We start from the raw sequence: 53,785 nt of genomic DNA on the forward strand, positions 1-53,785 counted from the left end.
TGCGACATCGTTGGCGCGAGCCACCTCGAAAGCGCAAATTTCAAGCCATGCCAAAGCTATCTTAGCGCATATGCCCTTGAGGGGGAGATGGCCGGCAGGCCAGAGGGGGTTTTCTCACGTAGGTCGTCGGCACCGCATCCCATCGCGCGACATGTTGGCGCCTCACGCGAAGCGACCCCCTCTATCGCCTTCGGCGACATCTCCCCCTCAAGGGGGGAGATTACGCTACACCGCAATCCTTGGCCGTCCCGATGCCACCGCGATCACATGCGCCTCGATGAACATGCGCTGGCCCTCGATGGTCGAGACCTTGAAGTCGGTGGCGATTTCGATCTCGGCGCTGTCGGTGCCGGCGTCTAGCGCGCGCTTGGCCGCGATCGCGCGCACATCGGCTTCGGCCGCTTCGATCGCTTTTCCCTCCTCGGTGAAATCGCGCACCGTCTGGCCCGATGCCAGCCTAAACAGGCCTTCCTTGGGCTGGCTGACGCGGGCCTCGGCCGAGACGCGCACCTGGCCGACGACGGCGCCGAGCGCGTTGGCGACATCGGTGTCTTCCGGCACGATGCAGCCATTGCCGATCAGCGGCGGCAGGCCGGCATAATGCAGCGGCGCCGAGGCGCCGAGGCCGATGACCGGGCGGTCGAGCGCGACGGTGAAGCGAGCGATGCCGGGATGGGCGTCGACGGCGCGCTGCACCAGCGCATGCGCGACGGTGGCGGCGCCGTCCAGCCCGTCCTCGGCGAAGGCGGTCTCCAAAATATATTCGGCCGACCAGCGGGTCAGCGTGACGAGCACGCGCTGCGAAATCTCCTCCGGCGTCGCTGCGATCGTCTGGCCGCGGCCGTCGCGGCGGCGGGCGAAAAGCTCGGCGCCGAGGCGGGCGGTGGCGGCGTGCCAATTGGCCTGCTTGCCCAGCACATGGGCGGCGTCGGACGGCGTCAAGCCCGAGATGTGCACCAGCCCGCGCGCGACCAGCCGGTTCAGCGTGGCGTTCTGCGCGTTGGAAGCGAGCAGCCGGTCGAGCGCCAGCGGGGTGGCGCCGATCGCCTCGTAAAGCTTCGCCTCCGGCCCGGTGAGACCGGCGGCGAGCCGGTCCGGCACGCCGGTGCGCAGAGCAAAGCGCCCGTCCATGCGGCCGGGATTGGGCGCTCGCAGCTGGCGCTCCAGCTCGGTGGTGACGGCCTCGCCATGCACCATGCCGGACAGCGCCAGCGGCACCAGGCGGCGCGGCCCAAGCAGGATCTTCGGGTCGAGCGCGCCGTCTTCCAGCGTCACTTCGGAGTCGCCGCCAAGGCCGAAGGTGCGCATGGCGACGGCCTCCACCATGGTGCGGAAGCCGCCGACAGTGGCGCCTTCCGGATCAAGCCGCGGCCGGCCGCCGTCGAGCACGGCGACATCGGTGGTGGTGCCGCCGATATCCGAAACCATGGCGTCGTCCAGCCCGGTCATGTGGCGCGCGCCGACCAAGCTGGCGGCCGGGCCGGACAGAATCGTCTCGATCGGCCGCTGGCGGGCAAACGCTGCCGACACCAGCGCGCCGTCGCCCCGCACCACCATCAGCGGCGCGGCGATGCCGCGCTTGGCCAGAAACCCTTCGGTCGCCGCCACCAGCCGGTCGATCATCGAGATCAGGCGCGCGTTGAGCAAGGTGGTGAGCGCGCGGCGCGGGCCGCCGAGCTTGGCGGAAAGCTCGTGGCTGGCTGTGACCGGCAGGCCGGTCTTGTCGCGGATGAGGTCGCGGGCCGCCAGCTCATGCGCCGGATTGCGGGTGGCGAAATAGGCGCAGACGGCAAAGCCCGATACCGAACGCCCAAGCTCCGGCAGCGCCGCCTCGAGCCCGGAAAGGTCCAGTTTTGCCGCATTGCCATGCACGTCATGGCCGCCGGGCAAGAACACCACCGGATCGGTGCCAAGCGCCGTCTTCAGCCCGTCGCGCGCGAGGTCGGCCTCGGAAAAGCCGATCATCACCAGCGCCACGCGCCCGCCTTGGCCCTCGACCAGCGCGTTGGTGGCCAAGGTCGTCGACATGGAGACGAGCTTGATGGCGGCCGGGTTGGTGGCGGAATCCTCCAGCACCGCGTCCACCGCGCCGGAAATGCCGACGGCGAGGTCGTGGCGCGTGGTGAGCGACTTCGCCTTGGCCAGCACCTTGCCCTTGGGCCCTTCCTCCGACCACAGCACCGCATCGGTGTAGGTGCCGCCGGTGTCGATGCCGAGGAAGAGGGGGTAGGGCTTGGCGGTCATGTTGCAGGCAGTCCGGGGCGAGGGCTTGTTGCGAAGCCCTTAGCCGATACCGGCGGATGGATAAAGGTTGGAAGGGTGGGCCAAGAGCGCTGGCGCCGGATCTTTATTGAGACGTCGGCGCGAGGCCCCCCTCTCTGGCCTGCCGGCCATCTCCCCCTCAAGGGGGGAGATCAGATGTCGCCGGCGCTTTCGCCAATTGCCAACGTCGCAAAGGGGGCGTCGGCGTTCAAGCTGCCAATCTCCCCCCTTGAGGGGGAGATGGCCGGCAGGGCAGAGAGGGGGGCCTGGCGCCGGCCTGCGCAGCAGTCCTTCAAGCGCCGGCGTTTCCTACTTCGCCGTGACGGTGCCCGTCATCGAGCTGTGGATCGCACAATGGAACGGATGCGCGCCGGCGGCCGATATCTTGACCTTGGCGCGCTTGCCCCTGGCGAGTTGGCCGGTATCGAAGGAACCGTCATCCGCCGTGGCGGTGTGCGTCTTGGAATCGGCGTTGGTGAAGGTCACGGTGTCGCCGACGGCGACACTGATCTTGGCCGGGTGAAACTTCATGTCCTTGATCTGCACCGTGTGGTTTGCGGCGAAGGCGGGCATTGCGAAGGCAAGCATGGCAGCGGTGAGCATGGTGCGCATGGTGGATTCCTCCTGAGAGTCCCCACCTTAAACTAAGGCCGGCGCGGCGTTTGTCATGCCACGAACCCCACTCTTTTATGCGATCCGTCACAAAACGGCTTGTTGGCCGAATGCCCGCAGCGGCAGAGGAAAACTTTTGTGGTGCGGGCGATTGTATGCCCCGTGCCGGTGACGATCTCCGCATTGCCTTCGACCTTGAGCGGGCCGTTGACGGTGGGCGTCACCGTCAACGGGCCGTCCCGCGCCTCCAGCACCTGCGCCTCCTTCAGCGGCGGCTCGCCGGTGGCGGTGAAGCCGGCCTTGATGTGGCTGTTGTCGCAGAACGGCTTGTTTTGCGACAGGCCGCAGCGGCAGAGCGTGGCGCGGAAGAGGGTCTCCTCGCCGAGCACGATCTCGGCATGCACCGCCAGCGGCCCGTTCTCGCGCAGCCGTACGGTGTTGACCAGCGGCGGCTTCTCCTGCGGCCCGCCATCCTTGCGGGTGTAGGTGATGGCGCCCGACGGGCAGTTTTCCGCCAGCGCCACGACCTGCTCGACGCTTGCCGCGTCAGGGTGGATCCACTCGCCCGGCGCGTTGGGCACGAAGACATGCGGGTTGCCGAGCACACAATTGCGCGAATGGATGCAACGCTTGCCGCTGAAAGAAACGTCGATCTTCTCGCCTTCGACCGTGCCTGCCATGTGGGTGGGTCTCCTGTTGGGTTGAGGCGAGGCTAGGGCGATGGTGAGAGGGGCGTCAAGCTGGCCGGATGACTACTTCCCCTTCTCCCCTTGTGGGAGAAGGTGGCTCGGCGCGCAGCGCCGAGACGGATGAGGGGTGCTCCAGCTTGGCAGGAACGCCGATGCACCGCTACCGCCAGGGTTGCAGACTCTCATCCCTTACATAGGCAATGATGGTGTCGCAGACCGCATCCAGCTCTTTCAGCACATCGTCGTTCCAGAACCGCAGCACGCGGAAGCCCCTGACTTTCAGCTCGGCATCGCGTTCCTGGTCATGGCGCGATTCCGCATGCTGGCTGCCGTCGATTTCGACGATGAGCTTGGCCTCGGCGCAAAGGAAATCCGCCACGAACCGACCAATCGGCACTTGCCGCCTAAATTTGATGTTGTCGAGACGACGACCGCGCAATTCCTGCCATAGACGGTCCTCCGCGTCGGTCGACTCACGGCGCATCGACCGAGCGAAATTTCGTTTGGCCGGGGTTACGGGTTGGTGGGGCATGGCGGAAGACTGGCTAACGTTGGTGACTTGAACACCTGGCGTCTCACTCCGCTGGAGCACCCCTCATCCGTCTCGGCGCTGCGCGCCGATCCACCTTCTCCCACAAGGGGAGAAGGAGAGGGCGCCCCTACTCCTCCAGGTCGATCTCCTCGGTCTGGCCGCCGCTGCAGGTGTAGCAGCAGTCCTCGCAGGTTTCCTTGTTGTTGGGGCCGACGCCCCAATAGGTTTCTTCATCGCCGTCGACCCAGGCGCCGTAGCAGATCTTTTCGCCCTCATTGCAGGAGATCGGCAATTGCTTGGTCTCGCCGTCGTCGAGATAGAAATCCTTGCCCTCGCCCGGCCAGACATAGTCGCGGTCCTGGCTGTAGAGCTCGACGCGCATGGCGTTGGGATGATTGTTCTTGATCTGGAAGGTAACGTCGCCGGCGTGAGCGGCGGGCGCGATTAGGACGGCAAGCGAAAGCGCGGCGGCAGCGCGGCGCGCGAAGATGATGGACATGAGAACCCCCGAGTCGAATCGGCCCCCTCGGCCGATGGCGCGATGATGGCATGGCGGACGCCGATGCCAAGGGGCGGCGGCGAAAATAGCTGAGAGAAATTGGCGCGACTTCCCCTTCTCCCCTTGTGGGAGAAGGTGGCTCGGCGCGCAGCGCCGAGACGGATGAGGGGTGCTCCAGCCTGGCAGGAACGCGTGCGCTTCACTACCGCCAAGGCTGCAAACTTTCGTCCCTCACGTAGGCGATTATGGTGTCGCATACCCCGTTCATGTCTTTCAAGACATCGTCGTTCCAGAACCGCAGCACGCGAAATCCCCTTGCCTTAAGTTCGGCGTCGCGCTCCTGATCGCGACACGATTCCGCGTGCTGGCTGCCGTCGATTTCGACGATAAGTCTGGCCTCGGCGCAGACGAAATCCGCCACGAAGCGGCCGATCGGCACCTGCCGCCTGAACTTGATGTTGTCCAGACGGCGGCCGCGCAATTCGTGCCACAAGCGGTCTTCCGCCTGTGTTGGCTCGCGGCGCATCGACCGGGCGAAATTGCGCTTGGCCGGGGTGACAGGTTGGTGCGGCATGAGGGAAGACCAGCCAATCCTGGCGCTAACTCAATCATCGGGCGCCTCACTCCGCTGGAGCACCCCTCATCCGTCTCGGCGCTGCGCGCCGAGCCACCTTCTCCCACAAGGGGAGAAGGGGAAGCGTCCCGCTACTCCGCCAGGTCCACCGTCTCGGTGGAATGCTCGGTGCAGATGAAGCAGCAGGTGTCGCAGGGCTGGTCGTTATCGGGGCCGACGCCGGCGGTGACGGAATCGTCGCCGTTCACCCAGGCGCCCCAGCAGATATGCTCGCCCGGCTCGCAGGAGATCGGCACGGATTTGCGCGCCTTCGGGCGGATGAGAAAGACCTTGTCGTCGCCCGGCCAGACTTTTTGGCTGTCGCGGCTGAACAGCTCGACTGCGACGCCGTCCGAGCGCTGGTTGCGCACGAACACCGACATGTCGGCGGCGAGGGCCGGGGTGCTGAGGAGAAGGAAGGCGAGCAGAGCGCGAATCATGGCGAGGTCCCCGGGGGAGTAGAGCACGGGTGGGCGCAAGGCGCGATCTCCCCTTCCCCCCTTGTGGGGGAGGGTGGCTCGGCGCGCAGCGCCGAGACGGATGAGGGGTGCTCCAGCTTGGCGAGGCCGTTCGTTGCAAGCGGCGCATTGTACCCAATCGCCGATGCCTCATTCCTTCCAACACCCCTCATCCGGCAGCTTCGCGGCCACCTTCTCCCACAGGGGGAGAAGGGAAAGTCAGCGCCTCACCACATGCGGCGCGAATGTCTTCACCGCGTCGACCATCTCCTCTCCCCGCACGTCGAGCGAGGAGATCTCCATATGCACGATGTTCCGGCCGAAAGGCATCAGGCCGAAGGCGTTGGCGGCGGAATAGCGGATGGCGTCGGGCGGCTCCTCGGTGAGCTCGAAATTGAGCATCGCCGCGCCCTTGCCGCCGGCGGCAAGCCGCACGCTTTTCACCTTGCTCCACGGCACCAGCACGTCGCCGGCGCGACTATCGCGGAAACCTTGGCTGTCCAAGATCACCTTGACCGAACTGTCGAAGGCGCCGCGAGCGATAAAGGCGCCGAGCCCCAGGCAGGCGACGCTAAGCAGCGCGATCCACAGCACATGCCCGCTGTTCGCCCCCGACGCCACGCCCTGCAGCGCGCCGAAGCCGAAGACGCCGCCGAGCAGGAATGGCCCGACGGCGGGCAGGATCTTTCCCGACGGGCTGTTGCGGAGTTCGAGCGGGGCGGGCATCGCCTTCGCGCTCAACGCTCGGCTTTGAGCAAAGTCCAGATCCAGCCGATGAAGGTCAGCACCAGGAACGGATAGCCGAGCGCCGGCAGCGGCGCCGAGGTGGGCAAAAGCGGCGCGCCCCACAGGATCATCAGGATCGAGACGGCGAACAGCACAGCGGCGACGGAGGCCGTGAGCCGCATCCACAGCGCGAAGGTGGCCTGCGCGCTGACCGTCACCAGCCCCGCCGCCCACAGCGCAATACCGCCGGCATAGGAAGGCACAGAGGCCTGCAGCCCCGCCGCATTGCCGGCCAGAAGCAGACTTTCGCCGGCCAGGAAAGTGAGGAAGCCGGCCGCGACGAGATCATTGCCGAGCCGCTGGTATTTCATCGTCAGCAACGCGGAGGCGACGACAATGCCGACGCCATCGATGGTCCACAGCGTCTCGCGCAGCGCGTCGCTCGCAACGAACGTGCCCGCCAAGCCAAACGCGCCTCCAATGGCGAGGCCGATCGCGGCGACGGTGTCCGAGATTGAGCGCATGTGACGTCTCCCCAAGCCGGGGAGAGGATACAACAGCGCCAAACGTTCTCAAAGATTGGTCGGGGCGGAGCGGGCCGAGAGTCGACCCTTTGAAGCTAACGGATGAGGATGCCGACGACCGACGCGTTCCAAGTCATGGTTGTCCGCTTGACTCTTGAGCAGATGATTACATTCTGGAATGAAATGCATTTCATCTACATCGACGATTCGACTGACCGCCCAGCGAATGTATTTTCTGCGCTGGCAATCCCGCACCGCCAGTGGAACACGGCGTTCGAATACATCAAGAAGTGGCGTATACATCTCAGAGATACGCATGGCGTCCCGCTTGGATTTGAGATTCATTCGACGGCATTTCTATCTGGTAGAGGAAGCGACGGAGCGCTTGCGCACCTGAGCAGACACACTCGTGCGCAGATATTTCATAAGCATTTCGAAGTGGTCGAATTCATGCATCGATGGGGTGTTCGGGTCTTTAACGTCTGTAATAATGACGACGATCAATATCGGGCGTTCGAGCGCCTGTTGAACCGCATTAACCGCACGATGGTAGCCTGGGATTCCTTCGCGCATCTAATCTGCGACGAAGGGAAGGAGCGGCAATACATCGCCATGGTCAGGCGTATGCGTGTCCACAATCCCATACCAAGTAATCAGGGCGGCTGGCCTGATGGTGGCGTTACCAAGAACATCCCGATTGAGCGTATAATAGAAGATCCGCAGTTTAAGAGCTCACAAAAGAGCTACTTTATTCAGGTTGCTGACGTTCTGGCGTTTGGCCTTCTAAGGCATGAATTGCCAACCGCAAAAGCACGGCAGCGTAGGATCCATAGATCGTTTGAAAAACTGGATCTGACTCTCACCAGAGAGTGCAACAGGCAGGATCCGCTCGGCATCATAAGATAGCGAAGGGCGGCGCCGATGTCTCGGCACCGCCCTTAAGCAAGACTTACCCCGGCTTCTACCACCGGCTCAGTCGAGCTCATATAACATAGGCTCTTATTCTTAAAAGGTCAATATGTTCAATAGCTTATCTGACTATTTATGATAAGTCATTGAAAATGAGTCGCTTTTCCTTGTGGCAAATCCATTGCCCAAGTGCCTCGTCCAAGTCCTGCGATCGGCTCCGGCTCACTTTTTGATTTTTTGCCGCGATAATCGGATCTTCCGGCTGGCGCATAACCTCCACCGCGCAGCTCCAGCGCGGCGCTGGCGGGGCGGCCTGCTGCCTCCGGCAGCTCCCCCCGCTTTCGAAGCCTGCCATCGATTCACCGGATCGATGGCTTGGCGCGCTGCGCGCGCCACCGGCTTCTCAATCGCCCATCTTCAGCGCCTGGATAAACGCCTCCTGCGGGATATCCACCTTGCCGAACTGGCGCATCCGCTTCTTGCCCTCTTTCTGTTTGTCGAGCAGCTTGCGCTTGCGGGTCACGTCGCCGCCGTAGCATTTGGCGGTGACGTCCTTCCTGAGCGCCGAGATGGTCTCGCGGGCGATGACCTTGCCGCCTATTGCCGCCTGGATCGGGATCTTGAACAGATGGTGCGGGATCAGCTCCTTCAGCTTCTCGCACATGGCGCGGCCGCGCTTTTCCGCCGCCGTGCGGTGCACCAGCATGGACAGCGCGTCGACCGGCTCCTCATTGACCAAGATCGACATCTTCACCAGGTCGCCCTCGCGATAGTCGGTCAGGTGATAGTCGAAGGAGGCGTAGCCCTTGGAGATCGACTTCAGCCGGTCGTAGAAATCGAAGACCACCTCGTTGAGCGGCAGGTCGTAGGTGAGCATGGCGCGTTTGCCGACATAGGAGAGATCGGCCTGGATGCCGCGCCTGTCCTGGCAGAGCTTCAGGATGCCGCCGAGATAGTCGTCGGGCGTCAGGATGGTGGCGCGGATCCACGGCTCCTCGATCGAGGCGATCTTGACCACGTCGGGCATGTCGGCCGGGTTGTGCAGTTCCTTGACCGAGCCGTCGTTGAGGTTCAGGCGGTAGACGACGGAGGGCGCGGTGGCGATGAGGTCGAGGTTGAACTCGCGCTCCAGCCGCTCCTGGATGATCTCCAGATGCAGCAGGCCGAGGAAGCCGCAGCGATAGCCGAAGCCGAGCGCGGCGCTGGTTTCCATCTCATAGGAAAAGCTCGCGTCGTTGAGGCGCAATTTGCCGACGGCGGCGCGCAGATCCTCGAAATCGGCGGCGTCGACCGGGAACAGGCCGCAGAACACCACCGGCTGCGCCGGCTTGAAGCCGGGGAGCGCCTTTTGCGTCGGGCGGCGGTCCTCGGTGATGGTGTCGCCGACGCGGGTGTCGGCCACTTCCTTGATCGAGCCGGTGAAGAAGCCGAACTCGCCGGGGCCGAGCTCGTCGACATTGACGCGGGCCGGCTTGAAGACGCCGGTGCGCTCGACGAGGTATTTTGCGCCGGTGCCCATCATGCGGATGGTCTGGCCCTTCTTCATCACGCCGTCGATGATGCGCACCAGGACGATGACGCCGAGATAGGCGTCGTACCAGCTGTCGACCAGCATGGCCTTGAGCGGTGCCGCGATGTCGCCCTCGCGCGGCGGCGGCAGCTGATGGACGATCGCCTCCAGCACGTCGGGCACGCCAAGCCCCGTCTTGGCCGAGATCAGCACGGCATTGGAGGCGTCGAGGCCGATCACCTCCTCCACCTGCTCGCGGATGCGCTCGGGCTCGGCCGCCGGCAGGTCGACCTTGTTCAGCACCACGACGATCTCGTGGTTGTTGTCGATGGCCTGGTAGACATTGGCCAGCGTCTGCGCCTCGACACCCTGGCTGGCGTCGACCACCAGCAGCGAGCCCTCGCAGGCGGCCAGCGAACGCGACACTTCATAGGCGAAGTCGACATGGCCGGGCGTGTCGATGAGGTTCAGCACATAATCCTCGCCGTTTTTGGCGCGGTAGTTGAGCCTCACGGTCTGGGCCTTGATGGTGATGCCGCGCTCGCGCTCGATATCCATCGAGTCCAGCACCTGCTCCTTCATGTCGCGCTCCTCCAGCGTGCCGGTGAGCTGGATCAGCCGGTCGGCAAGCGTGGATTTGCCATGGTCGATATGGGCGACGATGGAGAAATTGCGGATATGGTCGAGGGGCGTCGTCATGCGGCGGGCTTTAGCAGGGGCGGGGTTGAGGGGCAAGCGGCGGGGGTTTTTCCTTCTCCCCTTGTGGGAGAAGGTGGATCGGCGCGCAGCGCCGAGACGGCTTCCAGCGTCGCGATCCTTCACACCCCCCTCTGGCCTGCCGGCCATCTCCCCCGCAAGGGGGGAGATCAGATGTCGCGATCGCTTTCACCAATCGCCGACATTGCAGGAAGGGCGCCGACGACGAAGCTGCCAATCTCCCCCCTTGCGGGGGAGATGCCCGGCAGGCAGAGGGGGGTGCTGTCCCTCCAACATTGCGCACCGAGGCGCCCCAATCACAAACCGGTGAAGCTGTAACGAACCTCTCCACCCCGGCGAAATGGGAGCATGACCCAGTGGAGACTGCTTCCCATGACCGGATTGAAGACAAGCCTGCTCGCCGGCGCGATGCTTGCCGCCACGCTCGGCGCCGCTTCCGCGCAGCCGCTCACCGTGGTCGAGCTGTTCACCAGCCAGGGCTGCTCGTCCTGCCCGCCGGCCAATGCCAACCTGATCAAGGTCAAGGACCAGCCGGGCGTGCTGGCGCTGTCGTTCAACGTCACCTATTGGGACTATCTCGGCTGGAAGGACACTTTTGGCCGCAAGGAATTCACCGAACGCCAGGTGACCTACGAGCCGTCGCTCGGCCATGACGGGCCGTTCACGCCGCAAGTGGTGGTGAATGGCAGCCACGACGCCGTGGGCGCGGCACCGGGCGAGATCCAGAGCTTGATCGCCAACAGCAGCCGCGCGCAGGGGCCGGAGCTTTCGCTTGGGCAGGGCAAGGTCAGCATCGGCGCCGGCAAGGCGCCGGGCGGCGGCGCCGATATCTGGCTGGTGCGCTACACCAGAGGCGTCGTCGAGGTGCCAGTGGCGCGCGGCGAGAACACCGGCCGCACCCTGCCGCACGCCAATGTCGTGCATGCGCTCACCAAGCTCGGCAGCTGGAACGGCGAGGCGACGACTTTGCCGCTGCCGGTGGCCTCGGGTGGCTTGAGCACCGCGGTGCTGGTGCAGGGTCCGAACGGCGGACCGATCCTCGCCGCCGCCGCCAACTGACCTTTTTCCCCTTCGCGCGGGGCCGCATGAGCGGCAACGCTTCACCAGGGCCCGCATGCGCGCGCCAAACCCAAGGAGACTACCATGACCAAGTTCCTCACGCTGCCGGCGCTGGCCTTCGCGCTTTCCGCGTCCGTCTTCGTCGCCGGCGCCCGCGCCGACGACACGGCCAATGCGATGAAGCCCGCCAATGCGATGGCGACCGACGCCATGAAGCCGGCCGACGCCATGAAGCCGGCCGATGCTATGAAACCTGATGCGATGAGCACCGAGGCGATGAAGCCGGCCACGGATGCGATGAAGCCCGCCACCGACGCAATGAAGCCTTCGACGGATGCCATGAAGCCTGCGGACACCACCGCTCAGTAGGGTGAGCTGGCGATCCGCCTGCGTCGCCGGCCTGCGAGGCAATCGCACAGGGCAGCGCAGCCCCCTCTCCGTCTCGGCGCTGCGCGCCGATCCACCTCTCCCCGCTTTGCGGGGGCGAGGAAACGCCAATCGCCAAGGGCGCGGCCTTCGCAAGCCTGGGTTCCTCGCCCCCGCCAGAGGCGGGGGAGAGGTGGCTCGTCGAAGCCGAGACGGAGAGGGGGAGCGCCCTCGGCCATTGGCCGCCGCACGGCAAAGTGAGAACCGCTTCGCGGCTGCGTTCGTATATAATGGAGCGACAACAAGGAGACCCAACATGACCGGCATTGAAAAGAAAGCCGCGCAGCGGCCATTCCTTGCCAAGGGTGCGCTGGCGGCGCTGGTGCTCAGCGCGGCCGCGGCCATCTTCTGGCAGAGCCCGGCCCGATCGGCCGAGGACGCGGTGGTGATCCCGCCGCCGGCTTTGGACGAAAAGGCTGCGAGCGGCACCGAAAAGGCGATCTTCGCCGGCGGCTGCTTCTGGGGCGTCCAAGGCGTGTTCCAGCACGTCAAGGGCGTGAGCAAGGCCGTCTCCGGCTATACCGGCGGCAGCGCCGAAAACGCCGTCTACGAAGTGGTCGGCACCGGCCGCACGGGCCACGCCGAATCCGTCGAGATCACCTACGACCCGTCGAAGGTCACCTATGGCCAGCTCCTGCAGGTCTATTTCTCGGTCGCGCACAATCCGACGCAGTTGAACTACCAGGGACCGGACCGGGGCACCCAGTACCGCTCGACGATCTTCGCCGAGAATGACGAGCAGAAGAAGGTGGCCGAGAGCTACATCACCCAGCTCGACAAGGCCAAGGTCTTCCCCAAGCCGATCGTCACGACGATCGAAACCGGCAAGACCTTCTACCCGGCCGAGGATTACCATCAGGACTTCCTGACGCTGAACCCGACCTATCCTTATATCGTCTACAACGATCTGCCCAAGATCGAAAATCTGAAGGCGCTGTTCCCTAAGCTCTACAGCGAGAAGCCGGTGCTGGTGCTGGCCTCCAGCAAGAGCTGAGGAGGAGAGCCGGCCAGTTCCTGGCGCACGGATCTTCGTTAGATATCGGCAGCTGACATGCCTTGCGATTGGCGAAGCCCTCAGTCTCGTCATTCCAGGGCGAAGCAGCCGCGAAGCGGCGTCGCGGAGACCCTGGTATCCATTACGTAACCCTGATCGTAGAATGCAGCGGAGCAGAATTCTGCACCGCAGCAGCGCTCTTAAGTCACGGAATGGATCCGCGGGTCTGCGCGCGTCGCTTCGCTCCTTGCTCCGCCCGTGGATGACGAGGTTCGGGCGGCTTCCGCCAATCTCCGGCGCCGGTGCTGATCGCCGGGTATGTCTGCCCGAAACCGGGAGAAAGACGCGCCCACTGTCCAGAACTGTCAGCAGCAGCGTCGATTCCAGTTGCGCCGGACAACAGCCGACCTATATCAGGTCACCTTTTCCAGCCGGCCGTATTTCAGCATGTCATCCATCATCTCGATCTCCGGTGTCACGAAAACTTATGCCACCGGCTTCAAGGCGCTGAAGGAAATCAATCTCGACATCGAGCGCGGCGAGATCTTCGCGCTGCTGGGGCCGAACGGCGCCGGCAAGACGACGCTGATCTCGATCGTCTGCGGCATCGTCAACCGCTCGTCGGGCACTGTCACCGTGAACGGCCACGACATCGGCCGGGATTACCGCGCGGCGCGCAGCCTGATCGGGCTGGTGCCGCAGGAACTCACCATCGATGCCTTCGAGACCGTCTGGGCGACGGTGAACTACAGCCGCGGCCTGTTCGGCAAGGCACCCAACAAGGAGTTCGTCGAAAAGGTGCTGCGCGACCTCTCGCTGTGGGACAAGAAGGATTCCAAGGCGATCACGCTGTCGGGCGGCATGAAGCGCCGGCTGATGATCGCCAAGGCGCTGTCGCACGAACCGCGTGTGCTGTTCCTCGACGAGCCGACGGCCGGCGTCGACGTGGAGCTGCGCCAGGACATGTGGGCAATGGTCCGTCGCCTGCGCGAGGAGGGCGTCACCATCATTCTCACCACGCATTACATCGAGGAAGCCGAGGCGATGGCCGACCGCGTCGGCGTCATCAACAAAGGCGAGATCATCCTGGTCGAAGGCAAGGCCGAGCTGATGCGCAAGCTCGGCCGCAAGCAGATGAATCTGGAGCTGCGCGCGCCGCTTGCCGCCGTTCCGGACAGCCTGTCGCACTATTCATTGGAGCTGTCGGACGACGGCAACCAGCTCACCTACACCTATGACAACCAGAGCGACCGTCCGGGCGTCGCCTCGCTGATCCGCGACCTCGAGGCGGCCGGCGTCCAGTTCCGCGACCTCGAAACCAAGAACAGCTCGCTCGAAGAGATTTTCGTCAATCTTCTGAGGCAAGAGCCATGAACCTGCGCGCTGCCCCCAATTTTCGCGCTGTATGGGCGATCTACCGGGTGGAGATGGCGCGCGCCTTCCGCACGGTTCTGCAGAGCATCATCTCGCCGGTCATCTCGACATCGCTCTATTTCGTCGTCTTCGGCTCGGCCATCGGCTCGCGCATCACCGAGATCGACGGCATCGCCTACGGCGCCTTCATCGTGCCCGGTCTGATGATGCTGTCGCTCTTGACGCAATCGATCTCCAACGCCTCCTTCGCTATCTATTTTCCGAAATTCGTCGGCTCGATCTACGAGCTCCTGTCGGCGCCGGTCTCCTATCTCGAGATCATCATCGCCTATGTCGGGGGTGCCGCGACCAAGTCGGTCATACTCGGCCTGATCATCCTGGCCACCGCGGCGCTGTTCGTGCCGCTCAGGATCGAGCATCCGTTCTGGATGATCGCCTTCCTGGTGCTGACGGCGGTGACCTTCAGCCTGTTCGGCTTTATCATCGGCATCTGGGCAAAGACCTTCGAGCAGCTGCAGCTGGTGCCGCTCTTGATCGTCACGCCGCTCACCTTCCTCGGCGGCAGCTTCTATTCGATCCACATGCTGCCCGGCATCTGGAAGACAATCACCCTGTTCAACCCGGTCGTCTACCTGATCAGCGGGTTCCGCTGGAGCTTTTACGGTAAGGCGGATGTCTCGGTCGGCGTCAGCCTCGGCATGACGCTGGTGTTCCTGGCCATCTGCATCGCGATCGTCGCCTGGATATTCAAGACGGGATACCGGTTGAGGAACTGACGAGTTCCTCGCCCCCGAAGTGGGGAGAGGTGGCCCGGCGAAGCCGGGACGGAGAGGGGAGGCCTGCTCTAAATCGCCTTCAGCAGCCGCAGCAGGCCTAGCATCTCCATGAAAGTCCCTTTGCGGAACGCGATATAGGTCGGCTCCTCGACGCCGTGGAAGCGGCGCTTGAAGGCCGCCTGACCCTGCAGGTTGAAGCGCGAGCGGTTGACCCAGGGCGAGTTGTAGGCGCGCTGGAAGGCGCCGCGCCAGAAGCTCGATTCGGCAAAGCCGCTGGGCTCGATATCGAGCAGCGGCGAAAGGCCGAGCGTCACCTCGGAGATGCCTTCCTCGCGAAATCGGTCGACGGCGAATTTGGTCAGGCCGATCTCGGCATGCGGCGTGGCGTCGGTCTGCTTGCGCTTGAAGGAGGTGGTGTAGCCGATGACCTTGCCGTCGCGGAACAGTGGGTCGAAGTCGAGGATGGCGAGAAGCCGGCCCTCAGGGCTGTGCAGGAGGAAGCGGCGCATGTCGACGCCGAGCTCTTCGGAAAAGCGGCGGTTGAGGAAACCCATCTCCCAGCGCTTGATGATGCGCTGCTTGCGCCAGTCGGCGGAAAGCTGGACGATCTCCTCGTGCAGCCCGTCGCCCCTGTCCTCGGCGATGGTAAAGCCCTTCTTCGTCAGCCAGCGTTGGGAATAGCGCACGGTCTCGTTGCGCTTGCCGGAAAAATCATGCGCCGGCAAAACCAGCCTCGTATCGATGCCGAGGCGATTCACCATGTAGCCGAGGCCGGCGAGCACCTTGGCCGTGTCGGCGCCGATCTGGACGAACCAAGGGCCGCCGGCGGCTTCGACGAAGCGCTTGATATAGGCCGCGCGATCCGCCGGATCGACCACCGGATCGCCCAGCGCGAAATGCCGGCCCATCTTGGTGCCGAAGGCGATATAGCCGTCGCCATCGCTGAAATAGGCCAGTTTCTGCTGCACGGCCGTCGAATAGGCCAGCGAGAAATCGCCGTATCGGCGCACCAGCGCCAGGCGTTCGGCATCCGTCAAGTCGCGCCGCGGAACCTTGGGCGCCACAGCGTCGAGAAGCCTGTCGAAATAGATGCGCAGGGGCGCCATGAGCTCCGCGTGCCAAGAAGTGATGACCTGCCGCCCTCAGGTCGCGAATCGCTGGCGACCGCTGCCGGCCGCGTGCGTCAACGCGATATAGGATGCAATTGACCGCGAATGAAGGGCAAACGTCCGAAGGCGGTGCTGTCACTCATCGGCTGCCGCAACGGATATGCGAAAGATCGCCTTGACATTTCCATGCATTGTTATATATCAAGTTATCAATATGCGACGAGGCTGCTATGGAAGACGTTCTCCGATCCCTCGGCTTTCTCTGCCTCGGCAGCCGGATGAAGCGCATAGGCGAGCAGTTGCAGGCCGACACGCAGCACGTGCTCGACCGCCTGGATGTGCGCATCCAGTCGAGCCAGTACCCGTTGCTTGCCGCGCTTGACAGGCTGGGCCGGCTGCCGGTCGGCGAGCTGGCCCAATCCTTGGGCATCGCCCAACCCGGCGTGACGCGCAGCGTGGCGCTGCTTTCCGAGCTGGGCCTGGTCGAGGTCAACCCGTCGGAAGACGATCAGCGGCGCAGGATCGTTTCGCTGAGCCGCAACGGCCGGCATCTGGTCAACCAGGCGAAGCGGGAGATCTGGCCGAGCATCGAGAATGCCGTGGCGGATGTGTGCGCCGATCTTTCCGGGCCGCTGCTTAGCCAGCTTGCGGCAATCGAGGATCGCCTGGCCGCAACGCCGCTCCATCGCCGCGCCGAAAATGCCAGGGTGGCCGCGTCATGAAACATGTTCTCGACCGCCCCATCTGGAGCGCGCTTGCAACGCGGCACCAGACCTTCGCCGAGGGCGGCGCCCTTGCCCGACGATATCGCCCGTCGATCGTGCCCTTCGCCGCCACTGCGGCTGACGATGTGGACAGCCTGCGGGCGCTGGCCGGGCTTCTCCCGCCGGGCGAAACAGCCGTCCTGGTCCAGGCGCATGAGATCGCCCTGTCGCCGGAAATCTCCGCGATCTCCGCAGCGCCGCTGGTGCAGATGGTCGCCGAAGCGCCGATGCCCGCGACGTCCGATGAGCGCATCCGGCAGCTGACAAAAGACGATGCCGAGGAAATGCTGGCGCTCGCCTCGCTCACCAAGCCCGGCCCTTTCACGCTGGAGGCGCTGAGCCTCGGCGATTTCTGGGGGATCAAGATCGACGGCAGGCTGGCGGCAATGGCCGGCGAGCGTATGAAGCAGTCCAGATACTCGGAACTCAGCGGCGTGTGCACGCACCCGGATTTCCGCGGCGGCGGCCTTGCCCGCCTGCTGTCGGTGTTCGTGGCCGGCCGGATCGCGGCACGCGGCGAGGTTCCATACCTGCACGTCTATGACAGCAACGAAGCGGCGATCAGGCTTTACGAGTCCATCGGCTTCCGCTTGAGAAGCAAGATGAACATGGCCATGGTTCAACGCGCGGAGTGACGAAAGGGAGGATTTGATCGAAATCTTCCCTCTCGACGCCTCAGCTACAAGAGGTCACACCGCGATCTTGCCGCCGCCCTGCTTCGTAATCGCAACGACGGACGGACGCACCGGCATGTCCGGCTTGAAGTCCGGCCAGCGGGTCGACGGATCCTCGTAGTAGGAGGGGCGGCCGAACCCTTCCCAGTCCTCGCCGCCATCGCCCGGATGCTGCACGGCGACGAAAGCCGTCTGGTCGTCGGGCGCGAAGAGCGGACCGCACATTTCGGCGCCGATCGGCACGCGGAAGAACAGCTTCGACGTTGCCCGCGCCGCACCCTCGGTGTCGACGGCCCAGAGGCCGTCGGTGCGGCCGGTGGCCTTCGGACCCTGGCCGTCGGTGGCGACCCACAGGCGCCCGGCGGAATCGACGGCGCAATTGTCCGGCATGCCGAACCAGCCATGGGCGGTGGTCGCCGTCGAGAAGGTGGCGCCGACATCGGCCACGGAAGGATCGCCGCATTTTAACAGCACTTCCCACTTGCCCTTGGTTGCGGCGAAATCGCCGCCGTCCTCGACGATCTCGATGATGTGGCCGAAGGCATTGTCGGCGCGGGGATTGGCGGCGTCGACCTGCTCGGCCTTGCGCTTGGAATTGTTGGTCAGCATGACATAGACCTTGCCATTGCCGGCATTGGGCTGGATGTCCTCCGGCCGGTCCATCTTGGTGGCGCCGAGCAGGTCGGCGGCGCGCCGCGTCTCGATGAGAACGTCGGCTTGGGAAGCAAAGCCGTTCTCCGCCGTCAGCGGCGCCTTCCCGAACACGATCGGCATCCATTCCACCGAACCGTCCTCGGCGAATTTGGCGACATAGAGCGTGCCGTCGTCGAGCAGGTTCATGTTGGCAGCGCGGTCGTTGGGGTTGAACGTGCCGGCGGTGACGAATTTGTAGACATAGTCGAAGCGCTCATCGTCGCCGAGATAGAAGACGACGCGGCCGTCCTTGGCGACGATCGACTCGGCGCCCTCATGCTTGAAGCGGCCCATGGCGGTGCGCTTTCTAGGCACCGAGTTCGGATCGTTGACGTCGACCTCGACGATCCAGCCGAAACGATTGGGCTCGTTCGGCTCCTTGGCAAGGTTGAAGCGGTCGTAATGCGCGCCCCACTCATAAGCGCCTTCGGGGATGCCGAGGCGCTTGTAATTGGCCGCTTCCCTGTGGCCCTCCGGCAATTCGCCCGAGAAATAGCCGTGGATGTTCTCCTCGGCCATCACATAGGTGCCCCAGGGCGTGACGCCGCCGGCGCAGTTGTTGAGCGTGCCGAAGACCTCGGTGCCGGACGGGTCGGCATTGGTCTTGACGCGGTCGTGGCCGGCGACCGGGCCGGACAGCGCCATCTCGGTGGTCGACGTGATGCGGCGGTTGAGCTTGCCGTCGCGCACCACCTGCCACTTGCCGTCTTGCTTGCGGATCTCGACGATGGTGCCGCCATGCGCGGCCATCTCGACATCGACCTGCTCCTTGGAAAGCGGCGCGACCTCGGCCTTCTTCTTTCCGTCCTTCTCCACGATCGAAACGATGCCGGGGAACATCAGATGCGGATTGGTGTATTCGTGGTTGACGACCAAAAGGCCATGCTCGGCCGAGCCGTCGATTGGGATATAGCCGACATAGTCGTTGTTGTAGCCGAACTGTTTGGCCTGGGCTTCGGCGGACTGCTTCAGCGGGTCGAACTCCGGCGAATCGGCAAACAGCGGATCGCCCCAGCGCAACAGCACGTCGGCGTCGTAGCCGGGCGCGACATGGTGCTTGTCGTCGATGCCGGCTTCGAGCTCGTCGAACTTGAAAGCCGAGGCTTCGGCGGCGCGCGCCTCGTCGGCGGCGACGAGCGCCAGCGGGCTGACGGTGGCGGCGATGGCCGAGACAGCCAGCGAGCCCTTCAGGAAGCCGCGGCGCGAGAAACGCGCGGCGATGATCTCGCCCATGGTGTGGTTGTCGGTATGATTGACGGGCGGGCCGCCATTGTCCTCGAGCTGGCTGGTGCGGAAGCGGGTCTCAGGGGTCAGGGTCATAGGCTGTTCCTCTGGCTTCTTGAGGTGGCTGGGATTTTGGCCCTTCGACCCCTAAAGCGCGCCGATCACATTTTCGTGACATCATCGCGATTGAACCGCAATGGCTGTTCGCCGGCTGAGCAGCGGCGGCCGGCTTGGGTCCTCGAAATGGGCGAACGATCGACCGCGATCGGCTTGACGGCCTCGCCCGCTTCGGGAAACAAGGGCTGCGCAGGCGTGGCGACGGCACTTGAAAAGGGGATGGCGGGTGAGTTTCTGGGGACTGGCGCAGCTCGGCATTTCGACCGCGATATTCCTGCTGGCGGCGATGGCGGCCAAGCAATGGGGGCTGGCGCCGAGCTTGACCAAGCTGCTTCTGACGCTGGCGCTCTACTCGGCCGGCAATCTGATCATGCTCAGGCTGGTGCGCGAATTCGGCATGTCGGTGTCGTTCAGCCTGTCGGCGGTGATCCAGCTGGTCGCCGTCAATGTCGTGGCGATCGCCTTCTACGGCGAACGGCTCAATGCCTTGCAGGCGATCGGCATGGTGCTGGCGGTCGCCGCCGTCGCGCTGATCACGCTCGGGCCCTATATTCAGCGGCTGTAGCTGGACCCGAGGGCCCGAATGAAATCGACCGCCAACGCGCTCCTCAACAGGTTGGAATTCCCGGTGCTGCTGGCCGGGCTGGTGATCGCCGGCGGGCTGTGGGGCCTGGTGGAACTCATGGAGCTGGCGCGCGCCACGACCCCGCACGCCTTCGACACGGAAATCCTGCTCGCCTTCCGTCATGCCGGCCAGCCGGACAGCCCGATCGGCCCGCTTTGGCTGGAAGGCGCGGTGCGCGACGTCACCGCGCTGGGCAGCACCGCTGTGCTGGTACTGATCACGACGGCGACCATCCTCTATCTGCTCTTGATCCGCAGACCTTCGACAGCGCTGTTCATGTTCGCGGCGGTGGCCGGCGGGCAAGTGCTTTCGAGCTTGCTCAAATTCGAGGTCGACCGGCCGCGGCCCGATCTCGTCTCGCATCTCGTCAACGAGACGTCGCTGTCCTTTCCGAGCGGCCACGCGATGCTGTCGGCGGTAACCTATCTGACGCTCGGTTCCTTGACGGCCCGCTTCCTGCCGGACCGCAGGACGAAGGTCTTCGTGCTCGGCCTCGCGGTGCTCACCACCGTGCTGGTCGGCGCCAGCCGCGTCTATCTCGGGGTGCACTGGCCGTCCGATGTGCTTGCCGGCTGGTGCGCGGGCTTTGCCTGGGCCATGCTGTGCTGGCTCGCGGCGCGGCTGCTGCAGCGACGCAAGGTCGTTAAGGATAGCGAATAACCGATGTCTCATCTACATTAAATGACGCTTGAAACATCACTATGCTTGTATTATACATTGATATCGCAGACTCAGACCAAGGTTCTGGCCGATGATCACTGCTGCGCAGATGCGCGCCGCAAGGGCGTTGGCCGGTATCGACCAGCGAACGCTTGCCGAGCGCGCCGGCGTTTCGCTTCCGACGATACAGCGTATGGAAGCGAGCGAGGGCGTCGTGCGAGGCGTCGTTGACACGCTGATGAAGGTCATCCATGCCCTCGATGAGGTCGGGGTGGAATTGATCGGCGAGAACCAGACCAGCGAACGCGGCGGCAGGGGCGTGCGCCTCAAGGCCACCGTGGCGCAGAACCCGCAGGGCTGAGCCGCAACCGCATCCGCCTCGGGAACCGCTACCGGTTTTCGGGCAGCGATGCGGCGTCGCAACGGTTTATCGCGACGGCGACCGCCGACATCCAGCCGACGATCCCGCCGCCCTGTGGAGCGGAAGCAGTTCATGGATCAGGCGCGGCGGGCAATTCACCACCAAGCACGGCCGACCTTCGCCGAGCTGTTCACACCAAAGCTGGTGACGGTGCTGCGCGAGGGCTACCACCTCAAGCAGCTGAGGGCGGATGTGATCGCCGGCCTGACAGTCGCCATCGTGGCGTTGCCGCTGTCGATGGCGATCGCGATCGCCTCGCATGTGGAGCCCGAGCGCGGACTGTTTACGGCGATCATCGGCGGTTTCATCGTCGGCGCGCTCGGCGGCAGCCGTTTCCAGATCGGCGGGCCCGCCGGCGCCTTCATCGTGGTCGTGGCCTCGACGGTCGACCGGCACGGTGTCGACGGGCTGATCCTGGCAATGCTCATGGCCGGCGTCTTCCTGCTCGCGGCCGGGTATCTCAGGCTCGGCGCCTATGTGAAGTTCATTCCGTATCCGGTGACGGTGGGTTTCACCGCGGGCATCGCCGTCATCATCCTGTCCAGCCAGTTGCACGACCTGTTCGGCCTGACGCTGCCGGGCAAGGAGCCAGGCGACCTGCTTCCGCGGCTTATCGCGCTCGGCAAGGCGGCCCGGACGGCAAATCCGGCGGCCATTGGGCTCGCCGCGCTGACGATAGGGATCATCGTGGCCATGAAGCTCAGGCGCCCTTCGTGGCCGGGCCTCCTGATCGCGGTGGCGGCGGCCTCGCTGGCGACGACGCTTCTCGGCCTTCCCGTGGAGACGATCGGAACGCAATTCGGCGGCATTCCGCGGATGTTGCCGGATCCGACTCTTCCGGCGCTCGATGTGCAGAAGCTCGTCTCCGTGGTGCCCGACGCCATTTCCTTCGCGCTGCTCGGAGCAATCGAATCGCTGCTTTCCGCCGTGGTCGCGGACGGTATGACCGGCCGACGGCACCGCTCCAACTGCGAACTGGTGGTACAGGGCATCGCCAATATCGGCTCGGCGCTGTTCGGCGGGATCTGCGTGACCGGACTGATCGCGCGCACGGCGACCAACATCCGCGCCGGCGCGTATGGACCGTTGTCGGGAATATTCCATTCCGCCTTCCTGCTGCTGTTCATGCTGGTGGCTGCGCCGCTTGCCAGCTACATCCCGCTGGCGGCGCTTGCCGGGGTGCTGGCCACGGTGGCCTGGAACATGGTGGAGAAGCCCGCCTTGCTGGCGCTGATCCGATCGTCCTGGGGCGACGCCCTGGTGCTTCTGGTCACCTTCGGACTTGTCATCTTCCGCGACCTCACTACCGGCATCGTGGTCGGCTTTGCGCTGGGCGCTCTGCTGTTCATCGGGCGGATGGCGCGTTCGGTCGAGGTGGAGGCACATGTCCCGCCGGTGACGGAGGACCGCGCCGACGCCGCAAATGGCGCGCGCGTTGCCTATGACCTCGCCGCCGCCACCGATCCGGATACCGTCATCTACCGCATATCGGGGGCGTTCTTCTTCGGCGCTGCGGCAACGATCGCGACCGTGCTGGACCGTATCGCCGACCAGCGCAGGAACTTCATCCTCGATTGCTCGGCGGTGCCCTTCCTCGATTCGACCGCGGCAAACGTCATCGGAAGCACCGCGAACAACGCAAGGCGCGCCGGAGGACGCTTCATCATCGCGGGCGCCTCGTCGCAAGTCAGGCGCACCCTGATAAGCCATGGCGTCAAGCGGCCGCTGGTGACCTATGCGGCGTCGATCCGGGACGCGCGGGCGCAGCTGGACGGAAAAGCGGAGACGGCGTAGGCGCCCTGATCAAACGGCCGCTTCGATCGGCTCGGCAAGCTTGGGGCTGGCGCGTGCGGCGATCAGGCAGCCGGCGACGATGAGACATGCGCCCGCAAGCGTGGTCCAGGCCACCTTCTCACCGAAGAAGAACCAGCCAAGCGCGATCGCCCAGATGAAGGCCGAGTACTCTGTCGGGATGAGATATTGCGCTTCGGCACGGGCGTAGGACCAACTCATCAGAAATTGGCCGGCGAGCGACAGCAGCGCCACGCCTGCCAAGGGAAGCCAAAGTTCTCTCGGCAGCGCGACGGCAAGCCAGGGCGCCGCGCAACCAAGGATGATCCCGACGAAGATATTCTGGAACAGCATGATCTCGACCGGCTTGGCCAGAAGCGCCTGTCGCCGGGCGAGGATCAGATTGTAGCCGTAGAAGACCGTCGATACGAGCACGGCGACCGTGCCCAAAAGCGCATCCTGCGAATGGCCTGCCTGCCCGAACTGGCCGGCCAGTATGATCAAGACGCCCGCGATACCGGCCAGCGACGCCCACACCGCCTGCCGCCTTATGCGCTCGCCCAGCAGCAATGCGGCGAGGAAAAGCGCAAACAACGGCGCGACGAAGCTCAGGCCTATAGCCTCGGCGAGCGGCAGCCTGGCCAGACCCCAGAAGAACGAGACTAGGACGATACCGACAATGACGGCGCGTAGCGCATGCAGACCGAGCACCGGGAAGCTCGGCTTCGAGCGTGGCCCCGTCGACCAGGCCGCGCCCGCGACCACGGTCGCGACCATGCTGCGCCATAGCACCGTATTGTAGACGCCGACCGCGATGACCAGCGACTTCATCGCCGCATCCATGCCTGACAGCAGGAAGATCGCCAGCGCGCAGACGAGCACCGGGATCGTCGGGGAAACGGCGCCGTTCAGGCTGGATGTCTTCACGGCTTCGCTCACATGACGGATTGCCGCCGAATAGTCCGGAGCGGCCGGCGAAACCAGATGGCAGCCGCCACCGACATTGCGGTCCAATCGCGATTGGCGAGGTGAAAAACTCGCCTCGCCGTTGAGTGCCGAGATGCGAGACGCTGTCCCGCCGGCGTTGCAATGCTTCTCCGCCGCGACATGCTCAATCCAGGGACAGCGCCGCGACCTCGCCCTCGCCCATCAACGGCACATAGATGGTCGCCTTGCCGTCCGTACCGATATCGGCGCTGCCCGGCTTGAAGGTCGCAACCACTGTCGGCACGCCGCCGGGCTTGTAGCTGTAGAGCGTCCCGGTCATGTAAGCGGTGGCATAGATGGTGTCGCCAATGGCGATGACGCCGTCGAGGTCGGCGAATTTTTGGGCGCTCGGCAGCGGCGTGACCTTCTTCGTAGCAAGGTCGACGGACAGCAGGCCGCCGGGCTCGGAGGTGCTGAAATCGGTCGTGTTGATGCCCTTGCCCCAGGACGCGACGATCAACCTGCCGCCATTGGCGAACACGCCGTTCGGCGAAGCGAGCAGCGCATCCTTGACGAACAGTTCCGGCCTGTCGCCGTCGATGCGGTAGATCGTATCGGCCAGCATGTCGGTGACATAAACCTTGCCGGCGCGGTCCTGCGTCATGTCGTTGAGGAACACGGCGCCGGGCACATCGATGGTCTCGACCAGTCTGCCGCTGGCGAGATCGACGACGCGCACCTTGGTGATATCGGCGGCGTAGAGCCTGCCGCCGGCGATCGCCATCCCCTTGGGCGCGTCCAAGCCCTCCACCCAGTGACGCGCGAGGACCTTACCGTCGATCGACAGCAGCGACAAATAGCCATTGCCGTCCGCCGCGCCGGGATTGCCGACGATGTTGGAAACGACGATGCGGTTGTGGGCGGCATCGACAAGGGCCGATTCCGGCTGCTCGAAGCCGGCGGCGCGCCAGAGCTCGCCGGCCTGCGCGGCGGATATGACGGAGATGGCGGCGAAGGCGGCCGAAGCAATGAGATATTTCATGGATGCTCTCCTGTGATGACGGCCGAGAGCTAGGCTTTCCGATACTTTCCGGGAAGCCGGAACAGGACTAGTATCGTAATTCAATACGAATTTGCACGAATGAGGCGCAGTCCATGAACGGTCCGATCTTCGAGGCGCTGAAACGGACGCTGAAGGCCAAGGGCCTGACCTACCGGACGCTCGCCGAGCGCATGGGCGTTTCCGAGCCGACGGTGAAGCGTATTTTCCATGAGAAGAACTGCAAGCTCGACCGGCTGATGGAGATCTGCGCCGCGGCCGGTGTCGAGTTGGAGAACGTGCTCGGCGCGATGAACCGCGGGCCGGGTCCGGCCAACCGCGTCGCGCCGGAGATCGAGCGCCGGCTGGCGGCGCGGCCGGCCCTGCTCTTCGTCTTCGTCATGCTGTCGGAGAACTTCACGCCCGAAGGCATCATGCGCTCGCAAGGCCTGAGCGAAGCCTCGATGTTCCTCTACCTGCGCGACCTCGAGGAGCTCGGGCTGGTGGCGCTGGGGCGCGGGCTGTCGGCAAGGCTACTGGTCGACGCGCCGATCCAGTGGGATTTCGAGGGGCCGCTGAAGCCGCATTTCGAGATGACCAACAAGAACTTCATCGGCTGGGCGATCCGCCATATGGAGCGGGCCGCGACCTTCATCAGCTTTTCCAGGCGGATGCGGCCCGAAACGGCGGAAATGCTGCGCCGCGAGGCCGACGAGCTCGCCGAACGCGCCAGGCTGCTTGCCCATCACGACCAGCACACCACGCCCGAGGACCAGCTCACCGGCTACAAATGGACCTTCGCCTTCGGCGCGACGCCGTTTCCGGCGATCATGCCGATCGGGCCGCATCCGAGGGATGCGGGCGCCAGGGCGGCGAAGGAGAAACGGGCTTTGCCGGCGTAGCGGGGCGTCACGCCGCCTTCGCTTCTTGCTGGGGTCCGGCGAGGTCGTCGCGCGCCTTGCGGGCAAGTCTCTTGGCCGAGCGCTTGGGGCTGTCGCCGAACAGCTCGGCGGCATCGGCAAGGCAGGCTTTGATCAGGCTCTTTTCGGAGCGCTTCAACAGCTTGCGCACAAGCCTGGTCTCGTCGGAAGGACCAAGCGGCTCGCCTTCGGCATCGAGCAGCGCGCGCATGACGAAGACGTCGTGCAAATCGCCGAGCTCTTCGCCGAGCTTGTCGACCGCTTTACGGCGGCGCTTGATCGGCGTCGGCCATAGGCGGCCGAGCAGCGACAGATGCATGCTGTGCGTCTTGGCCGCCTTGCGCAGATCGTGGAAATCGTCGGCCTCGCCGCGCGAGCCGGCCTTGTCCAGCGCCTTCCTGGCGCGCCGCAAGGTGGCGCGGGCGCCCTCGGCCAGGATGTCGGCGGCCTGCTCGGGCTGATCGGGCAAGGCCAGCCTGTCGATGCGTTCGAGGCCTTCCCGGCAGGCAGCTATGGCCGCCTTGATGGCGGCGTCGAGGCCGGGACCGGCATGGAGCTCGTGCTGGCGCAGCACCAGCCGTTCGCGCACGGGGTCGAGACCGCCGCCTGCGGATTGTTCCGGGAAGGCATCGGCCAGACGGTCGATGGTTTCGATGAGAGCGGTCGACTCGCGTGGACCGGCAAGCAGCGCCGACACCTGCTTATAGCATTCGTTTTCGGTCTGGCAGAACGGTTCGTCCCCGGAACGAACCAGGCGCAGCAAGGCGCGCACGTTCTTCAGCCGCTTGCGGGATTTGTGCAGCCCCTGCTCCGGCTTCTCGCGCGCCATTTCAAGATGGCCAAGTGCCTTGCCGATCTCGTCGGCCAATATGCGCCTGACCTCGCCGGTCAGAGGCAAGCGCGGATCGATGCGGAAGCTCATGCGGCGATCTCCGGAATCCCCCCGAGGGCCAGCGACGCGTTGTAGAACCTCGACTCGCCGGTGACCTCGCGACCGAGCCAGTCGGGCAGCATTTCGTCAGATACGTCCTCCGGCGTCTCCAGCTCCGCGATCACCAACCCCGCGAGCTTTCCGCCGAAAACATCGACTTCATAGAGATAGCCGCAATGTCTAACATGGTGGCGTGTCTTCTCGATGACACGTCCGACGGCAAAGGCCATCAATTCCTCGGCCTCGGCAAGCGGGATGGAATATTCGAATTCGTCGCGCTCGCGCGCCCTGTCGCCGAACTTCAGCGTCAGCTTGGCGGAGCGCCCATCGCTGATGCGCACACGCACCGTTCGGCCGGGCTGTGCCGCCACATAGAACTGGCGAATGCGGATCTCCGCCTCGACCTCATCGCGCCAGGCGGGACTGGAGACCAGGAACTTACGCTCGACTTCCTTGCCCATGGCCGCGCACTAAAGCCTGTGAGAGTCGAGAAGGCAAGCCGACTCAGCTGCCAATTTGACTTTAATCAATCGATTGATTAAATACGACTAATGAGCAAGCAGCCGCACGCAAAGAGGCATCAGCGCGAAGCCACCACCGCCGACCAAACGCGCGCGGCGCTGGTGCGTGCGGCGCTCAAGCTGTTCGGACGGCAGGGTTTCGATGGCACCTCGACGCGCGAGGTCGCGGCTGAGGCCAAGGCCAATATCGGCTCGATCGCCTACCATTTCGGCGGCAAGGAAGGCCTGCGCGCCGCCGCCGCCGACTTCATCGTCGAAACCATCCAGGGCATCGCCGGCCAGGCGCTGGGCGCAACCCAGGCGGCCGCCCCGGCAAGCCCGGACGCTGCGAGAGCACAGCTTTTCGCGGCACTGGAGCGGATGGTGGGCTTCGTCGTGGCCAGTCCGCAGGCCGGCGAGATCGTACAATTCGTACTTCGCGAACTCACGCATCCGACTGCCGCGCTCGACCGCATCTATGCCGGCGTGTTCGAGCCGACGCACCGGCGGCTGTGCCAGATCTGGGGGCAGGCGACCGGCGAACCGGCCGAGAGCGAAGCGACCAAGCTCACCGTTTTCACGTTGATCGGCCAGGCCATCTATTTCCGCATCGGCCGCGAGGCGGTGATGCGCCGGATGGGCTGGCGCGGAATCGGCAATGAAGAGGCCGCCAAGGTGGTGGCGGTCACGGCCGACAACCTCAGGGCAATGCTGGCGGCGCGCGATGCAGGCGCCGGCAAGAAGGGCAAATCATGAGCTTTCTCTGTTCGCTGCCGCTCGCCGCCCAGCTGTTCGGCGCCTGCGCGCCGGCAGCCCCGCTCGCGGTCGGCTACGTCGAAGGCGAATATGTGCTGATGGCGCCGATCGAAGTGGCGCAGGTGGCGACGGTGACTGTCAGGCGCGGCGACCGCGTCGAGATCGGCGCGGCTGTGGCGACGCTGGAAGATGCCGACGCCAAGATCGAGGTGGCGCAGGCGAAAGCTGCGCTTGCGCAGGCCCAGGCCCAGCTTGCCGACCTGCAGGTCGGCAAGCGCCCCGAAGAAATCGCCGTGCTCAAGGCCGAGGTCGACATGGCCAAGGCCCAGGCCGCCGACGCCAAGCGCAAATACGACCGCGCGAGCGACCTCTACAAGCGCGGCACCGGCACCCAGGCCGACTACAACACCGCCTCGGCCTCGCTCGAGACCGCCAATGCCCAGGTCGGCCAGGCGGAGGCCAATCTCGCCGTCGGCAATCTGCCGGCGCGGCCCGAGACCATCAAGGCCGCCGACAACCAGGTCAAGCAGGCGCAGTCGACCTTGCGGCAGGCCGAGTGGCGGCTGTCGAAGCGGGTGCTGACCGCGCCCTCGCCCGGCCGTGTCAACGACGTCATCCGCAATCCCGGCGACACGGCCGGGCCGACCGCGCCGGTGATCTCGATGCTGCCGGACGGCGCCGTGAAGCTCAGCGTCTATGTGCCCGAAAGCGCCTTTTCGTCGGTCAAGGTCGGCACCGAGCTCGATGTCCATTGCGACGGCTGCGGGGCAGGGCTGAAGGCGCGCGTCAGCTACGTCTCGCCTGATCCCGAATTCACGCCGCCGGTGATCTACTCGCTCGAGAACCGGCAGAAGCTGGTCTATCTCGTCGAGGCCCGGCCGGAGGGCAATGTGGGACCCTTGCAGCCCGGCCAGATCGTCGATGTCGACTTGGCCGACATCGGGGCGGATCTCGGGCAATGAACGTCATCGACGTTCGCGGCCTGGTCAAGCGCTTCGGCGACAAGACCGTCGTCGACCATGTGACGATGACGGTCGCCGAAGGTGAGATCGTCGGCTTCCTCGGGCCGAACGGCTCGGGCAAGACGACGACCATCCGCATCATGTGCGGACTTTTGACGCCGGACGAGGGCGACGGCACGGTGCTGGGCTTCGACATCCGCACCGACGCGCTCAGGATCAAGCGCGAAGTCGGCTACATGACGCAGAAATTCTCATTCTACGAGGATCTGACGATCGGCGAGAACCTCGAATTCGTGGCGCGGCTGTACCGGCTGAAGCCGGTCGAGGAGTATGTCTCGCGCACGCTTCAGGATCTCGGCCTGACGAGCCGCCGCAACCAACTGGCCGGCACGCTTTCCGGTGGCTGGAAGCAGCGGCTGGCGCTGGCCGCCTGCATCATGCACGAGCCGAAGCTGCTTCTGCTCGACGAGCCGACGGCCGGCGTCGATCCCAAGGCGCGGCGCGAGTTCTGGGACGAGATCCATCGCCTCGCCGGCGGTGGGCTCACCGTGCTCGTCTCCACCCATTACATGGACGAGGCCGAGCGCTGCCATCGCATCAGCTACATTTCCTACGGCAAGATGCTCGCCACCGGCACGGTGGACGAGGTGGTGAAAAATGCCGGGCTGACCACTTTCGTCCTGCAGGGGCCGCGGCTCGACCAGGTGGCCCAAGCGCTGCAGGGCCGGCCCGGCGTCGATCAGGTGGCGCCGTTCGGCGCGACGCTGCACGTCGTCGGCTCCGACAAGGCAGCGCTCGAAAAGGCGCTCGCCGATGTCGAGAAGGAGCATAAGGGCGTCACGGTGAAACCCGGCGAGACCAGCCTCGAGGACGTGTTCATCCAGTTCATGTCCGGATCGAAGGACAATATGGCATGAACGATGGCATGAACGCGGTCTTCTCCTTCGCCAGGCTGGGCGCGCTGCTGACCAAGGAATTCATCCAGATGCGGCGCGATCGCATCACCTTCGCCATGATGCTGGGCGTGCCGCTGATCCAGCTGGTGCTGTTCGGCTATGCGATCAACAACGACCCGAAGAGCCTGCCGGCCGCGCTCGTGGCGACCAGCAGCGATCCGTACACGCGGGCGATGGTCTCGGCGCTGCAGACAACGGGCTACTACCGCTTCGACCATGTCGCGCAAAGTGCCGAGGAAGCCGAATTCCTGATGGCGCGTGGCGACGTCTCCTTCGTCGTCACCATCCCCGCCGATTTCGCGCGCCGCGTCGAGCGCGGCGACAATCCGCAGATACTGATCGAGGCCGACGCCACCGACCCGGCGGTGGCCAGCGGCGCCATCTCGACGCTCAGCACCGTCGCCAGCCAGGCGCTGCTCAGGGCGCAGGGCACGCAGGAAACGGCCAAGGAGGCGGCGCGCGGCCAGCTCGATGTCGTCGTGCACCGGCGCTACAACCCCGAAGGCATCTCGCAATACAATATCGTGCCCGGCCTGCTCGGCGTCATCCTGCAGATGACGATGGTGATGATGACGTCGATCGCGCTGACGCGCGAGACCGAACGCGGCACGATGGAAAACCTCCTGGCCATGCCGTCGAGCCCGCTGGAGATCATGTTGGGCAAGGTGCTGCCCTATCTGGTGGTGGGCGCGGTGCAGGTGGTGGTGGTGCTGGCCGCGGCGAAGCTGCTGTTTGCCATTCCCTTCATGGGCTCGCTGTCGCTGCTGCTCTCGACCGTGCTGGTGTTCGTGTTGTCGCTGGTGCTGCTCGGCTACACGATCTCGACGATCGCGCGCACGCAGATGCAGGCGTTGCAGCTCACCTTCTTCTTCTTCCTGCCCTCGATCATGCTGTCAGGCTTCATGTTCCCCTATCGCGGCATGCCGGGCTGGGCGCAGACTTTCGGCGAGATCTTCCCGCTGACGCATTTTTTGCGCATCACCCGCGCGGTCATGCTGAAAGGGGCGGAGCTTCCGGCTGTGGCGACGGAAGTCGGCTGGCTGGTGGTGTTCGTGGCATTGTTCGCCGGCGTGGCGCTGGTGCGGTTCAGGCGCACGCTGGATTAGGGTCAAACTAATGGTTGGGAGCGCCCGAATTAAGCCGAAATCGGACCTAAGCGCGTTCCCCAAAGACATAGACAATGAGGAGAAGAGTGCCGAAGGAGCCGAGGCCGCCAATTACTGCAGCGAATAGAAGATAGCGCAGATGTTTGAATTCGCTTCGGACGAAGATGCCACTAGCTCGGCTATTCTTGCGTGCAGCTCGCTCCCAATATGGAAGTCCCCTTTCATCGGGCTTTGTTGCGAGCGCTTCCGTCTTTGTCAGGGTGAGATAGATACCGTAAAGCATTCCCACGAAGCTGACGAGAAAGACAGCAACACCGGCCCCCACCGCAAGATGGACGAGCAGTGGTTGTCCTTCCATGACGAGTTGCATACGCTCCTAGTCCCTGATTGTGCTATCTCTGCTATTCTGGACGCATTAACATCTGCTTTCCACCCATCGCGATCAGTTGCGGCTGGTCATGCGCTCGCAAATGGCGCCGCCGACGGCAGGCAACAGGCCAAAGAGCAACAACTGGGCGGTTCCACCGATGCCAAACGCTCCAGCAAGCAGAAACGCAGCCAGCAGCCCGAGTGCCCCGCCCAAGACAAATGGCAGGTAACCTAGCAACAGCTTCTCCCGGCAGTGAACCAATTGATGGAAAACGTAACGTGATCGACGCTAAAGGCAAGTGTCCCGCTACGAAGGGCCTCTATGCCGCCGCCATGATCTCCGAATAGGTGCGGAAATCGACATTGGCGCCGGACAGGATGACGGCCACGCATTTGCCGGCAAGGTCGATCTCGCCGGACGCGAGCGCGGCAAACGCGACACAGCCGCCGGGCTCGACCACGAGCTTGAGATAAGCCATGGCGTCGCGCATCGCCTGGGCGGCGGCCTTGTCGGAGACGGCGATGGCGCCGGCGAGATTCCGGCGGTTGATCTCGAAGGTGATGGCGCCCGGCTCGGCGGTGAGCAGCGCATCGCATATCGAGCTGTGGCCGGGCTCGTTCGAGACCCGCTCGCCCTTGGCCAGCGAGCGGCGCGTGTCGTCGAAATGCTCGGGCTCGACCGCCCAGACTTGCGTGCGCGGCGAAGCGTCCTTGACCGCGACGGAAATGCCGCTCGACAGGCCGCCGCCGCCGCAAGGGACGACGATGGCGTCGAGCGCCACGCCGAGCGCTTTCGCCTGCTTCATCAGCTCCAGGCCGATCGTACCCTGGCCGGCAATGATCGCCGGATCGTCGAAGGGCGGCACCAGCACCATGCCCTTCTCGATATAGGGGCGCACGACAGCCATGCGGTCGTCCTTGAAACGGTCGAACGGCACCACTTCGGCGCCCATCTTGCGGACATTGCCGACTTTCAGCGCCGGCGCGTCGGCCGGCATGGCGATGACCGCCTTGACGCCGAACATGGCGGCCGAAGCTGCCACGCCTTGCGCATGGTTGCCGGAAGAGAAGGCCACGACGCCACGGCCGCGCTCTTCCTCGCTGAGCGATGACAGCTTGTTGTAGGCGCCGCGGATCTTGAAGGAGCCGGTGCGCTGCAGCGTCTCGGGCTTGAACAGGATGCGGCCGCGATAGCGCTTGTTGAGCTCCGGCGATTCGATCAGCGGCGTTTCGACGATCAGGCCGGAAAGCCGCTCGGCGGCGGCGCGGATGTCGGAGATGCCGGGCAGGGTGGTCATGGGCGAGGGCCTTGCGAAGAACGGGATCGCCCATGGTGCACGCAAAAGGCCGCGGCGCGCCAACGAAAAAATGTCATGGTTACAAGGTTGGCGATGGTGGCGCCGTCCGCCTTCATCTTCGCCTATGGATGGCGAAAGCGAAGGCTTTGCCCTTTTCCTGGTGCCTGACCGGCTACTCGTCGCCTTCGACGACCCGCAGCCTGAGCTGACCCGTCTTTGAATCGGCCACCCGCGCGCCGGTTTCCGCCTTGGCGGGACCGCCGCGCGGCGCCTCGGCCTCGCCCTCGGCAAATTCCAGCGCCTCGATCTTCTGACCGCGCTTGGTCACCTTCGACGTCGAGACCAGGATGTCGTCTATGTCCCGCGCCGCCTGGCCGAAATGCGTCTGCAGCCGGCGCACCCGCTCGTCGACCCGCGCCACATCCTCCATCAGCCGGATGACCTCGCCCTGGATCAGATGCGCCTGCTCGCGCATGCGGGCGTCCTTCAGGATCGCCTGGATGACCTGGATCGACAGCATCAGCAGCGAGGGCGAGACGATGACGACGCGGGCGCGATGCGCCTTCTGCACCACCGCCTCGAAATTCTCGTGGATCTCGGCGAACACCGATTCCGACGGAACGAACATGAAGGCGGTGTCTTGGGTCTCGCCCTGGATCAGGTATTTTTCGGCGATATCGCGGATATGCACCTCGATGTCGCGCCGGAAAGCCTGCGCCGCCGCCTTCTGCATGTTCTCCCCCTCGGCGGCGCGGATGGCGTTCCACGCTTCCAGTGGGAATTTTGCGTCGATGGCGAGCATCGGCGCGCCGTTCGGCATCCGCACCAGGCAGTCGGGCCGGCTGCCGTTGGAGAGGCTGGCCTGGAATTCATAGGCGCCGTGCGGTAGACCGTCGGCGACGATCGCTTCCATGCGCGACTGGCCGAAGGCGCCGCGCGTCTGCTTGTTGGACAAGATCGCCTGCAGTTGCACGACCTGGCCGGCCAAGGACTGGATATTGCCCTGCGCGGTATCGATCACCGCCAGCCGCTCCTGCAGCTTGGCCAGGCTTTCATGCGTCGACTTGGTCTGCTCGGCCATGGTCTGGCCGAGGCGGCCGGTCATGGCGTCAAGCCGCTGTCCCAGAGACTGGGTGAGCTCGGCCTGCCGCGCCCCGAACACCTCGGCGATCGCGCCCATGCGCCCCTGCATCTCGGCCTGCGCCTGCATGATGTCGGCCATCCTCGCCTCGGCATCGCGGGCATGGTCGGCTGCTTCCGCAGCGGCCGCCGCGCGCGCCCCGGCCGCGCGCCACAAGGCGATGACAAGCGCCACGAACAGCGCAAGCAGAAGGATTGCGCCGAAAGCCAGCGCCTGGCCAAGCGTGATGGTCGTGGCGCCAAGCCGCGCGATGGGCTCGGAAAGGATCGAGGTCATGTCGTTCATTTGGACAGCATAACCGATTCGGCCGCGTGGCACAGATCAAAACGTGAACAGGCCAACGGTGCCCCGGTTGACGCTTGTCAAGCGAGGTCTTAGGTGAGACGCCATGTCGATCAAGCCGCTCATCATCCTTCCCGATCCCGTCCTGCGCCAGGTTTCCAAGCCGGTGGAGCGCGTCGATGCCGATTTGCGCAAGCTCGCCGACGACATGCTGGAAACCATGTATGACGCGCCCGGCATCGGCCTTGCGGCGATCCAGGTCGGCGTGCCCAGGCGGCTGTTGGTCATCGACCTCGCCAAGGAGGGCGAGCCGCCGGAGCCGCATGTCTTCATCAACCCGGAAGTTCTCGAAAGCGCCGACCAGCGCTCGGTCTATGAGGAAGGCTGCCTGTCGATTCCCGATTATTATGCCGAGGTCGAGCGCCCGGCTTCGGTGCGGGTGAAATATCTCGATCGCGACGGCAAATTGCAGGAGATGCAGGCGGAAGGCCTGATGGCCACCTGCCTGCAGCACGAGATCGACCATCTCAACGGCGTGCTGTTCATCGACCATATATCGAAGCTCAAGCGCGACATGGTGGTGCGGAAGTTCAAGAAGCTCGCCAAGGACAAGGCGCCGGGTAAGATGGTGGGCTAGAGGGGCATGCCCCTTCGCGTCATCTTCATGGGCACGCCGGATTTTTCCGTGCCGACCCTGCGCGCCATCGCCGAGGCCGGCCACGAGATCGCGGCCGTCTACACCCAGCCGCCGCGCGCCGCCGGACGGCGCGGGCTGGAGCTGACGCCCTCGCCGGTGCAGCGCGACGCGGAGCGGTTAGAGCTCGAGATGCGCACGCCGACATCGCTGAAAAGCGAGGCCGAGCAGCAGGCCTTCGCCGCCTTGAAGGCCGATGTCGCTGTCGTCGTGGCTTACGGCCTGCTCCTGCCGAAGGCCGTTTTGGACGCGCCGAGGTTGGGCTGCCTCAACGGCCATGCCTCGCTTTTGCCACGCTGGCGTGGTGCAGCTCCCATCCAGCGCGCCATCATGGCCGGCGATACCGAGACCGGCATGATGGTCATGAAGATGGAAGAGGGTCTGGACACCGGACCGGTGGCTATGGTTGAAAAATGCGCCATCGGACCCGATATGACGGCCGGCGAATTGCATGATCGCCTGATGGTGCAGGGCGCATCGCTGATGGTCGAGGCGCTCGCGCAGTTGGGGATAAATTGTCTGACATTTACCCCGCAGGCGGCGGAAGGGGTGACCTACGCCCAAAAGATCGATAAATCGGAGACACGCGTAGACTGGACGCGGCCTTCTGGCGAAGTCCACAATCACATTCGCGGCCTCTCGCCCTTCCCGGGCGCGTGGTGCGAGGTCGAAATTGGCGGCCGCATGGAGCGGCTGAAACTGCTTCGCTCGACGCTCTCGGATGGCGCCGGCGAGTCGGGAGGAATTCTCGATGACCGGCTGACGGTCGCCTGCGGATCGGGCGCGGTCAGGCTGGTCGAAGTTCAACGGGCGGGCGGAAGGCCTGCCGCCGCGCAAGAGTTTTTGCGTGGAGCCAAGATCGCAAAAGGAATGAAACTCACATGAGCATGATGTCGATACGCGCGGCGACGCCGCGGGATCGCGAGGCGATCCGCCTCGTCGAAGAGCATGCCTTTGGCCAGCAGGCGGAAGCCGGCCTGGTCGACGCACTGGTCACCGGCGGCGACGCCGTCGTCGAGCTGGTTGCAGAGGAAGACGGCCAGGTCGTCGGCCACATCCTGTTTTCCAGGCTTTACGTAGACAATGGAGGCAAGCGCTTCGCGGCCGTCGCGCTGGCGCCGCTGGCGGTCGAACCCTCCTTCCACGGCACCGGCATCGGCGGCGCGCTGATCCGCGAGGCGCATGTGCGGCTCAAGGAAGCCGGCGAGACGCTTGCCGTCGTCTTGGGTGATCCGACCTATTACGGTCGGTTTGGCTATACCCATGATCGCGCCGGAAAGTTCGAAAGCGAGTATCAGGGCGAGGCGCTGCAGGCCCTGGCTTGGGGCGACGCGCCCGAGACCGGCAGGCTGGTCTACGCTTCGGCCTTCACCGCGCTCGCTGCTTAGAGCATGATCCCGAACCGAAGGTCCGCGTCCGCGAAAAGTGGGAACCGGTTTTCGGATAAGATCATGCTCAGTCGAGAAGACAGTGTCTCGTTTCGATCGCAGACAATTATCTGACATGCCGCGTTTTCGGCTCGATATCGAATATGACGGCAGCCGATTTGCCGGCTGGCAGCATCAGGCCGACCAGCCCTCGGTGCAGCAGGCGATCGAGCAGGCGATCCAGAAGTTCTGCGGTGAAGAGGTAAGAATACGGGCCGCCGGCCGCACCGATGCCGGCGTGCACGCCACCGCCCAGGTGGCTCATGTCGATCTGGCCAAAGCGTGGTCGGGCGACAAGGTGCGCGATGCGGTCAACGCCCATTTGCACGCGGCCGGCGCGCGTGTAGCCGTCCTCAAGGCGGCGGTCGTCGCCGACGGTTTCGACGCGCGCTTTTCCGCCACCGGCCGCCACTATCTTTATCGCATCCTTAACCGCCGGGCACCGGCGGCGCTGGAAAAGGGCAAGGTCTGGTGGGTGCCGAAGCGGCTCGATGCCGAGGCCATGCATGAGGCGGCCAAGGTGCTGCTCGGAAAGCATGACTTTACCACCTTCCGCTCCACCCAGTGCCAGGCCGAAAGCCCGGTCCGCACGCTTGACCGCCTCGACGTCGGCCGCAATGGGGACTTCGTCGAGGTGCGCAGCTCGGCGCGCTCCTTCCTGCACAACCAGGTTCGCTCGATGGTCGGCTCGCTGAAGCGCGTCGGCGACGGCTCCTGGAGCGCCGCCGATCTCAAAGCGGCGCTCGAAGCGCGCGACCGCGCCGCCTGCGGCCAGGTAGCGCCGCCGGACGGACTGTTTCTTGTCGGGGTGGACTATCCAGAGGCGCCCGGCAAATCCGCCATCGCTGGGGACACAGACATCTAACCCGTCGTGCCGTCCGGTATGTCGATGCCGAGCAGCGCCTGCAGGCCGAACAGGACGAGCAGCGAGGCAATGAACATGCCGACGAACACGGCCGTGCCCACGGCGGGGCCTTTGCCGATCGATGCATTGGTCATGCGCCAGGTCAGCACCATCGACAAGGCAAACAGAACCAGCGACAACAGGCTGGTGATCTCGCTGCTGGAGGGGAGGAAGAGCCTGAACAGCGCCGCGGGCAGCATCAGCCAGGCGATGATCGCCGACGCCCAGTTGGACGCGACGACATAGTGGACGAAGCGGCTGCCTATGCCGGCGCGTGGCGCGACGAGCGCCAGCGCCACCAACGGCAGCACCCAGGAGCCGAGATCGACGGTCGCCAGCCGGATCAGCATGCCGAGGCGTCCGGCGAAGGCGTCCGGATCGCCGATCTCGTTGGCGATCCCCACCCAGCCGACGATCAGCGCCGGGGCGGCCACGACGATGGCGAAGAAAGAATTCCAGAAACCGTCCGCCGAAAGGTCGACCAGGCGCAACCCGTCGGCCTTGCCGAACATCAGCCGCCAGGCGCCGGCCAGCGAAGCATAGGTTTCGTCCGCCGAAAGCATGGTCACGAAAGGCCTTGTCCGAACCAGTCTTCGATAAAGCGTTCGTAGATTTGCGTCAGCGTCTCCAGATCGGCAAGGGCGACGCGCTCGTCCACCATATGCATGGTCTTGCCGACCAGGCCGAACTCGACCACCGGGCAATAATCCTTGATGAAGCGCGCATCCGACGTGCCGCCGGAGGTAGAGAGCGCCGGCGTCTTGCCGACCACGGCCTTGACCGAGCTGCTCAGCGCATCGATCAGCCTGTCGTCGCGGGTCAGGAAGACATGGCTCGGCCGGTCGCGCCAGACGAGCTCGTAATCGACCGGCGTCTTCTTGCCCGGCCGATATTTCCGGCGTCCGGCGGCCTGGTCGAGCCGGTTGTGGATCTCGGCCTGGATCGTCTCTGCGTCCCAGCTGTCGTTGAAGCGGATGTTGAACGTCGCGATCGCCTTGGCCGGGATGACGTTGGTCGCAGGATTGCCGACGTCGATCGACGTCACTTCGAGATTGGTCGGCTGGAAATCCTTCGTTCCCTTGTCGAACACGGGATGGAGCAGCGCGTCGACCAGGCTCATCAGGCCGCGCACCGGATTGTCGGCAAGCTGCGGATAGGCGGCATGGCCCTGGCGTCCGTTGACAATGACGCTGCCGGAGAGCGAGCCGCGCCGGCCGATCTTGATCATGTCGCCGAGCGCATCCGGATTGGTCGGCTCGCCGACGATCGAAGCGTCCCACTTCTCGCCTTTGGCCGCCGCCCAGTCGAGCAGCTTGGTGGTGCCGTTGATGGCCGGTCCTTCCTCGTCGCCGGTGACGAGCAGCGACACCGAGCCTTTCGGGCCGCCATTCTTTGCGACATGGCGCGCCACGGCGGCGACGAAGCAGGCGATGCCGCCCTTCATATCGACGGCGCCCCGGCCATACATCTCGCCATTGGCGATTTCGGCGGCGAAGGGCGGATGCGTCCAGGCCGCCTCGTCGCCCACCGGCACCACGTCGGTATGGCCGGCAAACATCAGATGCGGCCCGTTGCCCGAGCGCCGCGCATAGAGGTTTTCGATGTCCGGCGTGCCGTCTTCCGAGAAGATTGGACGTTCGACCGAGAAGCCGAGCGGTTTCAGCATGTCTTGCAGCGCTGCAAGCGCGCCGCCCTCGGTGGGCGTCACGGACGGGCAGCGGATCAGGGCGGCAAGATTCGCGGCGGGATCGGTCGGCAATGTCATGGGCAAAGCGATAGTCGAAAGCGTTTGTCGTGTCACGATGGCAGATGATCGCCGGTCATGCCGCCGACAATCTGGTTTTCCTAGCGTGTAAATGCATCTCGCCCGGACGTGTGCAGCGGTTCTGGGAGAACGGCATGCATAATGGGAAATTGCGGTCCAAGCGAGGACGAGTGCATGGCCAGTGAAACGAGGATGATCGCGATAGCCGGCGCCGGCAGCATCGGCTGCTATGTCGGCGGCTGCCTGGCGCTCGCCGGACGCAAGGTCGTCTTCCTCGGCCGCGGCCGCGTCGTCGAGGCCATGCGCGAAAGCGGGCTGCGCGTCAGCGATCTCGACGGCCGAGACCGCCGCGTCGAGGCACAAGCGATTTCGGCGAGCGACGATCCGGCGATCGCACTGACGGATGCGGATGTCATCCTGGTGACGGTGAAGAGCGGCGCGACCGGGGAGATGGCCAGGTTGATTGCAGCCCATGGGCGCCCGTATGCCGTGGTGGTCAGCCTGCAGAACGGCGTCAACAATGCCGACCGGCTGCGCGCCGCGCTCCCTGGACGGCGGGTGCTGACCGGCATGGTAATGTTCAACGTCGTCCTGTCGCCCGATGGCGAGCTGCCGTTGCGTGCGCACCGCGCCAGCCAGGGCGAGGTGATGATCGATACCGGCGTCGACCGTCTCGTCGATCTGCTCGACGTCGATGGGCTTGCCGTCGAAGCGCGCGCCGACATGAAGGCGGTGCAGTGGGGCAAATTGCTGATGAACCTAAACAATGCATTGGTGGCGCTCTCCGATCTGCCGCTGGCAAGGCAACTGGCCGACCGCAACTGGCGCGCCGTCCTCGCCGCCGAGATCGACGAGGCGCTCGCCGTGATGAGGGCCGCGGGCATCACGCCGGCGCGCATCACCGGCCTCCCGCCGATGCTGCTGCCGAAAATGCTGCGGCTCCCCGACTGGCTGTTCGGGCTTCTGGCCCGCCGCATGCTGGCGATCGACCCTCAGGCGCGCTCGTCAATGTGGGACGACCTGAAACGCGGCCGTCCGACAGAGATCGACGAATTGCAAGGCGCGGTCATTCGCCTGGCGAAACAAACGGGTATCCCGACGCCGGTCAATGAACGCGTCACGGCGCTGGTGCGTCAGGCGGAAGCGGAAAAGCGCGGTCCGCCCGGCCTCAGGCCGGAAGCGGTCAGCGGCGGTCCTCGATCAGCGTGATCTTCTGCCAGATCTTGCGCGACAGATTGGAGCTCAGGTTCTCGATGTCGTTGACGGCATTGACGACGACATCGTCATTGACCGACTGCGCGAACAGCGCCGCGATCTTGCCGGTGATCGACAGCATTTCCGAGCAATAGTCGAGATAGCGCGCCAGCTCGGCGGCGTTGGTGATGCGGGCGGGCGAGTGCGATGTCGGCTTGAAGTCGGCCGACAAGGTCGCTGGATCCTTGGTCAGCTGATGCATGTCGATGACGTGGATCAGCGAGCGCAGCCCGTGCAACTGCCGGAACACTTTCTTGCGCTTGATCCGTTCCTCGGTGCGGATCAGCGCCAGCAAGCCGAGCACCGCCAGGATCACGGTGTTGATCGTCGCCTCGATGCCCTGCATCGACTGCACGGCATCGTCGGCGCCCGAAATGCGGTCGAGCGGCAGGATAGTGCCGACGAACAGGAACATCGCCACGCCGGCGATGAAAGCCGCGACGATGACGCCGCGCAGCCACCAGATCGGCGCCTCCAGGTTCCTGGCGGCCTTGGCGAGGTCCCGCGACAGCGACACCAGTTCGCCGGCGACGGCGCGCAGTCCCCTTTGCGGAAAACGCTCGGCGACACGCTCCTCGAGCCTCTGGGCGGTATCGATGATCCGCGCCGGATCGAGCGTGCGGTAGCGCATGGCGGTCTCAGCTATCGCCTGGCGCGTTGGTGCGCCTGCCGTAGCGATTCGGTCCGGGATCGCTGCGGAAACAGGAGAGGATGATGAGCAGGATGGGCCCGATGATAAGCGAGATCAGCGCAAAATAGGTCGGCTTGCCGAAATCGTGGAAGCGCTTCGCCGTGACCGCGAAGGTGGCCCAGGCCGAGATCAGCAGCACCCCCCAGCAGATCATGGCCCAGTTCTGGCTGGCCGCGGTGTTCAGTTCAACCCGCGCGAACTGATAGAACGGGAAAAACTGGATAAGCACCAGCAGGATCCCGGCCAGCGCATAGGCGACCGGGCTCAGCCGCCCCGAAAGGCTGAAGAACAGCCAGAGGAATTGCGATCTGTCAGACAATAGCGTCCGCTCCGTTGGGGAGGATCAATCGCGCAGCAATTCGTTGATCGAGGTCTTGGACCGGGTCTTGGCGTCGACGCGCTTGACGATGACGGCGCAATAAAGGCTCGGGCCCGGGTCGCCATTGGGCAGCGGCTTGCCCGGCAGCGATCCGGCGACGACGACCGAGTTCGGCGGCACCTCGCCGTAAAAGACCTCGCCGGTGGCGCGGTCGACGATCTTGGTCGACTGGCCGATGAATACGCCCATGCCGAGCACGGAGCCTTCGCGCACGATGCAGCCCTCGACCACTTCCGAGCGCGCGCCGATGAAGCAATTGTCCTCGATGATGGTCGGGCCGGCCTGCATCGGCTCCAGCACGCCGCCGATGCCGACCCCGCCGGAGAGATGCACGTTCTTGCCGATCTGGGCGCAGGAGCCGACCGAGGCCCAAGTGTCGACCATGGTGCCGGTATCGACGTAGGCGCCGACATTGACGAAGGACGGCATCAGCACGGCGCCCGGCGCGACATAGGCCGAGCGGCGCACGATCGAGGACGGCACGGCGCGGAAGCCGGCCTTCTCGAAATCGACGGCGCTCCAGCCGTCGAACTTGGACGGCACCTTGTCCCACCACACGGCCTGGCCGGGACCGCCCTTGATGATCTCCATCGGGTTCAGCCGGAAGGAGAGCAGCACTGCCTTCTTCAGCCACTGGTTGACGTGCCACTTGCCGTCGTCCCGCCGTTCGGCGACGCGGGCGACGCCGCGATCGAGCAGGTCGAGCGCCGCCTGGATGGCGTCGCGCGTCTCGCCGCGCGTCGCGGTCGAAATCGTGTCGCGCTCCTCGAAGGCCCTTTCGATGGTCTTTTCGAGGCTCGCCAGATCTGGCTTCGACATGATTTCGCTCCATTACCAAGCTGTTAAGGCGCTCAGCCTTAACCTGTTTAAAAGTCGCGCGGACCCTATGTTAAGGCTCAATGGGGGTCAATCGCGCCAGCGTCACGGGACGGCGCAAGTGAAGGAATTGGACGGGTGGATTCGATGACTCCCATGGAAAAGGCAGGGTGGACGCCGCTGCCGCATTCGGACGAGGACCTGGAACGCTCGAAAAGCGTGCCGGATACCCCGCAGACACGTGCCGAAACCTACCGGCTGGCCTGGAACGATCCCGACTTCATGACGCGGCGCGAATTGCGCGCCGTGCGGCTGCAGCTCGAACTCCTGAAGCCGGAGATGATTCTGGCCGAGCGCGGCATTCGCTCGACCGTCATCCTGTTCGGCGGCGCTCGCCTGCCCGAACCGGGCGGCGAGGCCTGGGCGGCCAAGAACGAGACGCAGAAGAAGAACCTCGAGGCGAACAGCAAATATTACGAGGAGGCGCGTAAATTCGCCCGTCTGTGCTCGCGGCAGTCGGCCACCTCCTATTATCGGGAGTATGTCGTCGTCACGGGCGGCGGACCGGGCGTCATGGAGGCCGGCAACCGCGGCGCCGACGATGTCGGCGCGCCGTCGATCGGCTTGAACATCGTGCTCCCGCACGAGCAGGCGCCCAACGCCTATGTCACGCCGGAGCTCTGCTTCAATTTCCACTACTTCGCCATCCGCAAGATGCATTTCGTCATGCGGGCCAAGGCGGTCGCGGTCTTCCCGGGCGGCTTCGGCACGATGGACGAGTTCTTCGAGACGCTGACGCTGATCCAGACGGGGCGCATGGAGCGCGTGCCGGTCATTCTGTTCGGCAAGACGTTCTGGCAAAGGGCGATCGATCTCGACTTCCTCGCCGAGCAGGGCACGATCTCGCCCGGAGATCAGGACATCATCGATTTCGTCGACACGGCCGACGAGGCCTGGGAGATCATCCGCCGCTTCTACAAGCTTTAAGATAATTGCCACGGCTTCGGACGGCCACGCGTCCGACGGCAATGGCAACGTCAAGGCCGGCCGGAGAGCCGCCCGGAGTTGGTCAGGCCGCCACGTCGACGATCGCGGTCAGGAAGCCGGCGAGATCGTCGGTGACGAAATCGACGTCGTCCTCGTTTGCCGGGTCGCGTTCCCAGATCTCCGAGAAGGTCGGCTCGAAATTGCGCGGCACCACCAGCACGGTCGTCATCCCGAGCGTTTTCGGCACCGCCAGATTGCGCGCCAGGTCCTCGAACATCACCGCATTGTGCCCGGTCACCGAGTGCAATTCGGCAAAGCGCTCATAGGTCTGGCGCTCCGGCTTGGGGTTCAGCCCCGCCGCCACGATGTCGAAGATGGCGTCGAAATGCTCCAATATGCCGAGTTGGCGCGCGGTGCGCTCGGCATGCCTGCGGTCGCCATTGGTGAAGATGAATTTGCGCCCGGGAAGCTGGCGGATCGCCGCGCCCAGCACCGGGTCCGGCACCAGCCGCGAATAGTCGATGTCGTGCACCTTCTCGAGAAAATCGTCGGGATCGATGCCGTGCCGCTTCATCAGCCCGTTCAGCGTCGTGCCGTATTCCAGATAGAGTTCCTTCTGCAGCTTGCGCGCGTCATCGCGCGAAAGCGTCAGCAGCTCCCCGACATAGGCGGTCATCTTCACGTCGATCTGCGCGAACAGGTTCGAGTGATGCGGATAGAGCGTGTTGTCGAGGTCGAACACCCAGTCCGTGACATGGGCGAAGCGCGCAGGATCGGGTGTCGTTGTCATGGATTTCTTATGGCATGCCGACGCTAGATTTATCCACAACTTATGCGCGTCACGAAATGTGAAAATGGCGCCTCGCTTCAAATTTTAAAAGTCCTGGAAAGGTCGCCTTTAACGCTTGCTGGCACACAAGCTGACCGTTGGGAGCAAGTGATGAGTCGCATATTTTTGAGGGCCGCTGCCGTGGCATTCGCTTCGGTCGCTGCCTCGCTGTTGTTGACGCTGATTGTGATGCCGGCAATGGGCTTTCCGATGAGCCGCACGGTCTGGCTAGCGTCGACGGTTTGCCCGCTCGTCCTCGCCTGGGCTGCCAGCGCCAGCAGCTTCTGGCAGAGCGATAGGTTGCAGAATGCTCATCGCGAACTTGCTCGGGCCCACGCGCAGCTCGCGGCGGCGCACCGGCGCCTGTCGGAAAAGGCAAGCCGCGATGACATGACCGGCATGCTCAACCGCGAAACTTTCTTTGCCGCGCTCGACGGATCGCGGCGCAAGAGCGATCGCGGCGCGCTCCTCATCATCGACGCCGATCACTTCAAGAGGATCAATGACAGCTATGGTCATCTGACAGGCGACCAAGCGCTGCTGCTGATCGCCGGCGCCATCGAGCGCGGCATCCGCGGCGGCGACGTGCTGGGCCGCATCGGTGGCGAGGAGTTCGCGGCCTTCCTGGTCGGCGCCAGCGAAGCGGAAGCCAAGCACATCGCCGAACGCATCCGCCGCGAGGTCGAGCTGATCCGTTTCCGCCCCGTCGACGAGCGGACCGTGCCGCTCACCGTCTCGATCGGCGGCATAAGCTGCGGCGAGAGCGCGACCGTTTCCGATTTGATGCGCGCCGCCGATCGCAGGCTTTACGAGGCCAAGAACCGCGGCCGCAATCTTTCGATCCTCGATCGCGAGCTTCCGGAAGCGGCTTGAGCTTCGCCGCGGGCGTTAGCAGAGCCCTAACCATGTCGATATTCAACCGCGCTAAACTTCCTGGTGTAACGCGGTTTTCATCTGGCTTTGGCACGAAACTGGCCTCGGTAGCGGCATGTGTGCCGTTCAGGAACGGCATGCGTGGATCGAGGCCCCTGTCGAGAGACGTGTCATGAGCAGGTTCATAAGAAAAATGTCGCGCCGCGCGATCATGCAGGCGCTGATCACGCTGCCCGCCCTGTCGCTGTTCCGCAGCCAGCAACCCGTGGTCGATCCCGATGAGATCGTCGAGATCAATGGCTGGATCCTGCGGCGGAGCGACCTCGCATGATCTTCGACAGCTACGAAGCCTATAAGCAGACCGGCTTCAAGCCCAAGGCCTGTATCCTCGGTTCCGGTCCCGCCGGCATGACAATCGCCAGGAAGCTCGGCACCGCCGGCATTCCGATCGTCGTGCTGGAGGCGGGCTCGCGCGAATTCAGCGAGGAGTCGCAGGATTTCTACCGTGGCAAGACGGTCGGCGATTTCTACTTCGACCTCGACATCACCAGGCTGCGCTTCATGGGCGGCTCGTCCAACCACTGGGCCGGCTGGTGCCGCGTGCTCGACAAGCAGGATTTCGAACCCAAGGCATGGGCGCCGGACACCGGCTGGCCGATCAGCCGCGCCGACATCGAGCCCTATCTCGGCGAGGTCCACGATATCCTCGAGCTTCCGGCGTTCCGTCCGGACGTCCCGGTTTCGGACGACATCCGCTGGGTGCAGTTGATCAAGAGCCCCGCGGTTCGTTTCGGCGAGAAATATGCGGACGAGCTCGACAAGAGCAAGAACATCGCCGTCGTGCTCAACACCTATGCGACTGAGCTTACCGGCGACGGCAAACGCATCACCGGCGCGAAGCTGTGGTCGAACGGGCAGGACGCCGGCACCTTCAGCGCCGATTATTTCGTCGCCTGCACCGGCGGACTGGAGAACTCGCGGCTGCTGTTGTGGTCGAATGAGCGCTCGAATGGCGGCGTGGTGCCGAACGCGGCTGCGCTCGGCCGCTATTGGATGGAGCATCCGACCTTCGAAGGTGGCAACGCCGTTCTTGCCAACTATTCGGAGTTCGAGGTCGACGGCTCGAATGAAGCCTTCTTCTCGCCGACGCTTGCCGCGATGGAGCGGCTGCAGATCATGAATTTCGGCATCCGCCTGATCGAGAGCCCCTATCCCAATGTCAAGAAGCTGATCGCCGACCTTGCCTGTACCGCGCCGAACATGGCGGAGTGGATGTCGTTCCAGCTGGACCAGAGGCTGCGTTGCGCCGCCCAGCTCTATGTCGCCTGGGAGCAGGCGCCGCTCGCCTCGAACCGGATCGAGCTGTCGAAGACCGATGTCGATCACGCCGGCGTGCCGCGCATCGAACTGCGCTGGAAGAAGTCGCCGCTCGAGCGCCGCACCCTGCTCGAGGGCCTTAGGCTTTTCGGCACGACCATGGCGCAGAAGAACCTCGGCCGCGTCCGCATCGACGACTGGATCAGCAATGGCGGCGATTACCCGACCAACGAGGAGACGGCCGGTCACCACCATATGGGCGGCACCCGCATGGGCACCGATGTCTTGAAGAGCGTCGTCGATGCCAATTGCAAGGTGCACGGCATGGACAATTTCTATGTCGGCGGCTCCTCGGTGTTCTGCACGTCGGGCCAGTGCAATCCCACCACCACCATCACCGCGCTTGCCTGCCGCCTGGGCGAGCACCTCGGCAAGGTGATTGCCGTCTGATTTCGACTGTGCTGCGCTTCATCCACGCCGCTCTCGACCTGCAGAGCGAGCAACTGGCCAGGATCAAGGCCGAGCACGATAAAGTCGATTGATCCGAAAAAGCGCGAAGCGGCCCAGCCGCCTGCCGGCAACTGAACCGCCCTGAATGTCGGTTGGGCGAAAACCGACCTCAGACCGTCGCCGGGTCGAGCGCCGGCTGGCCCTTGAACCGCGCCACGATGCCGGCGAGGTCGCCATGGGCGAAAGCATCGCGCAGCGCATCGAAGGACGGCAGCACGAAATAGGCGCGCTGGAACTTGTCGATCTCATAGCCGGTGCGCATCACCGTCTCGAGGTCGAACGGCACATGGTGGGCGTCCTTGCTCTCGACCGCGAATTGCAGCTCGGTGAAGGACGACATCAGCCCGGCGCCGAAGGCCTTCAGCGGCTGGCCAGCTTCCTGGATGAGGCCGTATTCGGCGCTGTACCAGTAAAGCCTTGTGATCATCTCGTCGCCGCCGAGCGCGATCAAGCCCTCGGCCTTCTGGCCATAGATCTGCATGAAATCGGCGAACACCGGCTGGGTCAGGATCGGCACATGACCGAAGAAATCGTGGAACATGTCCGGCTCGACGATGTAGTCGAGTTCTTTTTTCGTCCGCAGCCAGTTGGTGACGGGGAAGCGCCGATTGGCGAGATGCTCGAAGAACGGGCCGGCCGGAATGAGGCCAGGCACCGCGACGATCTCCCAGCCCGTCGCCTTGGCGACCTTTTCGCTGACCTCGTCGAAATTGGGAATCCTGTCGAGCAGGCCGAGCGCGGCAACGCCGTCCAGATAGGAACAGTGCGCGAGCTTCTGGGTCAGCTTCGTCTGGCGGTCGCAGAGCGTGCGCCACACCGCCTGTTCCTCGGGTGAATAATCGTAGCTCTGCGCCACGGTGAAATCGCTGCGGCACACCGAATAGTCGCCGCGAAGGCCCTGCGCCGCGCATTCGGCGGCGTAATCGGCAACGCTGATCGTCATCATATCCTCCTCAAGATCGTGATCCACGGATCGTGAGGAGTAGTTTAGCGGCGATCCATGAGGCAAATCAGCCTTGTTTCGTAGCCCGCCGGGAGTTTCTGAGGTAAAAGCACTCGGATCAACGCGAGATCCAGGATACATGCCTCAATTCGACGATTTCGAGATCAAGATGCTCGACATCCTGCAGCGCGATGGCCGCAAGCCCGTCTCGGAGCTGGCGCAAGAGATCGGCCTGTCGACCACGCCTTGCGCGCGCCGCTTCGACGCCTTGCAGGAGACAGGCATCATCAAAGGCTTTGCCGCCGTGCTCAGCCGCCGCGCCGTCGGGTTGACGGTCGAGGTGTTCATCCAGGTGCGGCTGGTCGGCCACAGCGACGGCTCGCCCGAAAGCTTCATCGCCGCCGTGCAGCGCATGGACGAGGTCTCGTCCTGCTGGACCATGACCGGCGACTACGATTTTCTGCTGCATGTCATGGTGCCGTCGGTCGACGACCTCAACGCCTTCGTCATGCACCGGCTGATGCGGCTGCCCGGGGTGCGCGACGTTCACACGCAACTGGTGCTGCAGAACATCAAGGGACCCGGCCACGTGCCGCTCAGCCATCTGCGGCGCTAAAGCAACTCCATGAAGAATGTGAAGCGTTTAGGCTCGGCAACTTCGCCGTAGCCCTCCGCCCGGAATTGCTTCAAACAAACTTCTCCCGAAAAGCTGCGTGGAAACTGCTGAACCGCGCCAAGGCGGCTTCGACATGGGCGACTAGCACAAGCGGACCAACATGGAGGTCCGCCTTGAACATCGTGCTGATCAATCCCTCGCACACGGCCATCGGCAGCCGCGTGCCCGACGACCATCTGCCGCCGCTCGGGCTGCTGGCGATCGGCGGTCCGCTGATCGATTCCGGCCATCAGGTGCGCCTGGTTGACGCCGAGTTCGGTCCTATGCCGCTTGGCAGGGTGGTCGATGAGGCTTTGCGCGACGATCCCGATTTCATTCTGATCGGCCATTCCGGTTCGACCTCGGCGCATCCGACGGCTTTACGCATCGCTGAAATGATCAAGGCCCGCGCGCCGGACGTCATCGTCATCTATGGCGGCGTCTTCCCGACCTATCATTGGCGCGACATCCTCGCCGCGAGCGACGCCTTCGACTTCATCGTGCGCGGCGAGGGCGAGGCGACCGCGACGGCGCTGGTCGAGGCGATCGAGATGCGCCAGCCGGTGGCAAGCGTTGCCGGCATCGCCTATCGTGACGACCTCGGCCACCCTGTCGCGACGCAGCCGGCCATGACCATCGCCGACCTCGATGCCTGGCGCGTCGGCTGGGAGCTGATCGATCATCGCCGCTACTCCTATTGGGGCGGCAAGCGGGCCGTGGTCATGCACTTCTCGCGCGGCTGCCCGCATCTGTGCAACTATTGCGGCCAGCGCGGGTTCTGGACCCGCTGGCGCCATCGCGACCCGGTCAAATTCGCCAGGGAGATCGCCTGGCTATATCGCGAGCACGGCGTCGAGCTGATCAATCTGGCCGATGAGAACCCGACCTCCTCGAAAAAGGCCTGGCGCGCCTTTCTCGACGCCATGATCGCCGAGAACGTGCCGGTGTTGATCGTCGGCTCGACCCGCGCCGACGATATCGTGCGCGATGCCGATATCCTCAACCTTTACCGCAAGGCTGGCGTCATCCGCTGGCTTCTCGGCATGGAAAATACCGACGAGGCGACTTTGTCGCTGATCCGCAAGGGCGGCAGCACCAAGTCCGACCGCGAGGCGATCCGGCTGCTCCGGCAACACGGGATCCTGTCGATGACGACCTGGGTCGCCGGCTTCGAGGACGAGACCTTGCGCGATCTCTGGCGCGGTTTCCGCCAGCTCATCGCTTATGACCCCGACCAGATCCAGGCGCTCTATGTCACACCGCACCGCTGGACGCCGTTCTTCCGCATCGCCAGCCGCCGCAAGGTGATCCAGCAGGATGTGCGCCTCTGGGACTACAAGCACCAGGTTCTGCACATGACCCGGCTGAAGCCATGGATGCTGTTCTTCGCCGTCAAGCTGATCGAAGTCGCGGTGCAGTCGCGGCCGAAGGCGCTGGCGCGCATCCTGTTCCATCCCGATCCCGAGCAGCGGCATTCGATGCGCTGGTACACCAGCATGGGCCGCCGCGTCTGGTTCCGCGAAGTCTGGGGGTTTCTCGCCCGCGACCGCCGCGTCACGGATGGACCGACGCTCGCCGAGTTCTGGGGCGCGCCGCAGGACGCCGAGGAGGAATCGATGGTCGTCCGGCGGCCGCCTGGAAAGTCTGGCGCGTGCGTCGTCGAGACCGCGCTTGTGCCGGACGAAAGAAGATTAGCCGGCTGATCATGGCAGATCACCGTTTACGGGTGACCTTGCCTTCTTAGGAAACGATCAGCGTGCCGGCGCCGTGCTCGGTGAAGAGCTCGAGCAGCACCGAATGCGGCGTCTTGCCGTTGAGGATGACGACGCCCTCGACGCCGCGCTCGATCGCCTCGATGCAGGTCTCGACCTTGGGGATCATGCCGCCCGACACCGTGCCGTCCTTGATCAGCGCCCTGGCTTCGGCGACCGTCAGCTCGTCGATCAGCTTCTTGTTCTTGTCGAGCACGCCGGGCACGTCGGTGAGGAAGAGCAGGCGCGAGGCGCGGCAAGCGCCGGCGATCGCACCCGCGAACGTGTCGGCATTGATGTTGTAGGTGTGGCCGTCGCGGCCGGGGGCGACCGGCGCCAGCACCGGGATCATCTCCGAGCGCGCGAGAAGATCAAGCAACGTGCGGTCGACCTCGACCGGCTCGCCGACAAAGCCGAGATCGAGCACGCGCTCGATGTTGGAATCCGGGTCGATCATGGTCTTGCGCGCCTTTTCGGCGAACACCATGTTGCCGTCCTTGCCGCAGAGCCCGATCGCCCACTCGCCCTCGGCGTTGATCAGCGCCACGATCTCTTTGTTGATCGAGCCGGCCAGCACCATCTCGACGATCTCGACCGTCTTCTGGTCGGTGACGCGCAGGCCGCCCTCGAACTTGGATTCGATGCCCATCTTGGTGAGCATCGCGCCGATCTGCGGCCCGCCGCCATGCACGACGATCGGGTTGACCCCGGACTGTTTCAACAGCGCGATATCACGGGCGAACGCCTTGCCGAGCTCGGTATCGCCCATGGCATGCCCGCCATATTTCACCACCACCGTCTTGTTCTCGTAGCGCTGCATATAAGGCAGCGCGCGCGAGAGCAGCGCGGCCTGCATTTCGGCGGTGGCGGCGATGTCCGTCATCGATGTGATCTCGGCCTCTAGAAAGGGAACGGCGGGGTCTTAGCGGGAATTGGCGCAGGCCGCAAACGCCTTTGCGGTCACAATGACGAAAACGTGTGTCGCTAAGCAGGCACCTTGAGCGGCGCGCGGCGCTTGAGCCATCCCGAAAGCTTCTCCATCTGCGCGGCGAAGGACAACAGCGTCTCCTCGTCGCCCGGCCGGCCGGCGGCCTGGATGCCGAGCGGCAGGCCGTCCGCCGTGACATGCACCGGCAGCGCGATCGAGGGCTGGCCGCTGACATTCTGGATCGCCGGCCAGTGGGTGAACCACAGGCTCTTGTCTATCAACTGGCCGAAGAACGACTTGACCTTGAGCAGGCCTGTCAGATGCAATTTGTCGAGCAGGTTCTCGAGGAACTCGTCCGCGCCCTTGGCGTCCATCGAACCGCAGGCCAGTGGCGGGTGCGCGATGACCGGCATCAGCACGGCGTCGAACCGGGCCGTCTCGTCGATCAACTGCCGCGCCGTGGCGTTGAGCCGCTGCACGGCCTCATAAACTTCGCCGGCGGACAGCATTTCGCCGCGACGGGCGAGCACGCGGGTCGCCCGCTCGACCTCGCCGGTCACCGGGCGGCCGACGCGCCGCGCCTCGGCCCGCATCGTGCCGGCAACGGCCGCGGCGACACTCCGGCAGAAATCAGCGATGAAGTCGCGGCCGATGAAAGGCAGGTCGATCTCCTCCACCGTGTGGCCGCCTTCGCGGGCCAGCGCCACCGCGATGTCGAGCGCCTGGAGCGTCTCGGCCGAGATCGGCAGGCCGAGCGGCGACTTGCGGTAGACGGCGAGGCTGAGCTTGCCCGGGTCGCGCGCGGCGGCCGCGGCAAACGAGCCTTTCGGCGCGCGGGCAGCATAGGGCGAGAGCGGATCGGCGCCATGGGTGAGGTCGAGCAGCAGCGCGGTATCGCGCACCGAGCGGCTGACGGCGTGGTCGACGACCATGCCGTACCAGCTTTCGCTGACGAGCGGCGTCAGCGGCACGCGGCCGCGCGAGGTCTTCAGGCCGACCAGCCCGCTGCAGGCCGAAGGCACGCGGATCGAGCCACCGCCGTCGGAAGCATGCGCCGCCGGCACAACGCCCGCGGCGACCAGCGCCGCCGAGCCGCCGGACGAGCCGCCCGTGGTGTGACCGGTGTTCCACGGGTTGCGGGTGATGCCGAAGCAGGCCGACTCCGTCATCAGCCTCAGCCCATGCTCGGGCGAGGTGCTGGTGGCGATCGGGATCAGCCCGGCGGCGAGATAGCGCTCGACCATCACCGAATTGAAATCGGCGGTGAAAGGCGGGATGCGGCTGCCGCCATGGATCGGCACGCCTTTGATGCCGATGCCGAGATCCTTGAGCGCGAACGGCACGCCGGCCAGCGGCAGCGTGCGGTCGATCGTTCTGGCCCGCGCCCGCGCGTCATCGTAAAGCGGCGTGGCAATGGCATTGATGTCCGGCCTTGTCGCTTCTGCGCGCGCGATCGCCGCGTCGACCAGCTCCGGCGGCGAGATTTCATTCCTGTGTACAAGCTCGGCAAGTCCGATCGCATCCTGTTCCCAAAGCACGCGCTCGATCGACATCGCCGCCCTCTTTTGGCGAAGACTATCTCATGAGCCTGTAAATCGGTATCGGGATTCGACAAGCCAATGGCACGACAACCTTGGGGGACGAGGCTCTCCGCGCCCGTTGCAATTAAATCGCAATCTTCTAATTTGCCGCCATGGGGCCTCAGGACATCAGCAAGCTGATCGTCCGGACTTCGATGAAGGACCGGGCTGCCTTCGATCTGCTCTACAAGCAGACCAGCGGGAAACTTTTCGGCGTCTGCCTTCGTGTCTTGAAGGACAGGGGAGATGCGGAAGAAGCGCTTCAGGAAGTCTTCGTCAAGATCTGGACGAAAGCGGATCGTTTCGCGGTTTCCGATCTGAGCCCGATTTCCTGGCTGGTGGCCATTGCGCGCAACCATGCGATCGATCGCATCAGGGCGCGGCGCAGTCCTTCCGCCAACATCGACGCCGCCCTCGACGTCGCCGATCCGACGCCGGGACCCGAGGCCATGGCTGTGGCAGGCGGCGAGACCGAACGCATCCACCATTGCCTTGACGAGTTGGAGAAAGACCGGGCGGCGGCCGTCCGGGGCGCCTATCTGAGCGGCGAAAGCTATGCCGAGCTGGCGGAGCGCTTCAAGATCCCACTGAACACGATGCGGACCTGGCTGCGGCGAAGCCTGCTCAAACTGAGAGAATGCCTGGAAAGATGACGCTGGCGCAAGACAACGGACCGGACGGTGGAGGCGACGACCTACTCGCCGCCGAATACGTTCTTGGCGTTCTGGCCGCCGACGAACGCCAGATCGCATCCCGTCGCATCGACACCGAGACAGAATTCGCCCGCCTGGTCGAAGCCTGGGAGGTCCACTTTGCGCCGATGGCCGCCGCCTATGCCGCGGTCGAGCCGCCGGCTTCTGTCAAGGCGGCGATCGATCGGCGCCTGTTTGCGTCGCCCGTCTCCACGGCGCCCGGCGGCGGCCTCTGGGCGAGCCTTGCCTTCTGGCGCGGCCTCGCCGCCGCGGCCATTGCCGCCCTGGCCGTCTATGTCGCGCTGCCTTACGTCAATCCGCCGGTCCAGGTGCCCGAGACCAGGCTGGTCGCCTCTCTGGCCGCCGACAACAGCAACGTCAAATATCTTGCGGTTTATGACGCCGCCCGTCATGAGGTCGGCCTGTCGCTGGTCTCCGGCGACCGCGGCGCCGGCAAGGATTTCGAATTGTGGATGATCGAAGGCAAGAACGCGCCGGTCTCGATGGGCGTCATCCCCGCCGGCCCGACCGCGCGCATGCCGGTCACGCCCGCCGTCCAGCAGAAGCTCGCGCAAGGCGCCGTGCTCGCCGTCAGCCTCGAGCCGGCCGGCGGTTCGCCGACCGGCCAGCCTACCGGTCCGGTTGTTGCTGCAGGCGACCTGAAGGGCATCTGACCCTGATCGTGACATCATCAAAGACTAATGAAGTCTATATCATATCTTGTTTGGATAGGGAAAGTTCGCTATCGCCGCCCGGCGGGGCGGACAAAATGAAGCGCCCCGAATAAAATCGCGCGACATTCGTGAAACTAACCTCTTTCGATCCCGTATCTCCTCGCGTTCCCA

Annotated in this window: 59 protein-coding genes; 30 read left to right on the forward strand and 29 right to left on the reverse strand. The window is 64.6% G+C overall.

Annotation, left to right across the window (positions count from 1 at the left end; translation table 11 throughout):
• Positions 1-225: 225 nt before the first annotated feature.
• The 9 genes from LB553_RS24895 to LB553_RS24935 form a co-directional block, all read right to left on the reverse strand.
• On the reverse strand, positions 226-2,244 hold the full coding sequence (locus tag LB553_RS24895) for a hydantoinase/oxoprolinase family protein (RefSeq protein ID WP_224517078.1): 2,019 nt from the start codon (positions 2,242-2,244) through the stop codon (positions 226-228).
• A gap of 327 nt (positions 2,245-2,571) precedes the next feature.
• A complete protein-coding gene (locus LB553_RS24900; RefSeq protein ID WP_224517080.1) occupies positions 2,572-2,874 on the reverse strand; it encodes a cupredoxin family copper-binding protein in 303 nt (100 codons plus the stop codon).
• Positions 2,875-2,927: 53 nt separating this feature from the next.
• Positions 2,928-3,554 (reverse strand): CDGSH iron-sulfur domain-containing protein, encoded by a 627-nt coding sequence (locus LB553_RS24905; protein WP_224517082.1) that lies wholly within the window; start codon positions 3,552-3,554, stop codon positions 2,928-2,930.
• Between the two features lie 169 nt (positions 3,555-3,723).
• The gene (locus tag LB553_RS24910) at positions 3,724-4,095 is read right to left on the reverse strand and encodes an endonuclease domain-containing protein (RefSeq protein WP_224517084.1); all 372 of its coding nucleotides are present in this window, start codon (positions 4,093-4,095) and stop codon (positions 3,724-3,726) included.
• Between the two features lie 127 nt (positions 4,096-4,222).
• Entirely contained in the window at positions 4,223-4,594 is a 372-nt protein-coding gene (locus LB553_RS24915; protein ID WP_224517086.1) for a hypothetical protein, read from the reverse strand.
• Between the two features lie 202 nt (positions 4,595-4,796).
• Positions 4,797-5,168 carry an endonuclease domain-containing protein gene (locus LB553_RS24920; protein WP_224517088.1) on the reverse strand — a complete coding sequence of 124 codons (372 nt, stop codon included), beginning with the start codon at positions 5,166-5,168 and terminating at the stop codon, positions 4,797-4,799.
• A gap of 131 nt (positions 5,169-5,299) precedes the next feature.
• Positions 5,300-5,647, reverse strand: a complete 348-nt coding sequence (locus tag LB553_RS24925) for a hypothetical protein (protein ID WP_140633290.1) — start codon at positions 5,645-5,647, stop codon at positions 5,300-5,302.
• Between the two features lie 237 nt (positions 5,648-5,884).
• On the reverse strand, positions 5,885-6,391 hold the full coding sequence (locus LB553_RS24930) for a hypothetical protein (RefSeq protein ID WP_224517090.1): 507 nt from the start codon (positions 6,389-6,391) through the stop codon (positions 5,885-5,887).
• Between the two features lie 11 nt (positions 6,392-6,402).
• Complete coding sequence (locus tag LB553_RS24935; protein ID WP_224517092.1) at positions 6,403-6,915, reverse strand: hypothetical protein; 513 nt, start codon at positions 6,913-6,915, stop codon at positions 6,403-6,405.
• Between the two features lie 108 nt (positions 6,916-7,023).
• On the opposite strand from LB553_RS24935, the gene LB553_RS24940 reads away from it, so the two are divergent.
• Positions 7,024-7,821: a DUF3800 domain-containing protein gene (locus LB553_RS24940; protein ID WP_224517094.1), complete on the forward strand. Its 798-nt coding sequence runs from the start codon at positions 7,024-7,026 to the stop codon at positions 7,819-7,821.
• A gap of 406 nt (positions 7,822-8,227) precedes the next feature.
• On the opposite strand, the gene lepA is transcribed toward LB553_RS24940, so the two are convergent.
• Positions 8,228-10,033 (reverse strand): translation elongation factor 4, encoded by a 1,806-nt coding sequence (gene lepA, locus LB553_RS24945; RefSeq protein WP_095769428.1) that lies wholly within the window; start codon positions 10,031-10,033, stop codon positions 8,228-8,230.
• Positions 10,034-10,423: 390 nt separating this feature from the next.
• Here lepA and LB553_RS24950 point away from each other — a divergent pair, with 390 nt between their 5' ends.
• The 5 genes from LB553_RS24950 to LB553_RS24970 all read left to right on the forward strand — a co-directional run bounded on the left by LB553_RS24950 (position 10,424) and on the right by LB553_RS24970 (position 14,680).
• Positions 10,424-11,110, forward strand: a complete 687-nt coding sequence (locus tag LB553_RS24950; RefSeq protein WP_224517096.1) for a DUF1223 domain-containing protein — start codon at positions 10,424-10,426, stop codon at positions 11,108-11,110.
• Between the two features lie 84 nt (positions 11,111-11,194).
• A complete protein-coding gene (locus tag LB553_RS24955; protein WP_224517099.1) occupies positions 11,195-11,479 on the forward strand; it encodes a hypothetical protein in 285 nt (94 codons plus the stop codon).
• Between the two features lie 313 nt (positions 11,480-11,792).
• Positions 11,793-12,530 (forward strand): peptide-methionine (S)-S-oxide reductase MsrA, encoded by a 738-nt coding sequence (gene msrA, locus LB553_RS24960; protein WP_224517100.1) that lies wholly within the window; start codon positions 11,793-11,795, stop codon positions 12,528-12,530.
• A gap of 447 nt (positions 12,531-12,977) precedes the next feature.
• Positions 12,978-13,904, forward strand: a complete 927-nt coding sequence (locus LB553_RS24965) for an ABC transporter ATP-binding protein (protein ID WP_224517102.1) — start codon at positions 12,978-12,980, stop codon at positions 13,902-13,904.
• Positions 13,901-14,680, forward strand: a complete 780-nt coding sequence (locus LB553_RS24970) for an ABC transporter permease (RefSeq protein WP_224517103.1) — start codon at positions 13,901-13,903, stop codon at positions 14,678-14,680. Before LB553_RS24965 ends, LB553_RS24970 begins: the two co-directional genes overlap by 4 nt.
• Before the next feature lie 68 nt (positions 14,681-14,748).
• Here the strand turns inward: LB553_RS24970 and LB553_RS24975 are convergent, their stop codons facing one another.
• Entirely contained in the window at positions 14,749-15,786 is a 1,038-nt protein-coding gene (locus LB553_RS24975; protein WP_224517105.1) for a phosphatidylglycerol lysyltransferase domain-containing protein, read from the reverse strand.
• Positions 15,787-16,019: 233 nt separating this feature from the next.
• Here LB553_RS24975 and LB553_RS24980 point away from each other — a divergent pair, with 233 nt between their 5' ends.
• Together LB553_RS24980 and LB553_RS24985 are read left to right on the forward strand one after the other, a co-directional pair.
• Complete coding sequence (locus LB553_RS24980; RefSeq protein WP_224517107.1) at positions 16,020-16,511, forward strand: MarR family winged helix-turn-helix transcriptional regulator; 492 nt, start codon at positions 16,020-16,022, stop codon at positions 16,509-16,511.
• Positions 16,508-17,188: a GNAT family N-acetyltransferase gene (locus LB553_RS24985; RefSeq protein WP_224517109.1), complete on the forward strand. Its 681-nt coding sequence runs from the start codon at positions 16,508-16,510 to the stop codon at positions 17,186-17,188. The genes LB553_RS24980 and LB553_RS24985 overlap by 4 nt, the downstream gene beginning before the upstream one ends.
• Positions 17,189-17,242: 54 nt before the next feature.
• On the opposite strand, the gene LB553_RS24990 is transcribed toward LB553_RS24985, so the two are convergent.
• Positions 17,243-19,240: a PhoX family protein gene (locus LB553_RS24990; RefSeq protein WP_224517111.1), complete on the reverse strand. Its 1,998-nt coding sequence runs from the start codon at positions 19,238-19,240 to the stop codon at positions 17,243-17,245.
• 247 nt (positions 19,241-19,487) lie between these two features.
• Between LB553_RS24990 and LB553_RS24995 the strand changes: the two genes are divergently transcribed.
• The 4 genes from LB553_RS24995 to LB553_RS25010 all read left to right on the forward strand — a co-directional run bounded on the left by LB553_RS24995 (position 19,488) and on the right by LB553_RS25010 (position 22,761).
• Positions 19,488-19,826, forward strand: coding sequence for a hypothetical protein (locus LB553_RS24995; protein WP_224517112.1), 339 nt, complete (start codon positions 19,488-19,490; stop codon positions 19,824-19,826).
• 18 nt (positions 19,827-19,844) lie between these two features.
• Positions 19,845-20,546, forward strand: a complete 702-nt coding sequence (locus LB553_RS25000) for a phosphatase PAP2 family protein (protein WP_224517115.1) — start codon at positions 19,845-19,847, stop codon at positions 20,544-20,546.
• A gap of 91 nt (positions 20,547-20,637) precedes the next feature.
• Positions 20,638-20,907, forward strand: a complete 270-nt coding sequence (locus tag LB553_RS25005) for a helix-turn-helix domain-containing protein (protein WP_095770123.1) — start codon at positions 20,638-20,640, stop codon at positions 20,905-20,907.
• 132 nt (positions 20,908-21,039) lie between these two features.
• Entirely contained in the window at positions 21,040-22,761 is a 1,722-nt protein-coding gene (locus tag LB553_RS25010) for a SulP family inorganic anion transporter (protein ID WP_224517117.1), read from the forward strand.
• A gap of 9 nt (positions 22,762-22,770) precedes the next feature.
• Here LB553_RS25010 and LB553_RS25015 read toward each other — a convergent pair whose 3' ends face one another.
• Positions 22,771-23,697: a DMT family transporter gene (locus LB553_RS25015; protein ID WP_224517228.1), complete on the reverse strand. Its 927-nt coding sequence runs from the start codon at positions 23,695-23,697 to the stop codon at positions 22,771-22,773.
• A gap of 172 nt (positions 23,698-23,869) precedes the next feature.
• Positions 23,870-24,727, reverse strand: coding sequence for an SMP-30/gluconolactonase/LRE family protein (locus tag LB553_RS25020; RefSeq protein ID WP_224517119.1), 858 nt, complete (start codon positions 24,725-24,727; stop codon positions 23,870-23,872).
• A 113-nt stretch (positions 24,728-24,840) separates the two neighbouring features.
• On the opposite strand from LB553_RS25020, the gene LB553_RS25025 reads away from it, so the two are divergent.
• Complete coding sequence (locus LB553_RS25025) at positions 24,841-25,626, forward strand: helix-turn-helix domain-containing protein (RefSeq protein WP_224517121.1); 786 nt, start codon at positions 24,841-24,843, stop codon at positions 25,624-25,626.
• A gap of 7 nt (positions 25,627-25,633) precedes the next feature.
• Here LB553_RS25025 and LB553_RS25030 read toward each other — a convergent pair whose 3' ends face one another.
• Both LB553_RS25030 and LB553_RS25035 read right to left on the reverse strand, forming a co-directional pair.
• Positions 25,634-26,566, reverse strand: a complete 933-nt coding sequence (locus tag LB553_RS25030) for a CHAD domain-containing protein (protein ID WP_224517122.1) — start codon at positions 26,564-26,566, stop codon at positions 25,634-25,636.
• Entirely contained in the window at positions 26,563-27,036 is a 474-nt protein-coding gene (locus LB553_RS25035; protein WP_224517124.1) for a CYTH domain-containing protein, read from the reverse strand. Before LB553_RS25035 ends, LB553_RS25030 begins: the two co-directional genes overlap by 4 nt.
• 90 nt (positions 27,037-27,126) lie before the next feature.
• Between LB553_RS25035 and LB553_RS25040 the strand changes: the two genes are divergently transcribed.
• Genes LB553_RS25040 through LB553_RS25055 form a run of 4 tightly spaced genes read left to right on the forward strand, consistent with a single transcriptional unit; the run spans position 27,127 to position 30,855 of the window.
• Positions 27,127-27,831: a DUF1956 domain-containing protein gene (locus LB553_RS25040; RefSeq protein ID WP_224517127.1), complete on the forward strand. Its 705-nt coding sequence runs from the start codon at positions 27,127-27,129 to the stop codon at positions 27,829-27,831.
• Positions 27,828-28,793 (forward strand): HlyD family secretion protein, encoded by a 966-nt coding sequence (locus LB553_RS25045; protein ID WP_224517129.1) that lies wholly within the window; start codon positions 27,828-27,830, stop codon positions 28,791-28,793. The genes LB553_RS25040 and LB553_RS25045 overlap by 4 nt, the downstream gene beginning before the upstream one ends.
• Entirely contained in the window at positions 28,790-29,710 is a 921-nt protein-coding gene (locus tag LB553_RS25050) for an ABC transporter ATP-binding protein (protein WP_224517131.1), read from the forward strand. Before LB553_RS25045 ends, LB553_RS25050 begins: the two co-directional genes overlap by 4 nt.
• An 8-nt stretch (positions 29,711-29,718) precedes the next feature.
• On the forward strand, positions 29,719-30,855 hold the full coding sequence (locus LB553_RS25055) for an ABC transporter permease (protein ID WP_224517229.1): 1,137 nt from the start codon (positions 29,719-29,721) through the stop codon (positions 30,853-30,855).
• 46 nt (positions 30,856-30,901) lie between these two features.
• Here LB553_RS25055 and LB553_RS25060 read toward each other — a convergent pair whose 3' ends face one another.
• From LB553_RS25060 to LB553_RS25075, 4 genes are all read right to left on the reverse strand, one after another.
• A complete protein-coding gene (locus LB553_RS25060; protein ID WP_224517133.1) occupies positions 30,902-31,225 on the reverse strand; it encodes a hypothetical protein in 324 nt (107 codons plus the stop codon).
• Positions 31,226-31,297: 72 nt separating this feature from the next.
• On the reverse strand, positions 31,298-31,462 hold the full coding sequence (locus LB553_RS25065) for a hypothetical protein (RefSeq protein WP_224517136.1): 165 nt from the start codon (positions 31,460-31,462) through the stop codon (positions 31,298-31,300).
• Positions 31,463-31,544: 82 nt separating this feature from the next.
• Positions 31,545-32,522 carry a threonine/serine dehydratase gene (locus tag LB553_RS25070; RefSeq protein ID WP_224517138.1) on the reverse strand — a complete coding sequence of 326 codons (978 nt, stop codon included), beginning with the start codon at positions 32,520-32,522 and terminating at the stop codon, positions 31,545-31,547.
• Positions 32,523-32,694: 172 nt separating this feature from the next.
• Positions 32,695-33,948, reverse strand: coding sequence for a DNA recombination protein RmuC (locus tag LB553_RS25075; RefSeq protein ID WP_224517140.1), 1,254 nt, complete (start codon positions 33,946-33,948; stop codon positions 32,695-32,697).
• Between the two features lie 103 nt (positions 33,949-34,051).
• Between LB553_RS25075 and def the strand changes: the two genes are divergently transcribed.
• From def to truA, 4 genes are all read left to right on the forward strand, one after another.
• On the forward strand, positions 34,052-34,582 hold the full coding sequence (gene def / locus LB553_RS25080) for a peptide deformylase (RefSeq protein ID WP_224517142.1): 531 nt from the start codon (positions 34,052-34,054) through the stop codon (positions 34,580-34,582).
• Between the two features lie 6 nt (positions 34,583-34,588).
• Entirely contained in the window at positions 34,589-35,524 is a 936-nt protein-coding gene (fmt, locus tag LB553_RS25085) for a methionyl-tRNA formyltransferase (RefSeq protein ID WP_224517144.1), read from the forward strand.
• The gene (locus tag LB553_RS25090; RefSeq protein WP_224517146.1) at positions 35,521-36,027 is read left to right on the forward strand and encodes a GNAT family N-acetyltransferase; all 507 of its coding nucleotides are present in this window, start codon (positions 35,521-35,523) and stop codon (positions 36,025-36,027) included. The genes fmt and LB553_RS25090 overlap by 4 nt, the downstream gene beginning before the upstream one ends.
• 115 nt (positions 36,028-36,142) lie before the next feature.
• Positions 36,143-36,931, forward strand: coding sequence for a tRNA pseudouridine(38-40) synthase TruA (gene truA / locus LB553_RS25095; RefSeq protein ID WP_224517148.1), 789 nt, complete (start codon positions 36,143-36,145; stop codon positions 36,929-36,931).
• Here the strand turns inward: truA and LB553_RS25100 are convergent.
• Both LB553_RS25100 and dapE read right to left on the reverse strand, forming a co-directional pair.
• Positions 36,928-37,533, reverse strand: coding sequence for a transporter (locus tag LB553_RS25100; RefSeq protein ID WP_224517231.1), 606 nt, complete (start codon positions 37,531-37,533; stop codon positions 36,928-36,930). The two genes, truA and LB553_RS25100, sit on opposite strands and share 4 nt — an antisense overlap.
• Positions 37,534-37,535: 2 nt before the next feature.
• Entirely contained in the window at positions 37,536-38,735 is a 1,200-nt protein-coding gene (gene dapE, locus LB553_RS25105) for a succinyl-diaminopimelate desuccinylase (protein ID WP_224517150.1), read from the reverse strand.
• A 174-nt stretch (positions 38,736-38,909) separates the two neighbouring features.
• Here dapE and LB553_RS25110 point away from each other — a divergent pair, with 174 nt between their 5' ends.
• Positions 38,910-39,944 (forward strand): 2-dehydropantoate 2-reductase, encoded by a 1,035-nt coding sequence (locus tag LB553_RS25110; protein WP_224517152.1) that lies wholly within the window; start codon positions 38,910-38,912, stop codon positions 39,942-39,944.
• Here LB553_RS25110 and LB553_RS25115 read toward each other — a convergent pair.
• From LB553_RS25115 to dapD, 3 genes are read right to left on the reverse strand one after another with little or no spacing between them, the layout of a single operon-like run.
• Entirely contained in the window at positions 39,919-40,620 is a 702-nt protein-coding gene (locus LB553_RS25115; protein WP_224517154.1) for a hypothetical protein, read from the reverse strand. The genes LB553_RS25110 and LB553_RS25115 overlap by 26 nt on opposite strands.
• A gap of 7 nt (positions 40,621-40,627) precedes the next feature.
• Positions 40,628-40,999: a DUF805 domain-containing protein gene (locus LB553_RS25120; RefSeq protein WP_224517156.1), complete on the reverse strand. Its 372-nt coding sequence runs from the start codon at positions 40,997-40,999 to the stop codon at positions 40,628-40,630.
• Positions 41,000-41,023: 24 nt separating this feature from the next.
• Positions 41,024-41,878, reverse strand: coding sequence for a 2,3,4,5-tetrahydropyridine-2,6-dicarboxylate N-succinyltransferase (gene dapD / locus LB553_RS25125; protein ID WP_224517157.1), 855 nt, complete (start codon positions 41,876-41,878; stop codon positions 41,024-41,026).
• Positions 41,879-42,022: 144 nt separating this feature from the next.
• On the opposite strand from dapD, the gene LB553_RS25130 reads away from it, so the two are divergent.
• Positions 42,023-42,862, forward strand: coding sequence for an LOG family protein (locus tag LB553_RS25130; RefSeq protein ID WP_140755418.1), 840 nt, complete (start codon positions 42,023-42,025; stop codon positions 42,860-42,862).
• A gap of 82 nt (positions 42,863-42,944) precedes the next feature.
• Here LB553_RS25130 and LB553_RS25135 read toward each other — a convergent pair whose 3' ends face one another.
• Complete coding sequence (locus LB553_RS25135) at positions 42,945-43,652, reverse strand: pyrimidine 5'-nucleotidase (RefSeq protein WP_224517160.1); 708 nt, start codon at positions 43,650-43,652, stop codon at positions 42,945-42,947.
• Between the two features lie 150 nt (positions 43,653-43,802).
• On the opposite strand from LB553_RS25135, the gene LB553_RS25140 reads away from it, so the two are divergent.
• From LB553_RS25140 to LB553_RS25150, 3 genes are all read left to right on the forward strand, one after another.
• Positions 43,803-44,564, forward strand: coding sequence for a GGDEF domain-containing protein (locus LB553_RS25140; RefSeq protein WP_224517161.1), 762 nt, complete (start codon positions 43,803-43,805; stop codon positions 44,562-44,564).
• 172 nt (positions 44,565-44,736) lie between these two features.
• A complete protein-coding gene (locus LB553_RS25145) occupies positions 44,737-44,895 on the forward strand; it encodes a hypothetical protein (RefSeq protein WP_224517163.1) in 159 nt (52 codons plus the stop codon).
• Positions 44,892-46,331, forward strand: coding sequence for a GMC oxidoreductase (locus LB553_RS25150; protein WP_224517165.1), 1,440 nt, complete (start codon positions 44,892-44,894; stop codon positions 46,329-46,331). The genes LB553_RS25145 and LB553_RS25150 overlap by 4 nt, the downstream gene beginning before the upstream one ends.
• Before the next feature lie 169 nt (positions 46,332-46,500).
• On the opposite strand, the gene phhA is transcribed toward LB553_RS25150, so the two are convergent.
• Positions 46,501-47,337 (reverse strand): phenylalanine 4-monooxygenase, encoded by an 837-nt coding sequence (gene phhA / locus LB553_RS25155; protein ID WP_224517167.1) that lies wholly within the window; start codon positions 47,335-47,337, stop codon positions 46,501-46,503.
• A gap of 136 nt (positions 47,338-47,473) precedes the next feature.
• Between phhA and LB553_RS25160 the strand changes: the two genes are divergently transcribed.
• A complete protein-coding gene (locus tag LB553_RS25160) occupies positions 47,474-47,950 on the forward strand; it encodes an Lrp/AsnC family transcriptional regulator (protein ID WP_224517170.1) in 477 nt (158 codons plus the stop codon).
• Between the two features lie 173 nt (positions 47,951-48,123).
• Positions 48,124-49,692, forward strand: a complete 1,569-nt coding sequence (gene bchE / locus LB553_RS25165) for a magnesium-protoporphyrin IX monomethyl ester anaerobic oxidative cyclase (protein WP_224517172.1) — start codon at positions 48,124-48,126, stop codon at positions 49,690-49,692.
• A gap of 37 nt (positions 49,693-49,729) precedes the next feature.
• On the opposite strand, the gene argB is transcribed toward bchE, so the two are convergent.
• Both argB and LB553_RS25175 read right to left on the reverse strand, forming a co-directional pair.
• Entirely contained in the window at positions 49,730-50,623 is an 894-nt protein-coding gene (gene argB, locus LB553_RS25170) for an acetylglutamate kinase (RefSeq protein ID WP_224517174.1), read from the reverse strand.
• Between the two features lie 101 nt (positions 50,624-50,724).
• Positions 50,725-52,221: an amidase gene (locus LB553_RS25175; RefSeq protein ID WP_224517176.1), complete on the reverse strand. Its 1,497-nt coding sequence runs from the start codon at positions 52,219-52,221 to the stop codon at positions 50,725-50,727.
• A 140-nt stretch (positions 52,222-52,361) separates the two neighbouring features.
• Between LB553_RS25175 and LB553_RS25180 the strand changes: the two genes are divergently transcribed.
• Both LB553_RS25180 and LB553_RS25185 read left to right on the forward strand, forming a co-directional pair.
• Positions 52,362-52,901: a sigma-70 family RNA polymerase sigma factor gene (locus LB553_RS25180; RefSeq protein ID WP_224517178.1), complete on the forward strand. Its 540-nt coding sequence runs from the start codon at positions 52,362-52,364 to the stop codon at positions 52,899-52,901.
• Positions 52,898-53,614 (forward strand): anti-sigma factor domain-containing protein, encoded by a 717-nt coding sequence (locus LB553_RS25185; RefSeq protein ID WP_224517180.1) that lies wholly within the window; start codon positions 52,898-52,900, stop codon positions 53,612-53,614. The genes LB553_RS25180 and LB553_RS25185 overlap by 4 nt, the downstream gene beginning before the upstream one ends.
• Positions 53,615-53,785: the final 171 nt, after the last annotated feature.

This window comes from Mesorhizobium sp. CA8 (assembly GCF_020164955.1).
In the GTDB taxonomy this organism is placed as follows: domain Bacteria; phylum Pseudomonadota; class Alphaproteobacteria; order Rhizobiales; family Rhizobiaceae; genus Mesorhizobium.

What these genes read in the sequence shown, in the direction of transcription:
- LB553_RS24895 (WP_224517078.1), bottom strand. Translation starts at nt 2,244, where the DNA reads ATGACCGCCAAGCCCTACCCCCTCTTCCTCGGCATCGACACCGGCGGC.
- LB553_RS24900 (WP_224517080.1), bottom strand. Translation starts at nt 2,874, where the DNA reads ATGCGCACCATGCTCACCGCTGCCATGCTTGCCTTCGCAATGCCCGCC.
- LB553_RS24905 (WP_224517082.1), bottom strand. Translation starts at nt 3,554, where the DNA reads ATGGCAGGCACGGTCGAAGGCGAGAAGATCGACGTTTCTTTCAGCGGC.
- LB553_RS24910 (WP_224517084.1), bottom strand. Translation starts at nt 4,095, where the DNA reads ATGCCCCACCAACCCGTAACCCCGGCCAAACGAAATTTCGCTCGGTCG.
- LB553_RS24915 (WP_224517086.1), bottom strand. Translation starts at nt 4,594, where the DNA reads ATGTCCATCATCTTCGCGCGCCGCGCTGCCGCCGCGCTTTCGCTTGCC.
- LB553_RS24920 (WP_224517088.1), bottom strand. Translation starts at nt 5,168, where the DNA reads ATGCCGCACCAACCTGTCACCCCGGCCAAGCGCAATTTCGCCCGGTCG.
- LB553_RS24925 (WP_140633290.1), bottom strand. Translation starts at nt 5,647, where the DNA reads ATGATTCGCGCTCTGCTCGCCTTCCTTCTCCTCAGCACCCCGGCCCTC.
- LB553_RS24930 (WP_224517090.1), bottom strand. Translation starts at nt 6,391, where the DNA reads ATGCCCGCCCCGCTCGAACTCCGCAACAGCCCGTCGGGAAAGATCCTG.
- LB553_RS24935 (WP_224517092.1), bottom strand. Translation starts at nt 6,915, where the DNA reads ATGCGCTCAATCTCGGACACCGTCGCCGCGATCGGCCTCGCCATTGGA.
- LB553_RS24940 (WP_224517094.1), top strand. Translation starts at nt 7,024, where the DNA reads ATGCCGACGACCGACGCGTTCCAAGTCATGGTTGTCCGCTTGACTCTT.
- lepA (WP_095769428.1), bottom strand. Translation starts at nt 10,033, where the DNA reads ATGACGACGCCCCTCGACCATATCCGCAATTTCTCCATCGTCGCCCAT.
- LB553_RS24950 (WP_224517096.1), top strand. Translation starts at nt 10,424, where the DNA reads ATGACCGGATTGAAGACAAGCCTGCTCGCCGGCGCGATGCTTGCCGCC.
- LB553_RS24955 (WP_224517099.1), top strand. Translation starts at nt 11,195, where the DNA reads ATGACCAAGTTCCTCACGCTGCCGGCGCTGGCCTTCGCGCTTTCCGCG.
- msrA (WP_224517100.1), top strand. Translation starts at nt 11,793, where the DNA reads ATGACCGGCATTGAAAAGAAAGCCGCGCAGCGGCCATTCCTTGCCAAG.
- LB553_RS24965 (WP_224517102.1), top strand. Translation starts at nt 12,978, where the DNA reads ATGTCATCCATCATCTCGATCTCCGGTGTCACGAAAACTTATGCCACC.
- LB553_RS24970 (WP_224517103.1), top strand. Translation starts at nt 13,901, where the DNA reads ATGAACCTGCGCGCTGCCCCCAATTTTCGCGCTGTATGGGCGATCTAC.
- LB553_RS24975 (WP_224517105.1), bottom strand. Translation starts at nt 15,786, where the DNA reads ATGGCGCCCCTGCGCATCTATTTCGACAGGCTTCTCGACGCTGTGGCG.
- LB553_RS24980 (WP_224517107.1), top strand. Translation starts at nt 16,020, where the DNA reads ATGGAAGACGTTCTCCGATCCCTCGGCTTTCTCTGCCTCGGCAGCCGG.
- LB553_RS24985 (WP_224517109.1), top strand. Translation starts at nt 16,508, where the DNA reads ATGAAACATGTTCTCGACCGCCCCATCTGGAGCGCGCTTGCAACGCGG.
- LB553_RS24990 (WP_224517111.1), bottom strand. Translation starts at nt 19,240, where the DNA reads ATGACCCTGACCCCTGAGACCCGCTTCCGCACCAGCCAGCTCGAGGAC.
- LB553_RS25000 (WP_224517115.1), top strand. Translation starts at nt 19,845, where the DNA reads ATGAAATCGACCGCCAACGCGCTCCTCAACAGGTTGGAATTCCCGGTG.
- LB553_RS25005 (WP_095770123.1), top strand. Translation starts at nt 20,638, where the DNA reads ATGATCACTGCTGCGCAGATGCGCGCCGCAAGGGCGTTGGCCGGTATC.
- LB553_RS25010 (WP_224517117.1), top strand. Translation starts at nt 21,040, where the DNA reads ATGGATCAGGCGCGGCGGGCAATTCACCACCAAGCACGGCCGACCTTC.
- LB553_RS25020 (WP_224517119.1), bottom strand. Translation starts at nt 24,727, where the DNA reads ATGAAATATCTCATTGCTTCGGCCGCCTTCGCCGCCATCTCCGTCATA.
- LB553_RS25025 (WP_224517121.1), top strand. Translation starts at nt 24,841, where the DNA reads ATGAACGGTCCGATCTTCGAGGCGCTGAAACGGACGCTGAAGGCCAAG.
- LB553_RS25030 (WP_224517122.1), bottom strand. Translation starts at nt 26,566, where the DNA reads ATGAGCTTCCGCATCGATCCGCGCTTGCCTCTGACCGGCGAGGTCAGG.
- LB553_RS25035 (WP_224517124.1), bottom strand. Translation starts at nt 27,036, where the DNA reads ATGGGCAAGGAAGTCGAGCGTAAGTTCCTGGTCTCCAGTCCCGCCTGG.
- LB553_RS25040 (WP_224517127.1), top strand. Translation starts at nt 27,127, where the DNA reads ATGAGCAAGCAGCCGCACGCAAAGAGGCATCAGCGCGAAGCCACCACC.
- LB553_RS25045 (WP_224517129.1), top strand. Translation starts at nt 27,828, where the DNA reads ATGAGCTTTCTCTGTTCGCTGCCGCTCGCCGCCCAGCTGTTCGGCGCC.
- LB553_RS25050 (WP_224517131.1), top strand. Translation starts at nt 28,790, where the DNA reads ATGAACGTCATCGACGTTCGCGGCCTGGTCAAGCGCTTCGGCGACAAG.
- LB553_RS25055 (WP_224517229.1), top strand. Translation starts at nt 29,719, where the DNA reads ATGAACGCGGTCTTCTCCTTCGCCAGGCTGGGCGCGCTGCTGACCAAG.
- LB553_RS25060 (WP_224517133.1), bottom strand. Translation starts at nt 31,225, where the DNA reads ATGCAACTCGTCATGGAAGGACAACCACTGCTCGTCCATCTTGCGGTG.
- LB553_RS25070 (WP_224517138.1), bottom strand. Translation starts at nt 32,522, where the DNA reads ATGACCACCCTGCCCGGCATCTCCGACATCCGCGCCGCCGCCGAGCGG.
- LB553_RS25075 (WP_224517140.1), bottom strand. Translation starts at nt 33,948, where the DNA reads ATGAACGACATGACCTCGATCCTTTCCGAGCCCATCGCGCGGCTTGGC.
- def (WP_224517142.1), top strand. Translation starts at nt 34,052, where the DNA reads ATGTCGATCAAGCCGCTCATCATCCTTCCCGATCCCGTCCTGCGCCAG.
- fmt (WP_224517144.1), top strand. Translation starts at nt 34,589, where the DNA reads ATGCCCCTTCGCGTCATCTTCATGGGCACGCCGGATTTTTCCGTGCCG.
- LB553_RS25090 (WP_224517146.1), top strand. Translation starts at nt 35,521, where the DNA reads ATGAGCATGATGTCGATACGCGCGGCGACGCCGCGGGATCGCGAGGCG.
- truA (WP_224517148.1), top strand. Translation starts at nt 36,143, where the DNA reads ATGCCGCGTTTTCGGCTCGATATCGAATATGACGGCAGCCGATTTGCC.
- LB553_RS25100 (WP_224517231.1), bottom strand. Translation starts at nt 37,533, where the DNA reads ATGCTTTCGGCGGACGAAACCTATGCTTCGCTGGCCGGCGCCTGGCGG.
- dapE (WP_224517150.1), bottom strand. Translation starts at nt 38,735, where the DNA reads ATGACATTGCCGACCGATCCCGCCGCGAATCTTGCCGCCCTGATCCGC.
- LB553_RS25110 (WP_224517152.1), top strand. Translation starts at nt 38,910, where the DNA reads ATGGCCAGTGAAACGAGGATGATCGCGATAGCCGGCGCCGGCAGCATC.
- LB553_RS25115 (WP_224517154.1), bottom strand. Translation starts at nt 40,620, where the DNA reads ATGCGCTACCGCACGCTCGATCCGGCGCGGATCATCGATACCGCCCAG.
- dapD (WP_224517157.1), bottom strand. Translation starts at nt 41,878, where the DNA reads ATGTCGAAGCCAGATCTGGCGAGCCTCGAAAAGACCATCGAAAGGGCC.
- LB553_RS25130 (WP_140755418.1), top strand. Translation starts at nt 42,023, where the DNA reads ATGACTCCCATGGAAAAGGCAGGGTGGACGCCGCTGCCGCATTCGGAC.
- LB553_RS25135 (WP_224517160.1), bottom strand. Translation starts at nt 43,652, where the DNA reads ATGACAACGACACCCGATCCTGCGCGCTTCGCCCATGTCACGGACTGG.
- LB553_RS25140 (WP_224517161.1), top strand. Translation starts at nt 43,803, where the DNA reads ATGAGTCGCATATTTTTGAGGGCCGCTGCCGTGGCATTCGCTTCGGTC.
- LB553_RS25145 (WP_224517163.1), top strand. Translation starts at nt 44,737, where the DNA reads ATGAGCAGGTTCATAAGAAAAATGTCGCGCCGCGCGATCATGCAGGCG.
- LB553_RS25150 (WP_224517165.1), top strand. Translation starts at nt 44,892, where the DNA reads ATGATCTTCGACAGCTACGAAGCCTATAAGCAGACCGGCTTCAAGCCC.
- phhA (WP_224517167.1), bottom strand. Translation starts at nt 47,337, where the DNA reads ATGATGACGATCAGCGTTGCCGATTACGCCGCCGAATGCGCGGCGCAG.
- LB553_RS25160 (WP_224517170.1), top strand. Translation starts at nt 47,474, where the DNA reads ATGCCTCAATTCGACGATTTCGAGATCAAGATGCTCGACATCCTGCAG.
- argB (WP_224517174.1), bottom strand. Translation starts at nt 50,623, where the DNA reads ATGACGGACATCGCCGCCACCGCCGAAATGCAGGCCGCGCTGCTCTCG.
- LB553_RS25175 (WP_224517176.1), bottom strand. Translation starts at nt 52,221, where the DNA reads ATGTCGATCGAGCGCGTGCTTTGGGAACAGGATGCGATCGGACTTGCC.
- LB553_RS25180 (WP_224517178.1), top strand. Translation starts at nt 52,362, where the DNA reads ATGGGGCCTCAGGACATCAGCAAGCTGATCGTCCGGACTTCGATGAAG.
- LB553_RS25185 (WP_224517180.1), top strand. Translation starts at nt 52,898, where the DNA reads ATGACGCTGGCGCAAGACAACGGACCGGACGGTGGAGGCGACGACCTA.